At 71.7% G+C, this 53,817-nt stretch carries 50 protein-coding genes, 1 tRNA gene and 1 pseudogene (1 of these 52 only partly in view); 29 read left to right on the top strand and 23 right to left on the bottom strand.

Annotation, left to right across the window (positions count from 1 at the left end; translation table 11 throughout):
- Positions 1 to 466: the 5' portion of a TetR/AcrR family transcriptional regulator gene (locus ACFVQG_RS24460; protein ID WP_383387280.1), read on the bottom strand. The gene continues 143 nt to the left of window position 1, outside the view; only the first 466 of its 609 coding nucleotides appear in the window; its start codon is at positions 464 to 466; its stop codon lies beyond the left edge, outside the window.
- Positions 467 to 558: 92 nt separating this feature from the next.
- On the opposite strand from ACFVQG_RS24460, the gene ACFVQG_RS24465 reads away from it, so the two are divergent.
- The 4 genes from ACFVQG_RS24465 (at position 559) to ACFVQG_RS24480 (ending at position 3,096) form a co-directional block, all read left to right on the top strand.
- Positions 559 to 1,305: an SDR family NAD(P)-dependent oxidoreductase gene (locus ACFVQG_RS24465; RefSeq protein ID WP_383387282.1), complete on the top strand. Its 747-nt coding sequence runs from the start codon at positions 559 to 561 to the stop codon at positions 1,303 to 1,305.
- Positions 1,306 to 1,428: 123 nt separating this feature from the next.
- On the top strand, positions 1,429 to 1,863 hold the full coding sequence (locus ACFVQG_RS24470) for a helix-turn-helix domain-containing protein (RefSeq protein ID WP_383387284.1): 435 nt from the start codon (positions 1,429 to 1,431) through the stop codon (positions 1,861 to 1,863).
- Positions 1,864 to 2,014: 151 nt separating this feature from the next.
- Positions 2,015 to 2,617, top strand: coding sequence for a hypothetical protein (locus tag ACFVQG_RS24475; RefSeq protein WP_383387285.1), 603 nt, complete (start codon positions 2,015 to 2,017; stop codon positions 2,615 to 2,617).
- 146 nt (positions 2,618 to 2,763) lie between these two features.
- Positions 2,764 to 3,096: a DUF2516 family protein gene (locus ACFVQG_RS24480; protein ID WP_383387287.1), complete on the top strand. Its 333-nt coding sequence runs from the start codon at positions 2,764 to 2,766 to the stop codon at positions 3,094 to 3,096.
- Between the two features lie 260 nt (positions 3,097 to 3,356).
- Here ACFVQG_RS24480 and ACFVQG_RS24485 read toward each other — a convergent pair whose 3' ends face one another.
- The 3 genes from ACFVQG_RS24485 to ACFVQG_RS24495 form a co-directional block, all read right to left on the bottom strand.
- Positions 3,357 to 4,721 carry a PP2C family protein-serine/threonine phosphatase gene (locus tag ACFVQG_RS24485; protein ID WP_383387289.1) on the bottom strand — a complete coding sequence of 455 codons (1,365 nt, stop codon included), beginning with the start codon at positions 4,719 to 4,721 and terminating at the stop codon, positions 3,357 to 3,359.
- Between the two features lie 303 nt (positions 4,722 to 5,024).
- Complete coding sequence (locus ACFVQG_RS24490) at positions 5,025 to 6,110, bottom strand: NlpC/P60 family protein (RefSeq protein WP_383387291.1); 1,086 nt, start codon at positions 6,108 to 6,110, stop codon at positions 5,025 to 5,027.
- Positions 6,111 to 6,505: 395 nt separating this feature from the next.
- The gene (locus ACFVQG_RS24495) at positions 6,506 to 7,333 is read right to left on the bottom strand and encodes a class I SAM-dependent methyltransferase (RefSeq protein WP_383387292.1); all 828 of its coding nucleotides are present in this window, start codon (positions 7,331 to 7,333) and stop codon (positions 6,506 to 6,508) included.
- Positions 7,334 to 7,534: 201 nt separating this feature from the next.
- Here ACFVQG_RS24495 and mshA point away from each other — a divergent pair, with 201 nt between their 5' ends.
- A complete protein-coding gene (mshA, locus tag ACFVQG_RS24500) occupies positions 7,535 to 8,875 on the top strand; it encodes a D-inositol-3-phosphate glycosyltransferase (RefSeq protein ID WP_383387294.1) in 1,341 nt (446 codons plus the stop codon).
- A complete protein-coding gene (locus ACFVQG_RS24505) occupies positions 8,868 to 9,389 on the top strand; it encodes a YbjN domain-containing protein (protein WP_383387296.1) in 522 nt (173 codons plus the stop codon). The genes mshA and ACFVQG_RS24505 overlap by 8 nt, the downstream gene beginning before the upstream one ends.
- A gap of 4 nt (positions 9,390 to 9,393) precedes the next feature.
- Here the strand turns inward: ACFVQG_RS24505 and ACFVQG_RS24510 are convergent, their stop codons facing one another.
- Positions 9,394 to 10,194 carry an AraC family transcriptional regulator gene (locus ACFVQG_RS24510; protein ID WP_383387298.1) on the bottom strand — a complete coding sequence of 267 codons (801 nt, stop codon included), beginning with the start codon at positions 10,192 to 10,194 and terminating at the stop codon, positions 9,394 to 9,396.
- Between ACFVQG_RS24510 and ACFVQG_RS24515 the strand changes: the two genes are divergently transcribed.
- Positions 10,193 to 10,660, top strand: coding sequence for a DUF2000 family protein (locus ACFVQG_RS24515; protein WP_383387300.1), 468 nt, complete (start codon positions 10,193 to 10,195; stop codon positions 10,658 to 10,660). The genes ACFVQG_RS24510 and ACFVQG_RS24515 overlap by 2 nt on opposite strands.
- Before the next feature lie 12 nt (positions 10,661 to 10,672).
- Here the strand turns inward: ACFVQG_RS24515 and ACFVQG_RS24520 are convergent, their stop codons facing one another.
- Positions 10,673 to 11,941, bottom strand: coding sequence for an MDR family MFS transporter (locus ACFVQG_RS24520; protein ID WP_383387302.1), 1,269 nt, complete (start codon positions 11,939 to 11,941; stop codon positions 10,673 to 10,675).
- A gap of 181 nt (positions 11,942 to 12,122) precedes the next feature.
- Between ACFVQG_RS24520 and ACFVQG_RS24525 the strand changes: the two genes are divergently transcribed.
- Complete coding sequence (locus ACFVQG_RS24525) at positions 12,123 to 12,884, top strand: phosphoglyceromutase (protein WP_383387304.1); 762 nt, start codon at positions 12,123 to 12,125, stop codon at positions 12,882 to 12,884.
- 127 nt (positions 12,885 to 13,011) lie between these two features.
- Here ACFVQG_RS24525 and ACFVQG_RS24530 read toward each other — a convergent pair whose 3' ends face one another.
- Positions 13,012 to 13,275 carry a hypothetical protein gene (locus ACFVQG_RS24530; protein WP_383387306.1) on the bottom strand — a complete coding sequence of 88 codons (264 nt, stop codon included), beginning with the start codon at positions 13,273 to 13,275 and terminating at the stop codon, positions 13,012 to 13,014.
- Between the two features lie 102 nt (positions 13,276 to 13,377).
- Complete coding sequence (cdgB, locus tag ACFVQG_RS24535; protein WP_383388080.1) at positions 13,378 to 14,865, bottom strand: diguanylate cyclase CdgB; 1,488 nt, start codon at positions 14,863 to 14,865, stop codon at positions 13,378 to 13,380.
- A 1,757-nt stretch (positions 14,866 to 16,622) separates the two neighbouring features.
- On the opposite strand from cdgB, the gene ACFVQG_RS24540 reads away from it, so the two are divergent.
- The 9 genes from ACFVQG_RS24540 to ACFVQG_RS24580 all read left to right on the top strand — a co-directional run bounded on the left by ACFVQG_RS24540 (position 16,623) and on the right by ACFVQG_RS24580 (position 25,871).
- A complete protein-coding gene (locus ACFVQG_RS24540) occupies positions 16,623 to 16,823 on the top strand; it encodes a hypothetical protein (protein ID WP_383387307.1) in 201 nt (66 codons plus the stop codon).
- A gap of 692 nt (positions 16,824 to 17,515) precedes the next feature.
- Positions 17,516 to 18,346, top strand: coding sequence for a hypothetical protein (locus tag ACFVQG_RS24545; RefSeq protein WP_383387309.1), 831 nt, complete (start codon positions 17,516 to 17,518; stop codon positions 18,344 to 18,346).
- A 34-nt stretch (positions 18,347 to 18,380) separates the two neighbouring features.
- Entirely contained in the window at positions 18,381 to 18,872 is a 492-nt protein-coding gene (locus ACFVQG_RS24550; protein WP_383387311.1) for a hypothetical protein, read from the top strand.
- 86 nt (positions 18,873 to 18,958) lie between these two features.
- A complete protein-coding gene (locus tag ACFVQG_RS24555; RefSeq protein ID WP_383387313.1) occupies positions 18,959 to 20,347 on the top strand; it encodes a peptidoglycan-binding protein in 1,389 nt (462 codons plus the stop codon).
- Positions 20,344 to 21,090: an ABC transporter ATP-binding protein gene (locus ACFVQG_RS24560; protein WP_383387315.1), complete on the top strand. Its 747-nt coding sequence runs from the start codon at positions 20,344 to 20,346 to the stop codon at positions 21,088 to 21,090. Before ACFVQG_RS24555 ends, ACFVQG_RS24560 begins: the two co-directional genes overlap by 4 nt.
- The gene (locus ACFVQG_RS24565; protein ID WP_383387317.1) at positions 21,087 to 22,301 is read left to right on the top strand and encodes an ABC transporter permease; all 1,215 of its coding nucleotides are present in this window, start codon (positions 21,087 to 21,089) and stop codon (positions 22,299 to 22,301) included. Before ACFVQG_RS24560 ends, ACFVQG_RS24565 begins: the two co-directional genes overlap by 4 nt.
- Positions 22,302 to 22,353: 52 nt before the next feature.
- Complete coding sequence (locus ACFVQG_RS24570) at positions 22,354 to 24,618, top strand: glycoside hydrolase domain-containing protein (RefSeq protein WP_383387319.1); 2,265 nt, start codon at positions 22,354 to 22,356, stop codon at positions 24,616 to 24,618.
- Between the two features lie 6 nt (positions 24,619 to 24,624).
- Positions 24,625 to 25,113 carry a hypothetical protein gene (locus ACFVQG_RS24575; RefSeq protein WP_383387321.1) on the top strand — a complete coding sequence of 163 codons (489 nt, stop codon included), beginning with the start codon at positions 24,625 to 24,627 and terminating at the stop codon, positions 25,111 to 25,113.
- The gene (locus ACFVQG_RS24580; protein WP_383387323.1) at positions 25,110 to 25,871 is read left to right on the top strand and encodes a hypothetical protein; all 762 of its coding nucleotides are present in this window, start codon (positions 25,110 to 25,112) and stop codon (positions 25,869 to 25,871) included. Before ACFVQG_RS24575 ends, ACFVQG_RS24580 begins: the two co-directional genes overlap by 4 nt.
- Positions 25,872 to 25,898: 27 nt before the next feature.
- Here ACFVQG_RS24580 and ACFVQG_RS24585 read toward each other — a convergent pair whose 3' ends face one another.
- Both ACFVQG_RS24585 and phoU read right to left on the bottom strand, forming a co-directional pair.
- On the bottom strand, positions 25,899 to 26,147 hold the full coding sequence (locus ACFVQG_RS24585; RefSeq protein ID WP_383387324.1) for an SCO4226 family nickel-binding protein: 249 nt from the start codon (positions 26,145 to 26,147) through the stop codon (positions 25,899 to 25,901).
- 410 nt (positions 26,148 to 26,557) lie between these two features.
- The gene (gene phoU, locus ACFVQG_RS24590) at positions 26,558 to 27,259 is read right to left on the bottom strand and encodes a phosphate signaling complex protein PhoU (protein ID WP_383387326.1); all 702 of its coding nucleotides are present in this window, start codon (positions 27,257 to 27,259) and stop codon (positions 26,558 to 26,560) included.
- Between the two features lie 358 nt (positions 27,260 to 27,617).
- Here phoU and ACFVQG_RS24595 point away from each other — a divergent pair, with 358 nt between their 5' ends.
- Both ACFVQG_RS24595 and ACFVQG_RS24600 read left to right on the top strand, forming a co-directional pair.
- Positions 27,618 to 28,910, top strand: a complete 1,293-nt coding sequence (locus ACFVQG_RS24595; protein WP_383387328.1) for a sensor histidine kinase — start codon at positions 27,618 to 27,620, stop codon at positions 28,908 to 28,910.
- Positions 28,907 to 29,587 carry a response regulator transcription factor gene (locus ACFVQG_RS24600; RefSeq protein WP_030829297.1) on the top strand — a complete coding sequence of 227 codons (681 nt, stop codon included), beginning with the start codon at positions 28,907 to 28,909 and terminating at the stop codon, positions 29,585 to 29,587. Before ACFVQG_RS24595 ends, ACFVQG_RS24600 begins: the two co-directional genes overlap by 4 nt.
- A gap of 68 nt (positions 29,588 to 29,655) precedes the next feature.
- Here the strand turns inward: ACFVQG_RS24600 and ACFVQG_RS24605 are convergent, their stop codons facing one another.
- Positions 29,656 to 30,321: a DUF461 domain-containing protein gene (locus ACFVQG_RS24605; protein ID WP_383387330.1), complete on the bottom strand. Its 666-nt coding sequence runs from the start codon at positions 30,319 to 30,321 to the stop codon at positions 29,656 to 29,658.
- Between the two features lie 615 nt (positions 30,322 to 30,936).
- On the opposite strand from ACFVQG_RS24605, the gene ACFVQG_RS24610 reads away from it, so the two are divergent.
- The 6 genes from ACFVQG_RS24610 to ACFVQG_RS24635 all read left to right on the top strand — a co-directional run bounded on the left by ACFVQG_RS24610 (position 30,937) and on the right by ACFVQG_RS24635 (position 37,459).
- Positions 30,937 to 31,419, top strand: coding sequence for a CarD family transcriptional regulator (locus ACFVQG_RS24610; RefSeq protein ID WP_003953493.1), 483 nt, complete (start codon positions 30,937 to 30,939; stop codon positions 31,417 to 31,419).
- Positions 31,420 to 31,781: 362 nt separating this feature from the next.
- Complete coding sequence (ispD, locus tag ACFVQG_RS24615; protein WP_383387332.1) at positions 31,782 to 32,594, top strand: 2-C-methyl-D-erythritol 4-phosphate cytidylyltransferase; 813 nt, start codon at positions 31,782 to 31,784, stop codon at positions 32,592 to 32,594.
- Positions 32,584 to 33,084 (top strand): 2-C-methyl-D-erythritol 2,4-cyclodiphosphate synthase, encoded by a 501-nt coding sequence (gene ispF / locus ACFVQG_RS24620; RefSeq protein WP_383387334.1) that lies wholly within the window; start codon positions 32,584 to 32,586, stop codon positions 33,082 to 33,084. Before ispD ends, ispF begins: the two co-directional genes overlap by 11 nt.
- Before the next feature lie 89 nt (positions 33,085 to 33,173).
- Positions 33,174 to 34,574 carry a cysteine--tRNA ligase gene (cysS, locus tag ACFVQG_RS24625; RefSeq protein ID WP_383387336.1) on the top strand — a complete coding sequence of 467 codons (1,401 nt, stop codon included), beginning with the start codon at positions 33,174 to 33,176 and terminating at the stop codon, positions 34,572 to 34,574.
- A 95-nt stretch (positions 34,575 to 34,669) separates the two neighbouring features.
- On the top strand, positions 34,670 to 35,608 hold the full coding sequence (gene rlmB / locus ACFVQG_RS24630) for a 23S rRNA (guanosine(2251)-2'-O)-methyltransferase RlmB (protein ID WP_383387338.1): 939 nt from the start codon (positions 34,670 to 34,672) through the stop codon (positions 35,606 to 35,608).
- 117 nt (positions 35,609 to 35,725) lie between these two features.
- Entirely contained in the window at positions 35,726 to 37,459 is a 1,734-nt protein-coding gene (locus ACFVQG_RS24635) for a DoxX family protein (protein ID WP_383387340.1), read from the top strand.
- Positions 37,460 to 37,573: 114 nt separating this feature from the next.
- On the opposite strand, the gene ACFVQG_RS24640 is transcribed toward ACFVQG_RS24635, so the two are convergent.
- The 3 genes from ACFVQG_RS24640 to ACFVQG_RS24650 all read right to left on the bottom strand — a co-directional run bounded on the left by ACFVQG_RS24640 (position 37,574) and on the right by ACFVQG_RS24650 (position 40,127).
- Positions 37,574 to 38,308 carry an NDP-sugar synthase gene (locus tag ACFVQG_RS24640; protein WP_383387342.1) on the bottom strand — a complete coding sequence of 245 codons (735 nt, stop codon included), beginning with the start codon at positions 38,306 to 38,308 and terminating at the stop codon, positions 37,574 to 37,576.
- Between the two features lie 46 nt (positions 38,309 to 38,354).
- Positions 38,355 to 38,810: a hypothetical protein gene (locus ACFVQG_RS24645; RefSeq protein WP_383387344.1), complete on the bottom strand. Its 456-nt coding sequence runs from the start codon at positions 38,808 to 38,810 to the stop codon at positions 38,355 to 38,357.
- Positions 38,811 to 39,038: 228 nt separating this feature from the next.
- Positions 39,039 to 40,127, bottom strand: a complete 1,089-nt coding sequence (locus ACFVQG_RS24650) for an ABC transporter ATP-binding protein (protein ID WP_383387346.1) — start codon at positions 40,125 to 40,127, stop codon at positions 39,039 to 39,041.
- A 214-nt stretch (positions 40,128 to 40,341) separates the two neighbouring features.
- Between ACFVQG_RS24650 and ACFVQG_RS24655 the strand changes: the two genes are divergently transcribed.
- Positions 40,342 to 40,419, top strand: a tRNA-Thr gene (locus tag ACFVQG_RS24655).
- Between the two features lie 44 nt (positions 40,420 to 40,463).
- Here ACFVQG_RS24655 and ACFVQG_RS24660 read toward each other — a convergent pair.
- The 4 genes from ACFVQG_RS24660 to ACFVQG_RS24675 form a co-directional block, all read right to left on the bottom strand.
- Complete coding sequence (locus ACFVQG_RS24660) at positions 40,464 to 41,648, bottom strand: phosphatidylserine/phosphatidylglycerophosphate/cardiolipin synthase family protein (RefSeq protein ID WP_383387348.1); 1,185 nt, start codon at positions 41,646 to 41,648, stop codon at positions 40,464 to 40,466.
- A 45-nt stretch (positions 41,649 to 41,693) separates the two neighbouring features.
- The gene (locus tag ACFVQG_RS24665) at positions 41,694 to 42,662 is read right to left on the bottom strand and encodes a CU044_5270 family protein (protein ID WP_383387349.1); all 969 of its coding nucleotides are present in this window, start codon (positions 42,660 to 42,662) and stop codon (positions 41,694 to 41,696) included.
- Positions 42,655 to 43,260, bottom strand: coding sequence for an RNA polymerase sigma factor (locus ACFVQG_RS24670; protein WP_383388083.1), 606 nt, complete (start codon positions 43,258 to 43,260; stop codon positions 42,655 to 42,657). The genes ACFVQG_RS24665 and ACFVQG_RS24670 overlap by 8 nt, the downstream gene beginning before the upstream one ends.
- A 118-nt stretch (positions 43,261 to 43,378) precedes the next feature.
- A complete protein-coding gene (locus ACFVQG_RS24675) occupies positions 43,379 to 44,263 on the bottom strand; it encodes an aminoglycoside phosphotransferase family protein (protein ID WP_383387351.1) in 885 nt (294 codons plus the stop codon).
- A gap of 79 nt (positions 44,264 to 44,342) precedes the next feature.
- Between ACFVQG_RS24675 and ACFVQG_RS24680 the strand changes: the two are divergent.
- Positions 44,343 to 45,751: pseudogene (locus ACFVQG_RS24680) on the top strand (NAD(P)/FAD-dependent oxidoreductase).
- A gap of 13 nt (positions 45,752 to 45,764) precedes the next feature.
- Here ACFVQG_RS24680 and ACFVQG_RS24685 read toward each other — a convergent pair.
- The 3 genes from ACFVQG_RS24685 to ACFVQG_RS24695 form a co-directional block, all read right to left on the bottom strand.
- Entirely contained in the window at positions 45,765 to 47,270 is a 1,506-nt protein-coding gene (locus tag ACFVQG_RS24685) for an MFS transporter (RefSeq protein WP_383387353.1), read from the bottom strand.
- A gap of 69 nt (positions 47,271 to 47,339) precedes the next feature.
- Complete coding sequence (locus ACFVQG_RS24690) at positions 47,340 to 48,317, bottom strand: zinc-binding dehydrogenase (RefSeq protein ID WP_383387355.1); 978 nt, start codon at positions 48,315 to 48,317, stop codon at positions 47,340 to 47,342.
- A gap of 70 nt (positions 48,318 to 48,387) precedes the next feature.
- Positions 48,388 to 49,560 (bottom strand): NAD(P)-binding protein, encoded by a 1,173-nt coding sequence (locus tag ACFVQG_RS24695; protein WP_383387357.1) that lies wholly within the window; start codon positions 49,558 to 49,560, stop codon positions 48,388 to 48,390.
- 189 nt (positions 49,561 to 49,749) lie between these two features.
- Here ACFVQG_RS24695 and ACFVQG_RS24700 point away from each other — a divergent pair, with 189 nt between their 5' ends.
- On the top strand, positions 49,750 to 50,451 hold the full coding sequence (locus tag ACFVQG_RS24700) for a pentapeptide repeat-containing protein (protein ID WP_383387360.1): 702 nt from the start codon (positions 49,750 to 49,752) through the stop codon (positions 50,449 to 50,451).
- 306 nt (positions 50,452 to 50,757) lie between these two features.
- On the opposite strand, the gene ACFVQG_RS24705 is transcribed toward ACFVQG_RS24700, so the two are convergent.
- Positions 50,758 to 51,258 carry a hypothetical protein gene (locus ACFVQG_RS24705; protein WP_383387362.1) on the bottom strand — a complete coding sequence of 167 codons (501 nt, stop codon included), beginning with the start codon at positions 51,256 to 51,258 and terminating at the stop codon, positions 50,758 to 50,760.
- A gap of 87 nt (positions 51,259 to 51,345) precedes the next feature.
- Here ACFVQG_RS24705 and ACFVQG_RS24710 point away from each other — a divergent pair, with 87 nt between their 5' ends.
- Entirely contained in the window at positions 51,346 to 52,770 is a 1,425-nt protein-coding gene (locus ACFVQG_RS24710) for a M1 family metallopeptidase (RefSeq protein WP_383387364.1), read from the top strand.
- Positions 52,771 to 52,791: 21 nt separating this feature from the next.
- Here ACFVQG_RS24710 and ACFVQG_RS24715 read toward each other — a convergent pair whose 3' ends face one another.
- On the bottom strand, positions 52,792 to 53,748 hold the full coding sequence (locus tag ACFVQG_RS24715) for a GNAT family N-acetyltransferase (RefSeq protein WP_383387366.1): 957 nt from the start codon (positions 53,746 to 53,748) through the stop codon (positions 52,792 to 52,794).
- Positions 53,749 to 53,817 lie beyond the last annotated feature (69 nt).

Here is a 53,817-nt window from a genome sequence, read left to right on the forward strand (position 1 = left end):
GCAGGTCACCCTCGTCGACGGCCCGCCGGAACCGGTCGCGGAGGCGGGTGCGGCCGTCCTCGCGCCAGACGACCAGGGCGTCCTGGGCGACCCGTCCGGACGCACCGGCGGCCAGCGAGCCCTGCACGCCCAGGCATCCGGCGGGGCAGCCGGTGTGCGTGGTCGTGCTGACCGAGCCCGCGAGGAAGGCCGTGGCCACTTCGCGGGCGCTCGGCTGCTCCAGTGCGCGGGCCGCGTAGGAGGCGGGGCCTTCGGTGTAGCGCTCCAGGGCCTTGCGGAACAGGGCCTCCTTGTTGCCGAAGGCCGCGTACATGCTCTTGCGGGTGATGCCCATGGCGCTGGTGAGGTCGGTCAGGCTGGCGCCTTCGTAGCCCTGCTCCCAGAAGACCAGCATCGCCCGCTCCAGGGCCTCGTCGGCGTCGAAGCCTCTCGGCCGACCGACCGGCGCTTTCCGGGTGCTCTCCACGGGCTCATCGTACCGCCTAGATACCGATCGGTGCAGAAGTGCTACGGTTCACTTCCGCACCGATCGGTATCTAAATCTGAGGAGTTCAAGCGATGGGACAGCTCCAAGGCAAGACCGCCGTCGTCACCGGCGGCAGCACGGGGATCGGACTGGCCACCGCCGCGCGGCTGGTGTCCGAGGGTGCCCATGTGTTCATCACGGGGCGGCGCGAGGACGCGCTCGACAGGGCCGTTGAGTCGATCGGTTCCGGGGTCACCGCGGTGCCGGGCGACATCGCGGAGCCGGACGACCTGGACCGGCTCTACGACGCGGTCCGTGACCGGGGCCGGGGTCTGGACGTGCTCTTCGCCAACGCGGGCATGGCCACACTCGCACCGCTCGCGGAGGCCACCCGGGAACAGTTCGACCAGATCTTCGGCGTCAACGTCCGCGGCACCCTGCTCACCGTGCAGAAGGCCTTGCCCCTCCTCAACGACGGCGCCTCGGTGATCGTGAACGACTCCATCCGCGCCGACGACGGCCGGGAGGCCTTCGGCCTGTACGCGGCGTCGAAGGCCGCGATCCGGTCCCTCGCGCGGACCTGGGCCAACGAGCTGAAGGGCAGGGGCATCCGGGTCAACACGGTCGCGCCGGGGGCCATCGACACCCCCGGAGTCGACCTCGCCCTCGGCGAGGAGAACGCCGCGGCCGTCAAGGCGGAACTCGCGGCGGGCGTACCGATCGGCCGCCGGGGGCGCCCGGAGGAGGTCGCCGCCGCCGTGGCCTTCCTCGCCTCCCCGGACAGCAGCTTCATGCTCGGCACGACCCTGCACGTCAACGGCGGGGAGAACCAGTTCTGACGCTGCCGCGCGGGGTCCTGGCGTGCCTCGTCCACGGTATGGGTGGTGGTCAGCGGTCGGGCGAGGGCAACTTTTGCAAGCAGGCGCTTGCAATTGTTAGCGCGGGTGGGGCAAGCTGGACGTATGGCATCGCTCAACGTCGGCAATCTCGGTGAGTATCTGCGTGAGCAGCGGCGCAATGCGCAGCTGTCGCTCAGGCAGCTCGCCGATGCCGCCGGGGTGTCGAATCCGTATCTCAGTCAGATCGAGCGCGGGCTGCGCAAGCCGAGCGCGGAGGTGTTGCAGCAGGTCGCCAAGGCGCTGCGGATCTCCGCCGAGACGCTGTACGTGCGTGCGGGGATCCTCGACGCGGAGCGGCCCCGGGACGAGGTGGAGACGCGGGGTGTGATCCTCGCGGATCCCACGCTGAACGAGCGGCAGAAGCAGGTGCTGCTCCAGATCTACGAGTCCTTCCGCAAGGAGAACGGGTTCGAGATCGCCGGTGTGCTGGACGTTGACGCCGGGGTCGAGGGCGACCTCGGTGGCGGTGCCGGGCCGCGGGAGCCGACGGCCGGTTGATCCAGGGGGAAGTGATCGACGGGTGACGGGTGGGTGGCGACCCGCGGAGACGAGAGAACGCCGAGTACGCGGTACGGGGAACGTCGGGTTTCGCAACAATGGGGCGCATTCGATGTGAACCGTACGAAATGGATCCAGGAGGATCAACACGATGGCCATCGCCGACGATCTGCGTAAGACCCTGAGTGACCCGAAGCCGCTCTACTTCGCCGCCGGTACCGCCGACCTCGCCCTTCAGCAGGCCAAGAAGGTGCCGGGCCTGGTCGAGCAGCTGCGCACCGAGGCGCCGACCCGTTTCGAGGCCGTGCGCAACACCGACCCGAAGGCCGTCCAGGAGAAGGCCACCCACCGCGTCAAGGAGACGCAGGAGACCCTTCAGGCCAAGGTCGGTGAGTTCTTCGGGTCCCTCGACACCGACCTGAAGAAGCTTGGCGAGAACGCCCAGGACTTCGCGCTGCGCGGAGTGGGCATGGCCGCCGAGTACGCCGTCAAGGCCCGCGAGACCTACGAGAAGGTCGCCGAGCACGGCGAGCACGCCGTCAAGCAGTGGCGCGGCGAGGCGGCCGAGGGGATCGAGGAGCTGGCCGTGGCCGTGGAGCCGCAGGCCCAGCCCGTCGAGGTCAAGGAGGAGGCGCCCGCGGCTGGTACCGCCACCGCGGTGCAGACCGAGGCCCCGGCGAAGAAGACCGCGGCCAAGAAGACCCCGGCCGCCCGCAAGCCCGCCGCCAAGAAGACGACTCCGCCCGCCAAGTGATAGCGGGGGCGTCCGGCGTCACCCGGACAGGTGAACGGTCACGGGTCGGGCACTAGTGAGGTGTCCGGCCCGTTGTTCGGGTAGCGGGCCGGGCTGTGCGGGTACGGTGACCGGGTAAGGACGAGCCGAGTCGGGTGGTGGACGTTGTGCTGAGGCAAGGGTTCGACGGATTCTTGGGGCTGCTCTTCATCGCCATGCTGGCGTTCGCGGTGGTGGCCCTGGTCATGGCCGCGATGGCCCGCGAGGACGCCTACCGCGCGGCCGACAAGCAGAACAAGATGTTCTGGCTGATCATCCTGGGCGTCACGGTTCTGGTGAACCTGCTGCTGCCGATGCTGTTCCTGCAGATCGCGGGCCTGATCGCCACGATCGTCTTCATGGTGGACGTGCGGCCCGCCCTCAAGCAGGTCTCCGGCGGAGGCGGCCGCCGCGGCTCCAGCAGCGACGGACCTTACGGCCCCTGGAACGGGGGCCGCTGACCGGCCCACCCGGCTGACAGCAGGGGTGGGGACCGCCCTGGAACCGCAGCAGCCGTGCGGGCAGCGGGGCGCGCGACCCGACGAAGCCGCGGCTCCTATGCGCCGCCAGGCTGCCGAATCTGCGGCTCCTATGCGCCGCCGGGCTGCCGAATCTGCGGCTCCTATGCGCCGCCGGGCTGCCGAATCTGCGGCTCCCATGCGCCGCCGGGCTGCCGAATCTGCGGCCCCCATGCACCGCCGGACCGCCGAACCCGCGGTTCCTACGCGCCGCCGCGGTCCAGCAGCAGCACCGCCACATCGTCCGTCAGTTCGCCGCCGTTGAGTTCGCGGACCTCGCTCACCGCAGCCCGCAGCAGCTCCTCGCCCCGTAGGCCCTGGGACAGCTGGCGGCGGACCATCTCGACCATGCCGTCCTGGCCCAGTCGCTCACCGCTGTCGCCGACGCGGCCCTCGATCAGGCCGTCGGTGTAGAGCATCAGGCTCCACTCGGCGCCCAGCTCCACCTCCATCCGCGGCCAGCGGGCGCCCGGCAGCAGGCCGAGGGCGGGGCCGTTGTTGTCGTAGGGGAGCAGCTGGGGCCGTCGGCCGGGGCGGGCGATCAGCGGGGACGGGTGACCGGCCAGGTACAGGCCCGCGCGGCGGCCGTCCGGGGCGATGTCCACCGTGCACAGGGTCGCGAAAATCTCCTCGTCCGCGCGTTCGTGCTCCAGGACCTGCTGCAGTGTGCTCAGCAGCTGGTCCCCGCACAGCCCGGCAAGGATCAGCGCACGCCAGGCGATCCGCAGCTCCACGCCGAGCGCCGCCTCGTCGGGCCCGTGGCCGCAGACGTCGCCGATCATGGCGTGCACGGTGCCGTCCGGGGTGCGGACGGTGTCGTAGAAGTCGCCGCCGAGCAGGGCGCGCGAGCGGCCGGGGCGGTAGCGGGCGGCGAAGCGCAGGGAGGAACCGTCCAGGAGGGGCGTGGGCAGCAGGCCCCGCTCCAGCCGGGCGTTCTCCTGGGCGCGCAGCTTGCCCTCGGCCAGCCGTCGCTCGGCGGTGTCGGAACGTTTCCGCTCCACGGCGTAGCGAATCGCCCGGCTCAGCAGCCTGCCGTCCAGCTCATCCCGGAAGAGATAGTCCTGCGCGCCCACGCGCACGGCCTCCGCGCCGCGCTCGGCGTCGCCGGAGGCGGTGAGGGCGAGCACGGCGTGCCGGGGCGCCAGCTCCAGTACGTGCTTGAGCGGGGCCAGCTCGTCGTCGCCGTCACCGGTGCGGCCCGGGGCGGGCAGCGCAAGGTCCAGCAGGATGCAGTGGACGTCGTCGGTGAGCAGCCGCTCGGCCTCGGTGAGGTTGCGGGCGGTGCGGACGCGGATCGGCTTGCCGGAGGAGTCCAGCAGCTCGGGCACGACCGTGGAGCCGCCCGGGTCGTCCTCGATGAGGAGCAGCGTGAGCGTGGTGCTCGTGGCGTTATGGGTGGTGTTCGTGGTGTTCGTGGGAGTCGTGGTGTTCTCGACCGTGTCTTCCTGGCGCGGGGCCCCGGCATCGGACTGAGCGCCGGACGGGCCGCCGACTGCGGACGCGGGCTGCGACGCCTGACCACTCTCCACGGCCGGGATCGCTCTCTGCCGCGGTACGGGTACGGGCATTGTCTTGAGTTCCTTCCCTCCCCCCGAGGGCACGGCAGGACGAGACCTCGACCTACCGACGGGGACCATAGCGGGTGTCGGCACCACAGCGGAATGGTGTGAGCCACGTCCCTCGGCAGGGAGCCACTGTCATATGCCGCGTTCCGTACCGCAGTTGGACAGGGTGCCGCGTGACCTCGGATGACAAAGGTCACGTCCGGGTGGGCGGGGGGAGGGTGTTCGGCGTGGAATGGGTCACGTGACCTGGTACACAGGCCGTGTTCGCGGGTGGGTGGCGGGGCTGGTGCGGGGACGAGCCCTCGCCTACTCCGCCCCGGGTCGCACGACCCCGAGTATCGGCATGGACCCGGCCCCGGCGATCGTCACCGTGCGCCCCGGCCGTGGGGCGTGGACCATGGCGCCGTCGCCGATGTAGAGGCCCACGTGGCTGGCGTCGTCGAAGTAGATGATGAGGTCGCCGGGGCGCATGTCGTTCACGTCGACGCGCTGGAGCTGCTTCCACTGCTGCTGGGAGGTGCGCGGTATCGCGGCCCCCGCCGCCGCCCAGGCCTGTGAGGTGAGGCCGGAGCAGTCATAGGAGGACGGGCCCTCGGCGCCCCATTCGTACGGTTTGCCGATCTGGGCCGTGGCGTACTCGACGGCCTGCTTGCCCTGGACGGTCGCCTCGGCGTCGATGTCGTCGAGGGTGACGGTGCCGAGCCAGTCGTTCTGGGCCTTGCGGGCGGCCTCCCGCTCCAGGCGGGCGAGCCGCTCCTTCTCCTCCTCCTCCAGCTCGGACTCGAGCTTCTCGGCCGCCGCGATCCGCTTCTTGATCTTCTTCTTGGCGGTGGCCTTCGCCTTGCGGTTGGCCTCCAGCTTCTGCCACTGGGTGGAGGCGTCGGTGGCGTACTGCTCCAAGTCCTGCTGGGTCTGGGCCAGTTCGCCCAGCACGTGCTCGGTGGCGCGCTCGCCCTGGAGGATGCGGCCGGAGCCGTTGAGGAACTGCTGCGGGTCGTCGCTGAGCATCAACTGGGCCTCGGGCGGCAGCCCGCCGGTGCGGTACTGGGCGCGGGCCGCGGCGCCCGCGCGGTCCTTCAACTCGTCCAGCTTCTTCTTGCCCTTGACGATCCGCTGGGCCAGCTCGACGATCTGCGCGGACTGCGTCTCGGCCTTCTCCTCCGCGGCGTTGTAGGCGTCGGTGGCGACGGCGGCCTCGTGGTAGAGGGTGTCGAGCTTCTGGCGGATCGCCTCGAGGTCCCTGCCCGGCAGGGGAGTCGGGACGGTGGGGGCGGTCGTGCTCGGGCCGGGGGCCGGGGCCGCGAACGCCGTACCGGGTGCCGCCGCCAGTACCGTGACCGCGCAGACCACGGTCACGGCCGCGGTGAGCAGGCTTCGCTTGCCCGTTCCCATCCCAGTGCCCCCAAACTGATTTACCGTCAGTAACTTACGGACGCCTGGGGGATCGTGCCATGTCGCGCCGCAAAACGACAGAGGTGGTGACTCTCTCCCCCCATTCCCCCCGGCCTACGACGATCCCCCCGCCCTTGTGACGAACGCCTCATCCTCTGCGACGAACGGATGCGGGAGATCGTTCCCGGGCTCGGAGGCCGCCACCGGTACCGGGCAGTGTTCCCGTACGTGGAGACCGGGTTTCGGTACCGGCGATCGTTCCCGTACGTGGAGGCCGCCACCGGTACCGGACAGTGTTCCCGTACGTGGAGACCGTTTCGGTACCGGCGATCGTTCCCGCCCCACCGGTCCGCAAGGCGCCGTACGCCCCAGCGGGAGGTTGCCGCGAGGCGGCGTCAGGGCGTCGGGGCCAACGCCGCCCACCGCACGGTCACTTCCCCCTGCCGCCACCGCACCGGCCCGTCGGTGACCGGCCAGTCGGCGGCGAGGTCCCGTACCGCCCGGATCCAGCGCTGCCGGGCGCCGTAGGAGGCGTAGGGCGCGGCGGCGGCCCAGGCGCGGTCGAAGTCCCGGAGGAAGGCGTGCACCGGCTCGCCCGGCACATTGCGGTGGATGAGCGCCTTCGGCAGCCGTTCCGCCAGGTCGGAGGGGCGCTCCAGGGAGCCGAGGCGGGTCGCGAAGGTCACGGTGCGCGGCCCCTCCGGGCCGAGCGCGACCCACACGTGCCGACGGCCGATCTCGTCGCACGTCCCCTCGACCAGCAGCCCGCCCCGTGACCCCGTCGACGGGTCGGCGGGCGCCAGCCGCGCGCACAGCCGCCGCCAGACGTCGGCGACCTCGGCCTCGTCGTACTGGCGCAGCACGTTGGCCGCGCGGATCAGCAGCGGCCGTCCGGGGACCGGGATCTCGAAGCCGCCGTGCCGGAAGACGAGGCCCTCGCGCTCGTACGGCCGGGCGGCGGCGACCCGGGAGGGTTCGATCTCGACGCCCACCACGCGCGCGTGGGGCGCGGCCGTGCGCAGCCGGATGAGGAGTTCGACGGCCGTCCAGGGGGCGGCGCCGTAGCCGAGGTCGATGGTCACGGGATCGGCGGCGCGGCGCAGCTCGGCGCCGTGCGTGGCCGCGATCCAGCGGTCCATGCGGCGCAGCCGGTTCGGATGGGTCGTCCCGCGCGTCACCGTTCCCACGGGTCCCACCGAGCGGGTCGTCGCGCGGGCTGTCATACGTCGAGGGTATGCGGGCGTGGGGGCCGGGGAACCCGGGAGGGAGACGCAGGTCGCGCTCGAACGGTTGAGCGAACCACGGTAATGATTCGGTAAAGAAGCGCATGCCGGAAATGGAGCGCATCCCTCCGGTGTTGCCTCCTTCGGAGGGCCCCCGGGACACCCTCTGGCAGTCATGCCCACGGCGAGGAGGACCGGCACGTGAGCCAATACGTCAGCAGGCTCGGTCGCCGTTCCCCGGCGACGCCCCCGCGACTGCGACTCGGGCACCGCCGCCCACGCCGGGTCGCCATGCTCTCCGTGCACACCTCCCCGCTCCACCAGCCCGGCACCGGCGACGCGGGCGGCATGAACGTCTACATCGTCGAACTCGCCCAGCGCCTGGCCGCGCTGAACATCGAGGTCGAGATCTTCACCCGGGCCACCACGGGCGCCCTCCCGCCCACCGTCGAGATCGGGCCCGGCGTCCTCGTCCGGCACGTCGACGCGGGCCCCTACGAGGGCCTCGCCAAGGAGGAGCTGCCCGCCCAGCTGTGCGCCTTCACCCACGGCGTGATGCAGGCCTGGGCAGGCCACCGCCCCGGCCACTACGACCTGGTCCACTCCCACTACTGGCTCTCCGGCCACGTCGGCTGGCTCGCCGCCCAGCGCTGGGGCGTACCCCTGGTGCACGCCATGCACACCATGGCCAAGGTCAAGAACGCCAACCTCGCCGACGGCGACACCCCCGAACCCGCCGCCCGCGTCATCGGCGAGACCCAGATCGTCACGGCCGCGGACCGGCTCATCGCCAACACCGCCGAGGAGGCCGCCGAGCTGGTACGGCACTACGCCGCCGACCCGGCCAAGGTCGCCGTCGTCCACCCCGGGGTGAACCTCGACCGCTTCCACCCCGCCGACGGCCGCGCCGCCGCCCGCGCCCGTCTCGGTCTGCCGCAGGACGCCCTGATCCCGCTCTTCGCGGGCCGCATCCAGCCCCTGAAGGCACCGGACGTGCTGCTGCGCGCGGTCGCCGTCCTCCTCGACCAGCGGCCCGAGCTGCGGTCGCGGATGGTCGTACCCGTCGTCGGGGGGCCCAGCGGCAGCGGGCTCGCCAAGCCGGAGGGCCTGCAGAAGCTGGCCGCGCGGCTCGGCATCGCGGACGTCGTACGGTTCCGCCCACCGGTCGGCCAGGAGCAGCTCGCGGACTGGTTCCGTGCGGCGTCCGTCCTGGTGATGCCCTCCTACAGCGAGTCCTTCGGCCTGGTCGCCATAGAGGCGCAGGCCGCGGGCACCCCGGTGCTCGCGGCGGCGGTCGGCGGCCTCCCGGTCGCCGTACGTGACGGGGACACCGGCTTCCTCGTCCAGGGGCACGACCCGGCGGCGTACGCGCGCGTGCTGCGCGATTTCGCCGAGACCCCGGAACTGACGCACCGCATGGGCGAGGCCGCCGCCCGGCACGCGCGCTGCTTCGGCTGGGACAGCGCGGCAGCCGCCACCGCGGACGTCTACACGGCCGCCCTGCACGCCCACAGGCGTCGCGTACGCTCGCACCATGGGTGAGCCTCAGGAGCTGCAGCAGCCTCAAGGGACGGCGGCACGGGTCGTCGAGGACGCGCTGAAGGACGCCGAACTGGAGTGGGAGGGCCCGGAGCCCGGCCACTACGTCGTCAGACTCCCCGGCACCCGCAAGCTCTCCACGACCGTCTCCCTGATCGTCGGCCGCCACTCCCTGTCGCTCAACGCCTTCGTCATCCGCCACCCCGACGAGAACGAGAGCGCCGTCCACCGCTGGCTCCTGGAGCGCAACCTCAAGCTCTACGGCGTCGGTTACGCCGTCGACCCGCTCGGTGACATCTACGTGACCGGCAAGCTCCCGCTGGCCGCCGTGACTCCCGACGAGATCGACCGGCTGCTCGGCCAGGTCCTGGAGGCCGCCGACGGCAGCTTCAACACCCTCCTGGAACTGGGCTTCGCCACCGCCATCCGCAAGGAGTACGCCTGGCGCGTCTCGCGCGGCGAACCGACCCGCAATCTGGACGCCTTCGCGCACCTCACCCAGCGCCCCGAGAAGTGAGGCGTCAGCCGGTGCCGGACAGCCGGTAGCGCCCCGGCGTGACCCCCACCAGCCGCCGGAAGTGCCGCGTCAGGTGCGACTGGTCGTAGAAGCCGGTGGCCACCGCGACCTCGCCCGGTGACCGCCCGTCGAGGAGCAGCCGCCGGGCGCGGTCGACGCGGCGGGACATCAGGTACTGGTGCGGCGCGATGCCGTAGGCGGCACTGAACACCCGTACCAGATGCGCGGGGTGGGCCTGGAGACTGGCCGCGGCCCGCTCCAGGGTGACCCCGTCGACCACGCGCGCGTCGAGGAGTTCCCGCAGGCGGCGCGCGAGGGCGGGATCACGTGCCGGTGGCAGTACTGCCGCCCGCGGCCGCAGATGGGCCCGCAGCCGGTCGCCGACCAGCGTCAGCCTGCTCTCCGCCTCCAGCTCGTCGCCGGGGCGGGTCAGCGCGCCGTGCAGCTGGCCGACGCGCCGCCGCAGCAGGGGGTCGCGCAGGTCGGGGGCGTCCACCGCCGGGCCGATCAGGTCCTCGCCGAGGCGGGAGGCGTCCAGGTACAGGACGCGCTTGCGGAAGCCGTCCGCGGTGGCGGCGGAGCCGTTGTGCGGGACGTGCGGGGGCAGCAGGGTCACCGTGTCGTGCGGGGTGCCGTGCTCGTGCCGGTCCAGGTCGTACCGTACGGCGCCGTCGTCGACGATCAGCAGCGTCCACGCCTCATGGACGTGCATCGGGTAGGCGTACTCGGTGAAGCGGGCGTGGAAGACCTCCACGACGCCGGGGATACCAGGGCGCCAGGCGGACACCGACTCCTGCGCGGCCATGCAAAGAACGTACAAGACAGGGTCGGGACGCGGTCGGCAGTCTCACTCCATGAGCACGCGATTCGACACCAAGATTGCCGTCCTGCTGCGCGAGGACCTGGAGCCCTGGCAGCGCCTGAACGTCACCGCCTTCCTGGTCAGCGGCATCGGCACGGCCGTTCCCGAGGTGATCGGACAGCCCTACGAGGACGCGGACGGCGTCCCCTACCTGTCGATGTTCCGGCAGCCGGTGCTGGTCTTCGAGGGCACCAAGGAGACGCTGACGGCCGCCCACGCGCGCGTGCTGTCCCGTTCGCTGCCGCGCGCGGTCTTCACCGGCGACCTCTTCTCGACCGGTCACGACGACGCCAACCGGGCCGCGGTACGGGCCGTGCCCACGGCGGAACTGGATCTCGTGGGCCTCGCGGTGTACGGCCCGCGCAACGCCGTGGACAAGGCGCTCAAGGGCGCCCGGATGCACCCCTGAGAGGCCGGGCGGTCAGGCGGCGCCGACCTCCGCCTCGGCGGGGCTGTCGGCCCGCTTGCCACCGCCGACCGGCTCCGCGCCCGGCAGCCCGCGCATCAGCGTCCAGTAGCCGACCGCCGCGACCGTGCCGATCACCGCGGACAGGCCCCACAGCCACTCGGCGCCGTACCGGTCGATGACGAAGCCGGACATCAGCGGCGCGACGAGGGCGGCGACCGACCAGGACATGGTGTACATGCCCTGGTAGCGGCCCCGGCCGTGCAGCGGGGACAACTGGACGACGAGACCGGTCTGGGTGGGCGCGTTGACGATCTCGGCGAGGGTCCACACGCACACCGTGAGCGCGATCAGGCCGACGGAATCGGCGAACGCCGTCAGCCCGAAGCCGTACCCGGCGAGCAGCGCGGAGATGACGAGCAGCCGCCGTGGGTCCCGGTGCTCGATGAACCGGGTGACGGGGATCTGCAGCGCGACGATCAGGACACCGTTGACGGCGATCGCGAGGCCGTAGTCCGCGGGCGAGAACCCGGCCTGCCCCATGGCGACCGGCAGCGCCACCGAACCCTGCTGGAAGATCAGCGCGATGAGGAAGGACAGCCCTACGACGCCCATGAACCGCCCGTCGCGCAGCACCGTCCCGAGCCCGACGACGGGTTCGTCCCCCGGCTTCTCCCCGGGGGCGGGCAGGGGCCGCGACTCGGGCAGCTTGAGGTAGATGAGCACGGCACACGCCATGGTCATCACGGCCTCGATCAGGAACCCCGCGAGATAGCTGCTCTCCGCGATGAAACCGGCGGCGGTGGCGGAGACGGCGAAGCCCAGGTTGATCGCCCAGTAGTTCAGCGAGAAGGCCCGCACCCGGTCCTCGGGCCGCACGATGTCGGCCATCATCGCCTGCACGGCGGGCCGCGAGGCGCTGGAGGCGGCGCCGACCAGGAACGCCACGGCGGCGATGGACAGGGGGTGCTGCATGAAGCCGAGCAGCGCCACGGACACCGCGGTGGACGCCTGCGCGACCAGCAGCGTCGGCCGCCGCCCGAGCCGGTCGGTGAGCACCCCCGCGCCCAGCGAGGCCACCACCCCGCCGAGCCCGTGCAGCGCGACGACCAGACCGGCGTACGAGGCGGAGTAACCGCGCTCCAGGGTCAGGTACAGCGCCATGAACGTCGCCACGAACGCGCCGAGCCGGTTGACGAGGGTGCTCGTCCACAGCCACCAGAACTCGCGGGGTAGTCCGGAGACGGTCTCGGACAGGGCGCGTCTGAGGGTGGCAGGCGACATTCGGGGATCCCCCACGGTGTAAGCGACTCGTTGCAAGCGACTCGTTGTAAGCGGCACAAGTGGTAGGCACACCTTACGAGGGGAGGGTCCCGCCAGACCACTCAATTAACTGCCGCCCCAGCCCCCTGCTACCAGCGGTCGCACGCGCGAGCGATCGCCCCCTTCGATTACGCTCAGGCCCATGGCCGACGCACCGTACAAGCTGATCCTCCTCCGCCACGGCGAGAGCGAATGGAACGCGAAGAACCTGTTCACCGGCTGGGTGGACGTCAACCTCAACGAGAAGGGCGAGAAGGAGGCAGTCCGCGGCGGTGAGCTGCTCAAGGACGCCGGCCTGCTGCCCGACGTTGTCCACACCTCCCTCCAGAAGCGCGCCATCCGCACCGCGCAGCTCGCCCTGGAGGCCGCCGACCGCCTCTGGATCCCGGTCCACCGCTCCTGGCGCCTGAACGAGCGCCACTACGGCGCCCTCCAGGGCAAGGACAAGGCCCAGACCCTCGCCGAGTTCGGCGAGGAGCAGTTCATGCTGTGGCGCCGCTCCTACGACACCCCGCCGCCGCCGCTCGACCGCGACGCCGAGTACTCCCAGTTCTCCGACCCGCGCTACGCGACCCTCCCGCCGGAGCTGCGCCCGCAGACGGAGTGCCTGAAGGACGTCGTCGTCCGGATGCTCCCCTACTGGTTCGACGCCATCGTCCCGGACCTCCTCACCGGCCGCGTCGTCCTGGTCGCCGCCCACGGCAACAGCCTGCGCGCCCTGGTGAAGCACCTCGACGGCATCTCGGACGCCGACATCGCGGGCCTGAACATCCCGACCGGCATCCCCCTGAGCTACAACCTCGACACCGACTTCAAGCCGGTCAACCCGGGCGGCACGTACCTCGACCCGGAGGCTGCCGCGGCGGCGATCGAGGCGGTCAAGAATCAGGGCAAGAAGAAGTAAGCCCGAGCGCCCAAGCCCCCTGCCTGCGGCTCGTCCGCCGGGAGGGGGCTTCTCGCTGTCCGCCTGACGTCTCGGGGGCAGGTCCCGGTTCATGGACCCGGGGCGCTGGGCGAACCGCGGAGGCCGACTACACCTCGTTGAACCCCCGCGACGCGTCGTAGATGTCGAGTTCGATGACGACCACGAAGAAGCGCGTGACGACGTAGTGGACCATGACGCCGTCTTCCCAGGCCGCGCGGGTCACCGTGTCGGTCGTGTAGGCGAGGTGGCCGGTGCCTTCGGGGTCGGCCGTGATCCTCTCGATGAGGCGGTGGAAGTTCTCGCGGTCCGAGGCGGGCATGTAGTCACGGAAGCGCACGACCTGCTCGGTGTACTGCACACGTCTCTTCATCGAGGCAGGATGCTACGGACCCGGAGCGCGCCCCTGCCGGGAATTCCGGCGGTGCCCGTGTGCGTGGTCGCCGTGCCACCGCGGCGATCCGGGCGGCTGGGCTCACGACGCGAAGCCGCGGGCCGCCCGCAGGACGTCACCAGGGGCCGTGCCGCACTGGGCCCAGGCGATGCCGACGCCCGCGTGCATGCGCACGGCCTGGTCGCCGAGGGGGAGCGGCAGGCGGATCCGGGACTGCATCGACGTCGCGGCGGTGCGCGCGTCGGCGAGGCCGAGGCCGTCGGCGAGGACGACGAACTCGTCACCGCCGTACCGGGCGACCGTGTCGCCGTCGCGTACGGCCCCACCGAGCCGCCGGGCGACTTCGACGAGGACGCCGTCCCCCGCGTCGTGTCCGAACCGGGTGTTGATCGCCTTGAAGTCGCGGAGGGCGAAGAACATCACGGCCAGCCCACGGGTGTGGCCGTCGCCCGTGGGGGCCCATACGTGGGCATGGGGGGTCCCGGAGCCGGGGTGGAGGTCGGCGGCGCCTCCCGCGCCGGTGAGGGGGCCGTACTCCCGGAGCCCGCAGAGCCGGGCGCCGATGCGGGCGTGCAGCTCGGCGGAGTTCGGCAGGCCGGTGAGGGAGTCGTGGGAGGCGCGGTGCGCGAGTTCGAACTCGCGGCGCTTGCGCTCCTCGATGTCCTCGACGTGGGTGAGCAGGAAGCGCGGGCCGTCATTGGCGTCCGCGACCACGCTGTTGCGCAGCGAGACCCAGACGTAGCTGCCGTCCCGGCGGCCGAGCCTGAGTTCCGCGCGACCGCCCTCGGCGGAGGTGCGCAGCAGGGTGCCGATGTCCTCGGGGTGGACCAGGTCGGAGAAGGAGTAGCGGCGCATGGCGGAGGCGGGGCGGCCGAGCAGGCGGCACAGGGCGTCGTTCGCCCGGAGAATGCTGCCGTGGCTGTCGCCGCCCATCTCGGCGATGGCCATGCCGGAGGGGGCGTACTCGAAGGCCTGCCGGAAGCTCTCCTCGTCGGCCCGCAGCGCCTGCTGCTCGCGCTCCAGGCGGACCAGGGCGCGCTGCATGTTGGCACGGAGGCGGGCGTTGCTGATGGCGATGGCGGCCTGGATGGCGTACTCCTGCAGGGCCCGGCGCTCGTCCGGCCTGGGACGGCGGCGAGTGAGGGGCCGGTCGACGGACAGGACGCCGATCAGTTCGCCGCCGGGGCCGCCGTACATGGGGGCGAAGAGGCGGTCGGAGGGGTGCCACTCGTCCTCGAAGCGGGGGGCGGGGCCGTCGGTGTACCACTGCGGGACGTCGTCGTCGTCGAGGATCCAGCCCTCGGTGTGCGGTATGAAGATCAGGTCGCCCCACTGCTCGCCCATGGCGAGGCGGCGCTCCCAGGACTCCCGCGAGCCCACCCGGCCGGTGATCTGCGCCTCGGCCGTGGAGTCCCCGGAGAAGGCGGCGACGGCGAGGTCGCCGTCGGGGCGGACGAGGTTGACGCAGGCCAGCTCGTAGCCGAGGCCGGTCACGACTCCGTCGGCGACGATCTGCAGGGTGTCCCCGAGACTGCGGGCCAGGTGGAGCCCCTGGACCGCGGCCTGCAGATGGTGACTCCTGTCGAGGGCGAGGGCGCTGTGGGTGGCGAACTCGGCGGCGAGGGAGAGACCGGCTTCCTGGAAGGGCTGCTCGGCCGGGTGCCGCAGGAGGACCGCGGTGCCGATGATGCGCCTGCGGCCGTGCAGGGGCACGAGGACGGTGTGGGCCCCGCCGGGTGTCTCATGCCCCTCACCGAGCAGTTCCGGCAGCGCGGCCCCACCGACCGGCGAGTCGGTGGCGACCGGCAGTGCTCCGTTGAGCACGTCCAGGAGCGCGCTGCCGGGGCGTACCTCGCACGCCGCGGCTCCCTTTCCGGCGTGCGGCGGATGCACCTGTCGCAGCCGCAGCACCAGTGGGCCGACGTGCTCCTCGTCGCCCACCGGGATCGGGTCCCGCAGATAGACCATGACCGCGTCGGCGATGGTGGGGACGACGGCCCGGCACAGCGCCGCCACGATGTCCTCCGGTTGCCTTCCCTGGGTGATCCGGTCGGCCGCGGCGGAGGTGCCGCCCTCGGGAACGGCGGCCGTGGGCCGTAGGGGTTCGAGCGCGGGGAAGGAGGCCTCCTGGCTGGTCGGCGGGTTGTCCGGGGTTGTTCCGGACAACTCCGAGGGCCGTTCCCCCGGGGGCTGTCGCACCTCCCCGGGCACGGAGACGCCGGATCGCGCGGAAGGGGCCGGAGGGACCGAGGACGACCGGTAGCCCACCTCGTCGGCGGCCTGCTGAACGGCTTCGTGCTCCTCGTCGAGGACGGCGCGGGCCTTCTCCAGCGCACGGTCCACGTCGTTGAGCGCGGCGTCGTCGGTGCTGAACGTGTGCGGATCGGGCCGGGACAGCAGCGGCTCCGGATCCCGCGTCCGGGAGGACTCGTCCTCGCCCGCGCGGAGCCGCAACTCCGCCAGTTCCGCCTCCAGCTCGTGGATACGGCGTGCGGCGTGATCGGCGACCTGCTGGGCGACGCCGCGCTCCCGCTCGGCGCGGGCCAGCTGTTCGCGCAGCTCCGTCTCCTGCCGCCGCGCCCGGGAGAAGAGTTCCACCACTCCCTGGCCGTCCGAGAGCCCGCTCGTCACCGACTCCAGCGCGTCGAGCCGCCGCTTCAGCTCCGTGACCTTCGCCTGGGCCTGACCGAGCATGACGAACAGCAGGGTGGCGATCGACAGGGCCTGTTGCCGTCCGTGCTCGCCCGCCTCGTACGCCTGCCGGGCGCGCTGCATCTCCTGGAGGACCTCGATGATGCGGTCCTTGGCCTGCAGCAACTCACGGGCGGGCACCAGCTCCTGCGCCTCCGTGAGTGCTGTCGGGTCCGCGCTCGCCCGGTCCCACAGCCTCCTCGCCTCGCCGAGGCGTCGGCGGGAGAGGTCGGCCGGTTCGTCGGGGAAGCACACGTCGGCCACGGCCTCGACGAGATCCCACTCCAGCGACTCGCCGGACAGCCGGTCGCGCAACCGGCGTAACTCGGGCACGGTCCGGGCGACGAAGTGTTCGGGGGTGAGCCGTGCGTGCAACTCCCGCACGGTCACCGCCGACTCGTCGAGCCACGACCGCACCACCGCGACGAGTTCGTTGATCTCGACGCACGATCCCCGGGCCGGTCCCCACGGCCGTCCCGCCCGTTTCCTCTCGCCGGCCACGCGCTCTCCCCCTGGGTTGTTCGCCGGACAACCCCCTGTTGTCGCGGGAGAAACATCCAACCGTCCCGGCTGCGGCCCCGCCCGGGGATCGTCGTGATTCGTCATCGACACCACACGACCCAGGCGGTGCCTCCATGAACCACACCTTCCCGGCGTTCCAGCTCCTCGCGCTGGCGGTGGCCGTCCTCTTCTGCGTCATCGCCGCGGCGGTCGCCTTCGCCCTCGCCCGTTGGGAGGGAGCCGCGGTGCCGACGGCCCTGTCCCGGTGCGGCATCGCGTTCGCCGGGAGCCTCACCCTGTGCCTCGCCGTCTTCGCCGCGTTGGACCGTTCGTAGCCGGACGTTGGGCCGTTCCTAGTGGACGTTGGGCTGTTCGTAGCGGACGTTGGGCCGTTCCGAGCGGACGGAGAGGACAGCGCCCTGTGCCGCCCCGGTGACCACGGCCCGCGTGATCGAAGTCACATCGCCCTGCGACTACCCTGCGCGAGCGTCGCCGCTTTATGCGCCCGCCGGACAGGATGGCTTGAACTCGCACCCCGGTGGCGCCGTCGATGAGTGCCTCGAGCGCGCCTCAAGTAGGTCCCCCGTGGCACAAGTTGAGCGGTGCTCAGCATCCTCGGCGCTCAGGTCCAGGCCAATATTCGCTCACGCGATCGAATGTCTGAAGATCGACTGTGACTCCCGCGTGACACCTGGAGCCGGGGAGGCCGCGTGGTGCGGCTGGGGTGACGCTGAGTCACGGCGCGGCCGGACCGGGGCAGGGAAGCGGTCTAGACCCCTTCCCTGCGGCGGGCGCTCCGTCTTAGGTTCTTGGCGCTGCGGTGGTCCCCGCAGACTGCGCTTTCTTTGAAATGTCGCAATGTGTGACACCTGGAGCAATGCTGCATTCTTCCCGGGAGCGAGAGAGAAATATGGTGGGGCGTGGTGGGCGCGGATTCTTGCTCGCTCTGATGTGCGTGGCAGCCGCAACTGGATGCTCGCAGGGAGGCAATGGCGACGCGAAAGCAGCCGCCGCACCCGGGGCGACGATGCCCGCCGGGGAGAACATCGAGGGTGTCGACCACAGCAAGTGGCCGTCCGCCCAGGCGACCAGTGGACTGACCAAGGGAATGACCCTGCCCATTCAGGCATACCTGGTCTCCTACCCCCAACAGGTCACCGTCCTGCGCGCCCAGCACAGCGTGCAGAAGGAATGCATGAAACGGCTGGGGTTCGAGTACAACCCCCGAGAGCCCGGGCATTTCCCCCCGCCGAACGCGGACGACGCGAACATGTCCCGGCGTTACGGTGTCGCCGATCTGGAGCAGGCGCGCGAGTACGGATACCGCCTGCCCGGTAACAGCGGTGAGCCTCCCGCCGACGAGAAGATCTCGGAGGCCGCCAACGCGGCGCTCCTGGGGCGCACCTCGTCCGGGGAGGAGGTCACCACGGCGGGCGTGCCCGAGGGCGGCTGCCTGGGGGAGTCGGAGCGCCGTATCGGCACCCTCGACGGCGCCCTGGCCTCCCGGCTCAACAACGAGGGGTTCGACGCCTCCAAGGCCCTGCCGAAGGTGCGTGCCGTCGTCCAGAAGTGGTCGACGTGCATGCGGGGCAAGGGCTATGCGGTCGCCACCCCGCTGGATGCCGCGAAGCTGGCCGGTTCCGCCGGGGGCTCCGGGGCCGCTCCGGCGCGCGAGACCGAGATCGCGGTCGCCGATGTGGAGTGCAAGAAGTCCACCGACCTCGTGTCCGTCTGGTTCACGGAGGAGTCGCGGATCCAGAGCGATCTGATCGAGCGCAACCAGCTCGCCCTCCAGGAAGCCAAGGACGGTGTCGAGGCGGCCATCAAGAACGCGACCACGGTCATCGCCGAGAAGTAGAAGTACATCTTCGATATGTCAAGGGAGTTTTAGCGTGAACAACCTTGCCCGCATAGCAGTCGGCGCGTCGCTTGCCCTTTCCGCGTCCTTCCTCGCCACGTCCCCCGCCCAGGCGGCGACGACCTACTCGGGGGACGAATGCACGGCCAGCAACGAGAACTGCTTCGCGCTGTTCTACAACTCGGGGGTCAACACCTGGACGTCGTCCTGCTTCCTCTCCAACAGAAGCATTCCCGACCTCTGGGGTTACAGCCCCAACGGCGCCACGGTCGTGCGCTTCGTCTTCCGTGCCCCCGGCACCCACATCAACACCAATCTGGCCGTGTCGTGGTGCTACGGAAGCGGTGAAGGGCAGGACGTGAAGAACAACGCCGCCGCCGCCGCGAGCGGTGAGGCGTCCGCCACCAACACCGTGTTCTACAACTCCGGATACGCGGGCGCCTCGCAGAGCTTCGGTCCCCGGTCGACCGGAAACCTCAATTCGACCCTCAAGAACGAAAACGCTTCCATCCAGCGTTCTTCCTAGCCGGTACTCGGCCACGGGGCCCGGAGCTGTCGCGTCGGGCCCCGTGCTTGTCACGAAGAGTCTCAGTGGATCGGCGGATCGAAGCAGTGGCAGAGGAACCAGTCCAGCAACCCGACGCACTCGCGCGGTCCCGGGACACCCGCCTGGCGCGCCGCCGACGCCTGGCCGTGCTGGTCGCCGTGAGCGCCGCCTCGGTCGCCGTCGGCGGGATCGTCGCCGGGAGCTGGGTGCAGTCGCCCGCCCAGGCAGCCGCCGACACCAGGGCGCCCGAACCGAGCCTGGTCACGGCACCCGTGGAACGTAAGGTGCTGCGGACCACCACGGTCATCCGGGGCACCTTCTCCAACGGGCGCACCATCGAGGCCGAGCCCACCGCCGTCGCCCGCACCGACGCCTCCGAGCCGCCGAGCACCCTCGTCGTCACGGACGTGCTCACCAGGACCGGGCAGCGAGCCGAGGCGGGCCGCGCCCTGGTCGAGTACTCCGGCCGCCCGGTCTTCGCGCTCCCCGGAGCGATCCCCGCCTACCGCGACCTCTCCGTGGGGACCAGCGGCAAGGACGTCACCCAGCTCCAAGAGGCCCTGCGCGCACTCGGTTACGACACCGGCTCCGACGTCGGCGGACAGTTCCAGGCCGGGACCGCCCGCGCGGTGGAACGCATGTACGAGGCCATGGGGTACCCCGTACCGATCTCCTACGGCAGCACGCCCGAGGCCCCGGAGACCGCACCGACCAGCGGCACACCCCAGGCAACGGACGGCACCTTCGAGTCCGCCACGCCCAAGCCGGAAGCACCAGCCCCGGAACCGCAGCCACAACGGCAGCCGCAGCCGCAGCCGCAGCCACAACCGCAACCGCAACCGCAACCCATGCTCCCCGCCTCCGAGGTCGTCTACGTCCCCACCCTCCCCGCCCGCGTCGTCTCCGTCCCCGTCCACGTCGGCGACACCGTCTCCGGCCCCGTACTCGGCCTCGCCCGCGGCGAGATGACCCTGACCGGGCGGCTCGATCCCGCGCAGGCGGACCTGGTGTCGGAGGGCATGGACGTGACGGTGCTCTCCGAGACCACCGGCACCGAGCAGCGCGCCACCGTCCGCACCGTCGGCCCGCTGACCACGCCCGCGGCCGACGCCGGGAAGTCCGGGGGCGGCGAGGACGGCGCGCCCGTGGACGCCGGACCCCCGCACATCCCGCTGGCGATCAGGCCCGAGAAGCCCTGGGACCCCAAGCTGGCCGGGCAGGACGTCCGGATCACCATCAGCGCGGCGGCCACCGACGGGCCGGTCCTGGCCGTACCGCTGGCCGCGGTCTCCGCGGGCGCGGACACCAGGACGACCGTGAGCGTCGTGTCGTCCAACGGCACCACCCGGCGCACGGTCGCCGTGAAGGTGGGCGCCTCCGCAGACGGGATGGTCGCGGTCACCCCGCTCAGCGGACGTCTGAAGGTCGGCGACCCCGTCGTGGTCGGCCAGTGATCCAGCGCCTGCGCCGCCGCCGTACCCGCCACCCCGTGGGCACCCCCGGCCCGGAGCCGTCCCCGTGGGTGGTCGAACTGGCGGACTGCGGGCGCACCTTCGACGGCACCCCGCCCGTCGCCGCCCTGCGCCCGGCCAGCCTGCGGATAGCGCAGGGCGACTACGTGGCCGTCGTGGGCCCGTCGGGATCGGGCAAGTCCACGCTCCTGAACATCCTCGGGCTCCTGGACCGCCCGACCACCGGCACCTACCACCTCGCCGGTCAGGACACCGCCCGGCTGAGCGAGGCCGACCGCACGGCGCTGCGCGGGCACCGCATCGGCTTCGTCTTCCAGGCCTTCCACCTGCTGCCGCACCGCACGGCCCTGGAGAACGTCGTCCTGGCCCAGCTCTACGTCACCGGCCACCGGGCACCCCGCGCCGCCACGGCGTCGGCCGCCCTGCACCGGGTCGGCCTGGCCCACCGCCTGCACGCCATGCCCACCGTCCTCTCCGGCGGCGAACGCCAACGGGTGGCCGTGGCCCGCGCCCTGGTGAACACCCCCGACCTGCTGCTGTGCGACGAACCCACGGGCAACCTGGACTCGGCCACCGCGGCCTCGATCATGGACCTGCTGGAGGAACTCAACGCCGCCGGTGTCACGGTGGTCGTGATCACCCATGACCAGGCCATCGCCGCCCGCGCCCGCCGCGTCGTCACGATCCTGGACGGCTCCCTCAGCGAAGCGGGGGCCGACCGGTGAACGGCCGCGTCCCCCGGACCCGGCTGTCCCCCTACGACACCGTGGCGGAAGCCCTCGCCGGGCTGGTGCAACGGCCGGGGCGCTCGGTGCTCACCATGCTGGGCACCATCCTCGGCATCGGGTCCTTCGTCGCCGTACTGGGTCTCACCTCGACCGCTACCAGCCAGATCGGCAAGTCGTTCAGTCTCCTCCAGGAGACCACCGTGACCGTCGAGGACACCGCCCCCGGCGCCGCCGCCATGTCCTTCCCCGAGGACACCGACAGCCGTCTGCAGCGCCTCGACGGAGTCTCCGCCGCGGGAGTGTGGTGGACCCTGCCGCTGCGCAACCCGAGGGTCGCCGCCCAACCCACCGCCCGAGCCGCGGACGGACAGACGAGCCTCGGCCTGTACGCCGCCAGCCCGGGCGCGCTGCGCGCGATGCAGCCGACGCTGACCAGCGGCACGCTCTACGACGACTTCCACCAGCGCCGTGACGAGCGCGTGTGCGTCCTGGGCAGCGGCGCCGCCCGGCAACTCGGGATCAGCCGGGCGGACACCCGCGCGGCGGTCTTCGTCAACGACACCGCCTACACCGTCGTCGGCATCATCGACGACACCGAACGCCTCCCGCAGACCCTGCTCGGCGTGCTCATCCCCACCAGCACGGCGACCACCCAGTACGGCGCGCCCACCGACGCCCCGGCCCAGGCGCTGATCCACACCCGTCCGGGCGCGGCGCGCCTCATCGCCGACCAGGCGCCGCTGGCCCTGCGCCCCGACCAGCCCACGCTGCTGAAGGCGGTCCCCCCGCCCGACCCCCGCACCCTGCGCGACCAGGTCGACACCGACCTCTCCGGCCTCTTCCTGCTGCTCGCCGTGATCTGTCTCGTCGTGGGCTCCGTCGGGATCGCCAACACCACGCTGGTCGCCGTGCTGGAACGCACCGCGGAGATCGGCCTGCGGCGCGCCCTGGGCGCCCGGCCCCGCCACATCACCGTGCAGTTCCTCACCGAGTCGACCGCGCTCGGCACCCTCGGCGGCCTCATCGGCACGGCGATCGGCATCGTCGCCGTCCTCGCCACCGCCGTCGTACGCGACTGGACCGCCGTCATGGAGCCCCTCACCGTGCTCCCGGCCCCCTTGATCGGCTCCCTCGTCGGCTTCCTCGCGGGCCTGTACCCGGCCTGGCGCGCCGCCCAGATCGAACCACTCGAAGCGCTACGTCGCTGACCTCCCGCAACCCCCGTCACCCACCCCCAGCAGTCTCTCCGAAAGGAATTCCATGGCCGACGAGATGGTGCTGCAAGCCCAGAGATTCATCAACACCACCTACAACAACGGCGCCACACTCGGCATCTCGAAGCTGACGGAGAACGGCCAGACCGGCTGGCCCGTCATGTACGCCCTCACCCGGGCGTTGCAGTACGAGATGGGCATCACCTCCCTGTCCAACAACTTCGGCCCGGCCACGCTCGCCGCGATCGCGGAGAAATACGGCAAGCTCGACGACACCACCATCCCGTCGGCCAACTTCTGCCGGATCATCCAGTCCGGCCTCTACTGCAAGGGCTACGACGGCGGCGGAATCGACGGCACGTACAACGACCGCGTCAAGGCGGCGGTGCGCAAGCTGAAACTGGACATGGGCGTCAGCGCCACCTATCCCGACGACGCCCTGTGGCCGAAGCTGGTCAAGGGCCTGTTCAACATGGACGCCTATGTCACCGTCAACGGCGGATCCGGCAGCGTACGGCTCATCCAGCAGTGGCTGAACGGGCGTTACCTGCTGCGCAAGGACTTCTACGTCATCCCGTGCGACGGCCACCATTCCCGCGACGTGGCCAAGTCCATGCTGTACGCCATCCAGTACGAGCTGGGCATGGCGGACGGCGTCGCGAACGGGGTCTTCGGCCCGGGAACACAGGCGGGCCTGAAGAACCACACGGTGTCCCTCGGCGACACCGGCGTATGGGTGCGTCTCTTCTCCGCCGCCATGGAGCTGAACAAGCGCCCGGCCTGGATGTCGGACTCCTTCCAGGCCGTGCTGGAAAGCGCCGTCCGGGAGTTCCAGGCATTCGTCAAACTTCCCGTGACCGGAAAGGGCGACTTCCAGACCTGGTCCTCCCTGCTGGTCTCCTACGGCGACCAGTCCCGTCAGGGTGAGGCGTGCGACGGCGTCACGAAGATCACCCCGGCACGGGCGCAGGCGCTCAAGAGCGCGGGCTACAAATACATCGGCCGATACCTCTACAACCCCTTCCCGAACGGTGATCTGCCCGAGAAGGAGATCCAGCCCGGAGAACTGGCGACGATCAAGCAGTACGGCCTGCGCTGTTTCCCCATCTACCAGACCTGGGCGCGCTCGGTCGACTACTACAGCGTCCAACAGGGCGTCGCCGACTGCATGAACGCCGCCTACAAGGCCGAGGAACACGGCTTCAAGCCGGGGACCAGGATCTACTTCGCCGTCGACTACGACGCGGTCAACGACGAGGTGACCTCGCACATCCTGCCGTACTTCAAGTCCATCAAGGACCAGATGGACCGGATGGGAAGCCCGTACCGGATCGGTATCTACGGGCCGCGCAACGCCTGTTCCCGGGTGTCCGACGCGGGATACGCGGGCACCAGTTTCGTGTCCGACATGTCCTCGGGATTCTCCGGGAACCTGGGCTATTCGATGCCGGAGAACTGGGCCTTCGACCAGATCGTCACCAAGACGGTCGGCTCGGGTGACGGCCTCATCGAGATCGACAACAACATCGCCTCCGGACGGGACACCGGCCAGGGCGATTTCGACGCCCCGCCCGCCCAGAAGCTCGACATCGGCTTCAGCCTGGCCTACTGGGAGGCGTTCCTGAAGGAGATCGACGACTACATGGCCGCCATCGGCAGGCCGACCAGCGGCGGGGAATCGGGCAACGGCTACGTCTACACCAGGAGGCAGTGCCTGGAGACGATCATCGCGCACGACGACGTGATCACCTCGGCGGCCCGCAGATACCGGATGCGCAAGGCCCTCATCCAGACCTCCGCGTTCTGGGAGTTCTGCCACTACAGCCAGGTGGACGTGGCACAGGACGCCGGAGTCGTCTGGTACTACACCGGGGCGATTCCCGACTGGGCGCAGGGACTTCCCGTCATCAACAAGCTGACGGACAGCGCCACCGGCGTCGCCAAGATGAAAAGCCGCAGCTGCATCCGCGCCCGGAACAACTCCATCCAGTCCGGTCTCCTCGAGGGTTCGGTCCTCGACCCGGCCAAGGAGGCGGACGTCTGGGCGAACTGGCAGAAGGTCAACCAGGACAACGCCTTCAACCTGGCCAGCGTCGCGCATCTGCACATCTGGGGCGCGGACGGAAAGATGGGGGACATCGTCGAGGAAACCCCCATGCGCCGACCGTCACTCGACTACACCGACGACGAGACCTACGAGGTCCTGCGCCGCTACCAGGGGTCGGGATCCGTGGCCGAGACCGACGCCAGGCTGCGTATGCCGCTCTACGCGATATTCGAGAAGTACAACCGCGTCATCCGGGAAGCCTGAGCCACCGTGACCACGGCAGCCGCCGCCACCGGCCACAACGGCCTGGTGCTGGTCTCCGTCGTCATGGGCGGACTGGTCGCCGTGGTGGCCCTCGCCGTGTACCTGGGCTCGGCGGTCACCCGGCGTCGTCGCCGCGCCGCCACCCCGGCGACCCGCTGGCGCGACCTCTCCCTCCTCTTCGCCACCGCGTCACTCGCCCTCTACGTCTGGGGATGTCTCCATGTCTTCCTGCGGGCCGGAAAGGCGGGCGGAGAGGACTGCTTCACCCTGAGCGACCTGGAAAGAGGCGTCACCCTGCGGGAGGCCGAGGGCGATTTCCTGCCGCTCCGGCTCGTCTGCCACATGTCGGACGGACGCAGCTTCCCCATCGTCGTTCCCGACTACGTCAATCCGTCCATCGCCGTGCTGCTGCCGCTGGCCGGGATGGCCGCCGTCACCTCGGCCGTCCTCCAGCGCAGGCAGGTCAACCCACCCAGAAGGGAACGCGTCAGTTGAACGTCACCGGCATCACCCGGAGAACCGCCCTCACCGCAGCCGCCGGAGCGGGCCTCGTGTCCACCGGCCTCCTCGGCCTCTCGTCCCCGGCCGTCGCGGCGCCCCAGCCGCCGTCACCCCAGCCCTTCCCCAACGAGGAACTGAAGGAAGCCCTGCGCCGGGCCAAGGCCCGGGACCGCCGCGTCCTCACCGGCCGCCCGTCCGCCAACCGGTGGGACATGCAGAAGGAGGTCGACGCGGGCGGCGACATCGCCACCTGCTCCGTGCCCGGCACCGGACTGACCGTGGCCGTGCGCGTGGGCGACGTGGAAACGGTGCTGGTGCACGTGGTCCGGCGCTTCCACTACGAGGTCGACGCCCTCGGCCGCGACGGCGAACCCCGGCCGGTGGAGGGCTGGGTGGCACCGTCGAGCGTCCGCGACAGCCGCTCCCCGGAGTCGAACCGGGCGTCGGGCACCGCCGTGGTCATCCGGCCCGGCTCCTACCCGCCCGGCGCGACGGGGGGCTTCACCGCGGCCCAGCGGCTCGTGATCCGGGACATCATCGCCGACACCGAGGGCATCGTCCGCTGGGGCGGCGACGACCGCCACCGCCCCTACGAAGGCCTCTTCTACCTCACCGCGCGGCCCGATTCCCCCCGCCTGGCGAAGGTCGCGGAGAGGCTCCGCACCTGGGGAACCACCTCCGGGCTGGCCGCCGGAACCCTCGTCGACACGGCCCAGCCGAGCCGACGCCGCAGGGCCGCCCGCTACCAGTGACCCACGGCGGCCGACACCGCAGGGGCCTCAGATCGACAGCGGCACCGGATGGACCTCGTCCGCCTTGTGCCCCGCGCGTTCGTGGACGCGCTGGACCGCTTCGGCCGAGGGCGCCGCGGACAGGCAGTACACCGTGCCGGACTCGGGATCGGCCCACGCGCGTTCGAAGTGGACCTGCTCGTCCTTCTCCAGGGCGAGGTCCGCGTTGTGGGCCTCGCGCAGCTGGTCGGCGGTGATGCCCTTCATCCCGTGGTGGACGTCCATGAACTGGGGCATGGCCTGACACCTCCTCCTCCACACGTCGTACTTCCATGCTGCGCCCGGGGAGGAGGAGGGGCGACCGGGACGTCAGGCCCCCGTCAGCCGCACGGGGTCAGCCGCACTGACAGGGGCCGCCCGACTGGCAGCCGCACCCGCAGCCCGAACCACAGCCGCAGGCCGCGAGGAGCGGCAGGCTCCGCGGCTGTGCGGGCTGCTCGGTCGGGTGCTGCTGGGTGGGGTCAGGGGTCGGGGCGGGCGGGGTGGCGGGGGAGTCGGGCATGGTCGGGTCCTCCTCGAGGCCGGTGCCGATACCTGCACCTGTGCCCGTTAAGGCGCGGTGCCTTGCCCATTGCATGCCCGCTCCACTGGGCGCATCAACGGCGCACAGTGGCTCGCGCGCGCCCCGGCCCCCGGGAACGCGCTGCTCAGGCCTCCTCGACCGCCGGCACCGCCTGGATCTCCGGCTGGGTGTCCTGCTGCAGCTCGTCCGCGTGCTCGCCCGTGACGAGGAAGACGACCCGCTTGGCGACCGACACGGCGTGGTCGGCGAACCGCTCGTAGTAGCGGCCCAGCAGCGTCACGTCGACGGCCGTCTCGATGCCGTGCTTCCAGCGGTCGTCCATCAGGTGCTGGAAGAGGGTGCGGTGCAGCAGGTCCATCGCGTCGTCGTCCTGCTCCAGCTGGAGCGCCAGGTCGACGTCCTTGGTGACGATGACCTCGGCGGCCTTGGCCATCAGCCGCTGGGCGAGCTGGCCCATCTCCAGGATGGTGGCGTGCAGGTCGTGCGGGACCGCCCGCTCCGGGAAGCGCAGCCGCGCGAGCTTCGCCACGTGCTGGGCCAGGTCGCCGGAGCGCTCCAGGTCGGCGGACATCCGCAGCGAGGTGACCACTATCCGCAGATCCGTCGCCACCGGCTGCTGCCGGGCCAGCAGCGCTATCGCACGGGCCTCCAGCTCGTGCTGGAGTTCGTCGACCCGCTTGTCGGCCTCGATCACGTTCTCGGCCAGCTTCAGATCGCTGTCGAGGATCGCCGTGGTGGCGCGCCCGATCGCCGACCCGACCAGCCGGGCCATCTCGACCAGTCCGTCGCCGATCGAGTCCAGTTCCTCGTGGTACGCGTCCCGCATCAGGGTTCCTCTCGTACGTCTCTTTCGGGTGGTTTCGGACACCTTCTGGCATCTCTGCGGGCCCCCGGAAAGGGTCCGGAGGGGGATCCGGAGACATCCCGGAAGGGGTCCGAAGGGTCCTGCCGACCGGACCCGGCGGATCCGGTTCGGCCCGGCCCCCGGTCTCCTCATGGTCCGCAAAGCCCATGGTGAAACCGGTGCCGCTCCCCCCACGCTCCCACGTTCCGGCCCGCACGCGTCCGTTTCTTCCATCCCAAATGAATCAGTACTGGCTCCAAGGTGAACTCTGGGCGACGAGTGTTCGAGCTGGTGCTCGGACGACTGTAGGCACCGCGTGCGGCATGCCTAACCTGGAGGCATGGACGTGAACGCGGCGGTCGCCGCAGCGGCAGCGATCGCCGGGGTACTCACCGGCGTGATCGCCATGCTGGCGTTCCGCTGGAGCGAGCGCGACCTGAAACGCCCCACCCGGACCTCCCTGCACACCGACCCGGTGCTCCCACCGGGCGTGGACACCGTGCTCTCGGTGCTGCGCTCCTCCGCCGTCGTACTCGACGAGGCGGACGCCGTGGTCAAGGCCAGCTCGGCCGCGTACGCGCTGGGACTGGTCCGCGGCGGCAAGCTGGCCGTCGAGCCGATGCTCCAGATGGCCCGCGACACCCGCAGGGACGGCGAGATACGGCAGGTCGAGCTGGACCTGCCCCGGCGCGGCTCCGGCCGCGGCGAGGCGCTCGCCGTCTCCGCCCGCGTCGCCCCGCTGGGCTCCCGGCTGGTGCTGCTGCTGGTCGAGGACCTCACCGAGGCCCGCCGGATAGAGGCGGTCCGCCGGGACTTCGTCGCCAACGTCAGCCATGAGCTGAAGACCCCGGTCGGCGCGCTCTCCCTGCTCTCCGAGGCCGTCATGGACGCCTCCGACGACCCCGAGGCGGTGGAACGCTTCGCCGGGCGGATGCAGATAGAGGCGACCCGGCTGACCAACCTGGTGCAGGAGCTGATCGACCTCTCCCGGGTGCAGAACGACGACCCCCTCGACGACGCCGAGCCGGTCCGCGTGGACGAACTCGTCGCCGAGGCCATCGACCGCTGCCGCCACACCGCCTCCAACAAGCAGATCACCATGGCCACCGGGGGCACCGCCGATCTGCACGTCTGGGGCCACCGCGGCCAGCTCGCCGCCGCACTCGGCAATCTCGTGGAGAACGCCGTCAACTACTCACCGGCCCGCACCCGCGTCGGCATAGCCGCCCGCCGGGTCGCCGCGACCGGCGGGGACATGATCGAGGTCGCCGTGACCGATCAGGGCATCGGCATCTCCGACAAGGACAAGGAGCGCATCTTCGAGCGCTTCTACCGGGTCGACCCGGCCCGCTCCCGTGCCACCGGTGGTACGGGGCTAGGGCTGGCGATCGTCAAGCACGTGGCCGCCTCGCACGGCGGGGAGGTCACGGTGTGGAGTTCCGAGGGACAGGGCTCCACGTTCACCCTGCGGCTGCCGGAGGCGGGCGCCGCCCGTGACCGGGCCCACCAGCACCCCGCCGTCGACGACGAGGACGACGACGCCGGCGCCGGTCAGTCCGCCGACTCAACCCGTTCGCCGTCCCCTGACTCACCCCCGTACGAAACACTTCCCGCTCCGGAGGTCCTTCCGTGACCCGTGTGCTCGTCGTCGAGGACGAGGAGTCCTTCTCCGACGCCCTGTCGTACATGCTCCGCAAGGAGGGCTTCGAGGTCGCGGTCGCGACCACCGGGCCCGACGGACTCGACGAGTTCGAGCGCAACGGCGCCGACCTCGTCCTCCTCGACCTGATGCTGCCCGGCCTGCCGGGTACCGAGGTCTGCCGTCAGCTGCGCGGCCGTTCGAATGTTCCCGTCATCATGGTGACCGCCAAGGACAGCGAGATCGACAAGGTTGTCGGGCTGGAAATAGGAGCCGACGACTACGTCACCAAGCCGTTCTCCTCGCGGGAGCTGGTCGCCCGCATCCGCGCGGTGCTGCGCCGCCGCGGCGAGCCCGAGGAGGTGGCCCCGGCGGCCCTGGAGGCCGGTCCGGTCCGCATGGACGTCGACCGGCACGTGGTCACCGTCGGCGGCACCAAGGTCGACCTCCCGCTGAAGGAGTTCGACCTGCTGGAGATGCTGCTGCGCAACGCGGGCCGTGTGCTCACCCGTATGCAGCTCATCGACCGCGTCTGGGGTGCCGACTACGTCGGCGACACCAAGACCCTCGACGTCCACGTCAAGCGCCTGCGCGCCAAGATCGAGCCCGACCCGGGCGCGCCGCGGTACCTGGTGACGGTGCGGGGTCTGGGCTACAAGTTCGAGCCGTAGGCCGTATCCGCGCCACCATGACGAAGGGCGGGACCTCCGTGGAGGTCCCGCCCTTCGTCGTACGGCGCTCAGTGGCCGGAAGCCTCACCGGTGGCCGTCTCGGTGGCCGTGCCGGTCTCGGGCGCCTCCGGCGAGTTGGTGTCCCCGCCCGGCTCCTCGGTCTCGCCGGTCTCACCCGTCTCGGTGGCCTCCGGCGACTCCTCCGTGGCCGGGGCCTCCGGGGTGGCGCTCGGGCCCCACGAGGCGTAGTAGCCCTCGGCCGGGACGATGAACGCGTCCAGGACCACCTCGCCGGTCTTGCTGAAGGCGAAGGTGACCTTGTGGGCGTCGCCGTCCGTGAGGCTGGCGCCGTCGGGGAGGACCGCCGAGGCGTTGCCCTCGCCGCCGATGATGACCGAGCCGCCGGCCGGGACGGTCAGTCCGCCCTTGCCCTGCGCGGGCGACAGCTCGACCGGGCCGCCGACGCCGTCCACGGTGATGGAGTCCAGGGTCTGGGCGCTGGAGCCGCTGTTGAAGACGGTGGCGGAGATGGCGGCCGGGCCGGTCGCCTCCGCCTCGGGCTGGGTGATGACCACGGCGTTCTGGATCTTGATGTCCCCGACGCTGGTGGCCGCGTTGTCCGGCTTGATCTCCAGAGTCTGGGAGTTGTTGCCGGCGCCGCAGGCGGCGAGCGAGGCGATCGAGAACGCGATGGCGGAAGCGGCGAGGGCGCCGCGTCGAAGGCTGCTGCTCACGGCGGCGGCAACTCCTTGAACGCAGGGGCGGCTGTCCTGTAAAGCCGCCCTAAGGATCTGTCAGCGGCCCCAGGTTACCGATCCGTTCCCCGGCCGCCGCACCCGACCCTCCCTACCGGGGTGTCCCGGTGGCTCACCTCCCGCCGCGGTGTCACCGCGGTCACTTCGGAGCTGTCACCCGTCCGCCATTCACATAAGCCCCGTGGGGCAATGCCGAGCAAAAACCCGGTGAAGGAATGCACCGCCTGTGACCCGGAATTGATCAACGGGAGAAGGGGGTGATCAGCGGGGATCGGTGAAGCCCTTGTGATCAATTCCGGAATCGTCTCCCGCCCGGCTCCGCGAGCCGAACGGAGTAGCGGAAGTCGATCGTTTGGAAGCGGACATATCGGGATGTTCAGCCACTTGGCAGGGGGGTCGGGGGTGTGTAACGCATGCGTTTCCCGTGCCCCGGACAGCGGCTCCGACCTGCGAATACCTTGTTCCGCGGGGGCCGCGAAGCACGTTCCTGTCGCTGTTGTCAAGCCCCGAGATATGCCCTGACCTGCGAAAACGCCATTCAGAAGACGCCGTATCCGTGTTACCCTGGATAGCCACGGAAGGGGTACCTGTCACATGACGTTCAAGGTTGGCGACACCGTGGTCTATCCCCATCACGGGGCCGCGCTGATCGAGGCCATCGAAACTCGCCAGATCAAAGGCGTGGACAAGACCTACTTGGTGCTGAAGGTCGCCCAGGGTGACCTGACGGTACGTGTGCCAGCGGACAATGCGGAGTTCGTCGGCGTACGTGATGTGGTCGGTCAGGACGGGCTGGACCGGGTCTTCGAGGTGCTGCGCGCGCCGTACGCCGAGGAGCCCACGAACTGGTCGCGTCGGTACAAGGCAAATCTGGAGAAGCTCGCCTCCGGCGATGTCATCAAGGTCGCGGAAGTAGTGCGTGACCTGTGGCGTCGTGAGCGCGAGCGCGGACTCTCCGCCGGTGAGAAGCGAATGCTCGCCAAGGCCCGGCAGATCCTGGTCAGCGAACTCGCCCTCGCGGAGAACACCAACGAGGACAAGGCCGAGGCCCTGCTCGACGAGGTTCTCGCGTCCTGACGCGTGGCAGGCAGCCCACGCCTATTCCATAGCAGTTCACCAGCAGCACCAGTCGAAATGCCGCGGTGCCCGATGACGATGACATAGAACTGGCTGTCGTCGCCGGGCGCTGCGGCATGTCCGCTTTCGGGGTCCCCGGATTCCCTGGGCGGCATGCCTCGGGGGCGCACTCCGTACGCCAGGGGTTTGGCTGGAATTCCCGCCCCCGATACTTGGTGTGCCGGGCCCGGGCAGTTGGCTCGACCAGTGTCACGGAAGGGTCCGGTCAAGGCGTCGCGCCCGGCACTCCCCGCGCTCCAGGAGCACGGGGTACGCCCAGGCCATACCCACGCCAGGCCAGCACACAAACCTGACAGGAACCGATGTCTGACGATTCGCGCCCTTCGCCTGCGGGAACTGGTTCGCAGGCCGCTCAAGAAGCCCGTACGGAGGCCCATGCGGACACGCGTACGCAGGCCCGTACCGCCGCGGTGATCCCGGCCGCGGGGAAGGGCGTGCGGCTCGGCCCGGGCGCCCCCAAGGCGCTGCGCGCGCTGAACGGCACTCCGATGCTGGTGCACGCGGTGCGGGCCATGGCCGCGTCCCGTGCCGTGTCCCTCGTGGTGGTCGTGGCCCCGCCCGACGGCTCCGCGGAGGTCAAGTCGCTGCTCGACGCGCACGCCCTGCCCGAGCGGACCGACTTCCTGGTGGTGCCCGGCGGGCAGTCCCGGCAGGAGTCCGTGCGGCTCGGCCTGGACGCGCTGCCGCCCGGCTACGACATCGTGCTGGTGCACGACGCGGCGCGCCCGCTGGTCCCGGTGGACACCGTGGACCAGGTGATCGACACCGTGCGGGGCGGGGCACCGGCCGTGGTGCCCGCTGTACCGCTGGCGGACACCGTGAAGGAGGTCGAGCCCGCCGCGGTCGCGGGGGAGGCGGAGGCGGTCGTGGCCACACCGGTACGGGCACGGCTGCGGGCGGTGCAGACACCGCAGGGCTTCGACCGGGAGACCCTGCTGCGGGCGCACGAGAGCGCCACCGGCGAGGTCACCGACGACGCCGGGATGGTCGAGCAACTGGGCGTGCCGGTGGTGGTCGTACCCGGGCACGAGGAGGCGTTCAAGGTCACCCGGCCCCTGGACCTCGTCCTGGCGGAGGCGGTTCTGGCGCGCAGGAGGCTCAACGATGGCTTCTGAACCGACGGCGGTGATGCTGCCCCAGGTGGGCATCGGCACGGACATCCACGCCTTCGAGGAGGGCCGGGAGCTGTGGTGCGCCGGGCTGAGGTGGGAGGGCGAGGGCGCCGGGCTGGCCGGGCACTCCGACGCGGACGTGGTCGCGCACGCCGCGTGCAACGCCCTCTTCTCCGCGGCCGGACTCGGTGACCTGGGCCAGCACTTCGGCACCGGGCGGCCCGAGTGGGCCGGTGCGTCCGGCGTCGCGCTGCTCACCGAGGCGGCACGGATCGTCCGCGCGGCGGGCTTTCGGATCGGGAACATCGCCGTGCAGGTCGTCGGCCCCCGCCCGAAGATCGGCAAGCGCCGCGAGGAGGCCCAGAAGGTCCTGTCGGAGGCCGCCGGTGCCCCGGTGTCCGTCTCCGGCGCCACGACCGACGGGCTGGGGTTCCCGGGACGGGGGGAGGGCCTGATGGCGGTGGCGACGGCGTTGGTGGCGCGGGTGGCGTAGCCCACCGGGTCCGGGAGCGAGTCCCGAGCGGTGTCGCGGCTGGGAGGAAATCGGCCGGGGCACTGGTCGGGGCCCACTACCCTGGAGGGGTGACTATTCGCCTGTACGACACCAGCGCCCGGCAGATCCGTGACTTCGCCCCGCTCACCCCGGGCTGTGTCTCGATCTACCTGTGTGGTGCCACCGTGCAGGCCGCACCGCACATCGGGCACATCCGGTCGGGCCTGAACTTCGACATCCTGCGGCGGTGGTTCGACTACCGCGGCTACCGGGTGACGTTCGTGCGGAACGTCACCGACATCGACGACAAGATCATCACCAAGTCCGCCGAGCAGGGGCGGCCCTGGTGGGCCATCGGCTACGAGAACGAGCGCGCGTTCAACGACGGGTACGCCGCGCTCGGCTGCCTGCCGCCGACGTACGAGCCGCGGGCCACCGGGCACATCACCGAGATGGTCGAGATGATGCGCGGGCTCATCGAGCGCGGGCACGCCTACGAGGCCGACGGGAACGTCTACTTCGACGTGCGGTCCTTCCCGGACTACCTGAAGCTCTCCAACCAGGAGCTGGACAACCTCCAGCAGCCCTCCTCCGCCGGTGAGACCGGCAAGCGGGACCCGCGCGACTTCGCCATGTGGAAGGCGGCGAAGCCGGGTGAGCCCAGCTGGGAGACGCCGTGGGGGCGGGGGCGGCCGGGGTGGCACCTGGAGTGCTCCGCCATGGCCCACAAGTACCTGGGCACCGAGTTCGACATCCACGGCGGCGGCCTCGACCTGATCTTCCCGCACCACGAGAACGAGATCGCCCAGGCCAAGGCCTACGGCGACGAGTTCGCCCGGTACTGGCTGCACAACGCCTGGGTCACCATGAGCGGCGAGAAGATGTCCAAGTCGCTCGGCAACTCGGTGCTCGTCTCCGAGATGGTCAAGCACTGGCGGCCGATCGTGCTGCGGTACTACCTGGGCACCCCGCACTACCGCTCGATGATCGAGTACAGCGAGGAGGCCCTGCGCGAGGCGGATGCCGCGTTCTCCCGCATCGAGGGCTTCGTGCAGCGCGTCGTCGAGCTGGCCGGTGCCGTCGAGCCCGCCGCCGAGGTGCCGCCCGCGTTCGCCGACGCCATGGACGACGACCTCGGCGTCCCGCAGGCGCTCGCCGTCGTGCACACCACCGTCCGGCAGGGCAACTCCGCCCTCGCCGCCGACGACAAGGACGCCGCGGTCGCCCGCCTCGCCGAGGTCCGGGCCATGCTCGGCGTCCTCGGCCTCGACCCGCTCGACCCGCGGTGGACCGGGGGCGACGACCGGGGCGAGGAACTGCACGGGGTCGTCGACAGCCTAGTAAGACTCGTCCTCGAACAGCGGGAGTCCGCTCGGGGGCGGAAGGACTGGGCCACCGCCGACGCCATCCGCGATCAGCTCAAGCACGCCGGGCTGGTCATCGAGGACAGCCCGCAGGGCCCCCGGTGGACCCTCGGCGGGCAGGGCTGACCGGCCCCGGGTGATCGGGTGTGCCGTCCGCGCGGGCGGGCGGCACACTTCACCTCAGACACAAGACGCACGTACTCACTACAGACAGGTAGATCATGGCCGCTCACAACCGTCGCATGTCCGGCAAGAAGGGCGCGCAGGTCGGCAGTGGCGGCCAGCGGCGCCGGGGCCTGGAGGGCAAGGGGCCCACCCCGCCCGCCGAGATGCGCAAGGGGCACGTCAAGCAGCGGGCCGCCGCCGCGAAGGCGCGCCGGGCGCAGGTCCGCGCGCCGCAGCGCCGTACCGGCAAGGCGCCGTCCGAACTGGTCGTCGGCCGTAACCCCGTCGTCGAGGCGCTGCGCGGCGGCGTGCCCGCGTCCACGCTCTACGTGCAGCAGTTCATCGACAACGACGAGCGGGTGCGCGAGGCGCTCCAGCTCGTCGCCGAGCGCGGCGGCATCAACCTGATGGAGGCGCCGCGCCCGGAGCTTGACCGGATGACCAACGGGCTCAACCACCAGGGCCTGGTGCTCCAGGTGCCGCCGTACGAGTACGCGCACCCCGAGGACCTCGCCGGTGCCGCCGCCGACGCGGGCGAGGACCCGCTGATCGTCGCCCTCGACGGGGTGACCGACCCGCGCAACCTCGGTGCCGTCGTGCGGTCCGTCTCTGCCTTCGGCGGCCACGGTGTCGTCGTACCGGAGCGGCGTGCGGCCGGGATGACGGCGGGTGCCTGGAAGACGTCCGCCGGTACCGCCGCGCGTACGCCGGTCGCGCGCGCCACCAATCTGACGCGGGCCCTGGAGGCGTACAAGAAGGCCGGGATCGTGGTCGTCGGGCTCGCCGCCGACGGTGAGACCGAGGTGCAGGAGCTGGCGGCGCTGGACGGGCCCGTCGTCATCGTCGTCGGCAGCGAGGGCAAGGGGCTGTCCCGGCTGGTCGGGGAGACCTGCGACTTCCGGGTGCGGATCCCGATGCCGGGCGGCGCCGAGTCGCTCAACGCCGGTGTGGCAGCGGGGATCGTGCTGTACGAGGCGGCGCGGCGCCGCGCCTGAACGCCCGTGCGGCGTATCACCCGTACGGGGTAATCCGGGCGTTGAGGGCGAGCTTGACGGGGTCCGGACAGTTCGCCCAAGTCAAAGCAGTGTCCTAAACACACGTCACTCGGTTAGATGAGTGTGGACACCAGAACACCCCGCACACCCACGGGGGACCGCTCGTCGGGATTCGACGACGCTCCCGCGCTGAGCATGGTGAAGGTGCCGAGCGATCCGGCGCAGGTCATCGTCAATCACGCCAGCTTCCGCGTGCAGTTGGGCGCGTCCTCGCGGGCGCCCCAACTCCCGCGGATCGCACGACACGCGAGCGCCGCCGCGGACACCGCCCGGATGCCCGTCGTCGGCACCAGTACGGGCGCCAGGCGCCGTCCGGTCGTCTGGAGCGGCCGGTCGCTCCCCGACGACACCGGCGCGCACCGCCTGCTCCAGGCCGTGCGCGGTGCGGGCGTCCGCCCCGCCGACGAACCCGCCTCCGACACCGGCGCCACCCAGGTCATCCCCCGCGTCGACGCCGACACCGGCTACCAGAGCGGCTACGGCGGCGGCTACGACGACGAACTGGTCCAGACCGTCGAGACACCCGTCGTCGGCGCCCAGCGCGGCCCCGGCGACGCGACCCGGCTGCTGCCGCACATGCGCACCGTCACCAGCGCCGACGACGAGCGCGAGGCGGCGGCCCACGACGAACGCCCCTACGACGCATCCCCGTACGACGAATCGCCGTACAGCGAATCCCCGTACGGCGAACCCTCCTACGACGACGCGGACTTCGAGACCCCCGAGGGCGCCCGCCGCAAGCCGGGCGGTGACGACCCCGCCCGGCACGCCTACTACCCCGGCCGCCGGATGAACCTCGGCGTCGTCCTGCTCCCGCTGCGCGTCTTCCTCGGCTTCATCTCCATCTACGCCGGTATGGGCAAGCTCTGCGACCCCGTGTACTTCGACGGCGGCGAGCGCGGCTCGATGGTGAAGTGGCTCAACACCCTGCACCCCTGGGAAGTCGCCGAGCCGCTGCGGCAGTTCGCCCTCGACCACCCCGTCGGCTCCGGCCTGGTCATCGCCTTCTTCCAGGTCATCGTGGGCGTGCTCACGGTCCTGGGCTGCTGGCAGCGGGTCGCCGCCGTGGTCGGCGCGCTGCTGTCGGCCGCGCTGCTGGTCACCGTCAGCTGGAAGAGCGTCCCCGCCTACGACACCCCCGACATCATCTATCTCGCCGCCTGGTCCCCGCTGATCATCGCCGGGGCGCCCGTGTACTCCGTCGACGGGCGGCTCGCGGCCGGCGCCTGGCGGCGGCTCGGGCCACGCGCCGACATCTGGGAGCTGCGCCAGTACGTGCTGCGCCGCGGTCTCCTCGTCACCACCATCGCGACCGGGCTCACCCTGCTCATCGGCTCGCTGCTCGGCGGCGCGGTGCGCGACGCGGACCGGGTGGTCGTCCCCGGGCCCGGCGAGGCCCCGCGCAACGAACTGCCGGGCTCCCCGCTGCCGCAGAGCCCCAGCGAGCGGCGCGGCCAGTCCCCGTCGGCGAGCGCCTCCTCGCCCACCCAGGGCGCCACGCAGGGCGCCTCCTCGGCCGCGCCCACCGCGGGCGCCGCGGCCTCCCCGGACGCCACCCGCGACACCGGCACGGTCACCGGCGGCGCCCCCAGCCAGACCCAGGGCACCGCGGGCCAGGCCCCGCCGCAGCAGTCCTCCCCGGAACAGCAGGCGCCGAGCACCAGCTCCGGGCCGACCTCCGGCGGCGCCGCGACGAGCGGCGGCGGCGATCCCACCGGCGGCACGGGCACCGGCTCCAGCGACGGCGAGTCGACGTCCGGGCCGGGGCTGGTCGGAGGGCTGCTGGGCTGACCGGCTCACCGGCTCACCGGCCGACTGGCCGACTGGCTGTACGGCGACACAGGGGTCCCACGCGCTGGTGGGGCCCCTGTGGCGTGCGGTGGGGGCCCCTGTGGCGCACCGCTTTCAGTGCTTGAGCGCCGCCAGTTCCCGTGCCGCCTCCGTGAGGTCCTTCGCCGTGTCGATGGCGCGCCAGTAGGCGCCCTGCGGGAGCGGGAAACCGGCGAGGCGGCGTTCGCGGGCGAGCTGGGGGAACGTACTGCGTTCGTGGTCGCCGCGGTCCGGGAGGAGTGCGGCGAACCCGGCGGAGAAGACGTAGACGCCCGCGTTGATCTCGAACGTGGACGGCGGGGACTCTATGAAGTCCGTGACATGGCCGAAGCCGTCCGTCTGCACGGCGCCCCACGGCAGCCGCGGGCGGGCCAGGGCGAGGGTGGCGACGGCGTCGCGCTCGGTGTGGAAGTCCGCCATGTCGCGCAGCGGGAAGCGGGTCCAGATGTCGCCGTTGGTGGCGTACCAGGGCCGGTCGGGGTGGGGGAGGCGGGCGGCGGCGTACTTGAGGCCGCCGCCGCGGCCGAGGGGCTCCGGTTCCACGACGGTGGTGACGGAGACGGGCAGGTCGGTGGCGTCCAGCCAGTCCTGGAGCACCTCGGCGAGATGGCCGCAGCTGACCACCACGTCGGTGACGCCCTCCTCGGCGAGCCAGGAGAGCTGATGGCCGATGATCGGAGTCCCGGTGCCGGGGATCTCGACCATCGGCTTGGGCCGGTCGTCGGTGTACGGGCGCAGCCGGGAACCCTGGCCACCGGCCAGGATGACGGCTTGGACAGGCCTGGCCGCGGCGGCGTTCGGAGCAGTCATGCCCGAAGCGTAGAGGGCGTTCCGCGCGCGGCCTTCCGGCGGGGGTTCAGCTGTGGGCGGCGGCGACGCCCGAGGCGAAGGCGGTGTCGCAGACCGGGCGGGCGTAGGACTGGGCGCGGGTGGGGCCGTAGACCCGGACCGCGGCTCGGCCGAGGGCGCGGGCGATGGCGGCGCAGTGCCGGGCGAGCGAGGGGCTCTCGTTGACCGCCTGCTGGAGGTGGGTGAGGGCGACGCCCGGGTCCTTGGCCTGTAGCTCGGTCAGGAGTCGGTCCTGGAGCACCTGGTACGGGGCGCGGGCGGCGGCACGGGAGGAGGCGTTGGAGGCCGAGGCGTCCGCCGCGGTGAGCACCGGGTGCGAGGTGTTCCCCGACCAGTTGACTCGGGTGACCGCGAGGGTCCCGGAGAGCACCAGGACGACGGGCAGGACGAGGGCGAGGGTGCGGCCGATCCGGCGGGCGGGGCCCTGGCCGCGACGCGTCTGTTGGATGGTGGAGTGCTTCACGCGAGTGAGGGTAGCGCCCGGTAATGATTTGGCGACATTTGGTCACCGTATCGGGGGACGGGAAGGTGGCTCCTCCGGGGTGCGGGGTTGACGCACACTGCTCGAAATGAGCGGTGTGCCGGGGTATTTGTCGACAACCGAATGCCTACGAAACGGGCCCCGCGGCGATCCGCGGGGCCCGTTTCGTCAACCTGGGTGAATCACCCGGCTTTGCCGGTTACGGCGTGCTCAGTCGGACAGGCGTGCGCCCGTCGAGGTGGAGAACACGTGGGTCTCGCCGGGGCGCGGGACGACGTGCAGCGTGCTGCCCTTCTCCGGGACGTTGCGGCCGCCGACGCGGACGACGAGGTCCTTGGACTCGTCGCCGACCTTCGCGGTGCCGTAGACGTAGGCGTCGGAGCCCAGCTCCTCGACGACGTTCACGGTGACCGCGAGGCCCTGGTCGGAGTCGGCGCCCTCGACGTCGAAGTGCTCGGGGCGGACACCGACGGTGACCGTCTTGTCGGTGGTGGCGGAGAGCGCGTCACGGTCGACCGGCACCACGCTGTTGCCGAACTTCACACCGCCGTCGGTGATCGGGACCTCGACCAGGTTCATGGCGGGGGAGCCGATGAACCCGGCGACGAAGAGGTTGGCGGGCTTGTCGTACATGTTGCGCGGGGTGTCGACCTGCTGGAGCAGACCGTCCTTGAGGACCGCGACGCGGTCGCCCATCGTCAGGGCCTCGACCTGGTCGTGGGTGACGTAGACGGTGGTGATGCCCAGGCGGCGCTGGAGGGAGGCGATCTGCGTACGGGTGGAGACACGCAGCTTGGCGTCCAGGTTGGACAGCGGCTCGTCCATGAGGAAGACCTGCGGCTCACGCACGATGGCGCGGCCCATGGCGACACGCTGGCGCTGACCACCGGAGAGCGCCTTCGGCTTGCGGTCCAGGTACTCGGTGAGGTCGAGGATCTTCGCGGCCTCTTCGACCTTCTGCCGGATCTCCGCCTTGTTGACGCCCGCGATCTTCAGGGCGAAGCCCATGTTGTCGGCGACCGACATGTGCGGGTAGAGCGCGTAGTTCTGGAACACCATGGCGATGTCCCGGTCCTTCGGCGGCAGGTGCGTGACGTCGCGGTCACCGATGCGGATGGCGCCGCCGTTGACGTCCTCCAGGCCCGCGAGCATGCGCAGGGAGGTGGACTTGCCGCAACCGGACGGGCCGACCAGGACGAGGAACTCACCGTCCGCGATCTCGATGTCGAGGCCGTCGACGGCGGGCTTGGTGGAACCCGGGTAGATCCGGGTCGCCTTGTCGAACGTGACTGTGGCCATGGTGAATGGGCCCCCTTCTACCGGCAGGAACGTGCCGGACGATCCGTTGTAGGAAGGTGGTGTAGTCCACGGATGCGGACTGGCTTTCGGACGGTACCTGGCGTTCACCTGTTCTGTCAGTACCCGGAGGCCTGTGAACTTCGCGGAAATTTTCGAGGGGGCCCGGCCGGGAGCTGGGTACACTGCACGGGCACGGCGTCACGCGCGCGTGCGTGCCTCCTTAGCTCAGCTGGTCCAGAGCGGCTGTCTTGTAAACAGCAGGTCGTCGGTTCGAATCCGACAGGGGGCTCCAGTGGGCCGGGTTGCCCGGGGGGACCGGGCAACCCGGCGTGGGTGTTATTCCACCCCGGCGCCGTCGCAGGCGCGCGGGTTCATCCACAGGTGCTGGAACTGGTTGATGTACCGGTTGGTGACGTCGCCGTCGATGACGCGGAGCATCGCGTCGTTGGCGCGCCAGGCCGAGTTCTCGGTGAGGTTGTAGGAGCCGACGAAGACCGGCTTGCGCCATTCACCGGCGTACTTCGCGTCGATGAGGAGCAGCTTGTTGTGGCTCCAGCCGTCGCAGTGGATGTCGGTCGCCGGGATGCCGTAGCCGCGCAGCATGTCGTAGCCCGCCTGCTTCTGGACGATGACCTTGATGTCGCAGCCGATGCCGCGCAGGCGGTTGAGCTGGTCGACGATCCCCTTCGAGTAGGACGTCGAGTCGAACTCGCTGGCCTCTATCCAGATGCGGTCGCTGCCGGACTGGCAGGCGGAGACGTTGCCCAGGACGTCGGCGACGCGGGTGGCGCCGGGCTGGGGGAAGAAGTACGCCTTCGACAGGTCGTTGGTGCCGTCGATGGTCCTTGAGGCGTTGGTGCCCCAGGTGACGCCGTCGTACGTCCAGTCCTTGGCGAACAGGCGGCGCCAGTAGTTGACGTAGGCGGAGAACAGGGCGTCGTCGTCGCGGCTGATCAGCAGGTTCTGGGCGTGCGTGTTCTGGCTGTCCTTCAGGTTGCTGGAGCTCTGGATGACCAGCTTGGTGTCGCCCTTCTTGACCAGGAAGAACTTGTTGTGCATCGCGCCGCTGCCCTCGGTCATGCAGGCGTCGGCGCAGTAGGTGACGTCGATGCCGTTGCTCTTGAGGTAGTTGATGACGGTGCCCTCCGAGGGGCCGACCACCACGCGGACGCTCACACCGCTCTGCTGGGCCCGCACGAGCGAGGCCGCGATGTCCCAGCCGCCGCCGCTCACCCACCAGTTGTAGACGGCGACCCGGATGTAGTTGCCCGTCTCCCCGGCCGCCGCCGCGTCGGCGGTGGCGTCGATCTTGCCCTTGATCTTGGTGACCAGCAGGCGGTCCTCGGTCCCGCCGCCGTAGATGAAGCAGGTCTCGTAGCGGCCGGACACCGAGGTCTCGCAGTCACTGGTCGTCGCTGCCGAGGCGGGGGGCGCCGAGACCATCGTGGTCAGCAGCGCCAGGATGAACAACAGCAGGCCTGCCAGGGGATTCCGCCTGAACGCGGACTTATGAGAGATCACGCGCGGATTGTATGGCGTGTACCGTACAACGAGGGCTGGCGCGCGTCAGGACGCGGCCGATGCGGAGGCCCGGCCACGTTGTCCGATGCGGTCGACCACCTGGATGTCGGTCTGGGTGCGGGTCTCGTAGTACCAGCCGGTCTGGATCCACTCGCCGTTCACCTTCTTCGCGACGCTGCCCTTCAGCCGCATGCCCAGGTAGTCGTACGTCGTGCGGTCGAAGAGGAAGGTGAAGGTCGACTTGGGGTGGGAGACGCCGACGGCGCTGCGGCCGAGGACGTCGGTGTCGTGGCGGTCCACGCGGACCCGGGGGAGCTTGGACAGCGCTTCGAAGGCGGCGGCCTGGAGGCCGGGGGGCATCACGCGCGGACCGCGCATCAGCATGCAGGCGTTGAGGAACGTGTTGGCGTCGCCGACGGTGGTGTGGGCGTGGCCGAGTCGCAGCGCGGCCAGGAGTTCGTCGGGGTCGGTCGGCCACTTCTTGAGCTTGGAGTAGACGGTGGGCGGCCAGGCCACCTCGTGCTCGCCGAGCGGCGGGTCGTGGTGGACCCTGCCGTACTCCTGCCGCCGGGACGTCCGGGAGCCGTCCACCGACATCCAGCTCTCGTCGGTCCAGGTGCGGGTCCTGCCGCCCTTGACCGGGGTCCGCTCGACGTACGTCTTGGTGTAGAGGAACTGGTCGTCGCGCGGGACCGGCAGGTCGCTGCCCAGGGCGCGGGTGCGTTCGGCGGCGCCGCGCAGCACCTCCGCCGCGCTGGCCTCGTCCATCCGGGGCGCGTGGCCGTCGCCGGTGTCCTGGGCCACCACGACGGCGACGCCCACCGCCGTCGCGGTCAGACCGGCGAGCGAGGCGCGGAACACCAGCCGTCGGCTCAGCGCGCGGCCACGGGACGCCACCGTGCGGGACTCGTCCGCCATGGCGGCATGGAGCCGGGCCCGGGCGGCGGCGCGGGCCCGGGGCGAGGGGCCGGGTCCTTCGGTCTCCCACTCGCGCACCATCGTCAGCTCATCCACGGTCGGTCTCCTTCTGGGGTGCGGGATGGTCGGCCGCGCCCAGGGCCCGGCGGAGCCTGGTCCTGGCGCGGTGCATGCGGGAGCGCACGGTGCCCACGGGGATGCCGAGGGCCCGCGCGGCCTCGGCGTAGTCGAGGTCGCCCCAGGCGATGACCAGCAGGACGTCGCGGTGGCGGGCGGGCAGCGTGGCGAGGGCGTCGGCCAGGGCGCCGCCGACGTCGTGGTCGGGGGTGTGCTGGTGGCCGTCCCGGCCGTCGGACAGGGACGCCATGCGCGACAGCGCGCGCAGGCGGCGGGCCTCGTCCCTGCGGTGGCGGCCGATCAGGTTGGTGGCGATGCCGTACAGCCAGGGCCGGGCGTGCGGATGGGACGGGTCGTAGCGCCGACGGTGGCGGAACGCGATGACGAACGTCTCCGCCATCAGGTCGTCGGCGGTGTCGGGGCCCAGCCGCCGGGCGATGTAGCGGTGGATGTCGTCGGCGTGCCGGTCGAAGATCACGGCGAACGCGTCGGGGGTGTCCCAGGACCGTTCGATGACCGCGCCGTCGCACTCGCCGTACGCGGCCGTCGCCCTGGCGGAGGCGGCGGCGCCCGGCATGAGTGTCACGCCTTGCCTCTTCGGTTCATGTCGTTTCGTTTCCCTCGAAAGCCGTCCCGTGGTCATCTGCTGTTCGCCGATGGCCGCGACCGAGTTCCACTCCGCGACGTGACCTGGATCACACGGCGTGCCTCAGGGTGCGGGCGATCTCCAACTGCTCCGGAGCGAGCGGATGGCCGTCCTCCGTCTGCCACAGGCAGTTCTGCAGGACCCGGGCGAGGGTCCAGGCGCGGGCGCGCGGGCGGTCCAGGGCGAGGGTGTCGGTCATGGCGTCGAAGCGCCAGCGGACGTCGGCCGGGTCGTAGCGGTTGTGCAGGGCCGGGAGGAGTTCGAAGCCCGGGTCGCCCGCGAGGGGCTTGGGGTCGATGGCCAGCCAGGGGGCGCGGTCGGCGGCGAGGACGTTGTCGTAGTGCAGGTCCCAGTGCAGGAGGCGGTCGCCGGGTTCGTCGGCGACCTCGCGCAGGGCGGCGGCGCAGTCGGCGAGCAGGGCGCGGGTCGCCGGGTCGGGGACCCGGGCCAGGGCGGGCGGGGTGCGCTCCAGCAGGGCGGGCGCGATGTCGGCGAGGCGGCGGAGACCGGGCGGGGCCCCGGTGGCCGTCAGGTGGGCCAGCAGGCGGGCGATGGTCAGGGTCGCCTCGTGGACGTCGGGCAGGTCCGAGAGCGCGCGGGCCGGGTCGAGGCGTTCCAGCAGCATCGTGCCGGTGGCCGGGTCGTGGTCGAGCAGCCGTACCGCCCCGTCGCCGTTCCAGGCGCGCAGGGCGAGGGGTTCGCCCGCGCTCTCGTCGTCGGGGAGCTGGAGCTTGAGGACGGCCGGGGTGCCGTCGTCGCGCAGCACGGGCAGGACCAGCGCGCACACGCCGTACATCGACGGGCCGTCCGGCCGCAGCGCCCACGCGTCGAGGAAGCGGGCGGCGAGACCGGGGAGCGCGGCGATGAAGTCGCGGCCCGCGGCACCGTTGTAGAGGGTCTGGGTGGCCGCCAGTTCCGCCGGGATCTCGATCACCTACGGGACTGTATCCGGGGCCGCAGGACAACGGATTCCGTAGCAGACAACGGGCCCCGCGCCGGGTTAGCTTCCGGCCATGAGCGACTCCGCGAGCAGCCGTCTCGTCAACGGCGGTGTCTCCTTCTGGTACGCCCAGGACGGCCTGCCCGAGCCCCGGCAGCCGCTGCCCGGTGACGCGGACGCCGACGTGGTGATCGTCGGCGCCGGGTACACCGGGCTGTGGACGGCGTACTACCTGAAGAGGGCCCGGCCGTCCCTGCGGATCACCGTGCTGGAGCGGAAGTTCGCCGGGTACGGCGCCTCGGGGCGCACGGCGGCTGGCTCTACAACGGCGTCGCGGGCCGGGACCGGTACGCCGCGCTGCACGGCCACGAGGCCGCCGTACGCCTCCAGCGGGCCATGAACGACACCGTGGCGGAGGTCGTCCGGGTCGCGGACGAGGAGGGCGTCGACGCCGACGTCCAGCGCGGCGGGGTGCTCGAAGTGGCGTACACGTCCGCCCAGTTGGGGCGGCTGAAGGCGTTCCACGAGCGGGAGCTGGCGTACGGGGAGCGGGACCGTGAGCTGTACGGCGCCCGGGAGACCGCCGAGCGGATCCGGGTGGCCGGGGCGGTGGGGTCGGCGTGGACGCCGCATGGGGCGCGGGTGCAGCCGGTGAAGCTGGTCAAGGGGCTGGCGGCGGCCGTCGAGCGGCTCGGGGTGGCCGTGTACGAGTCGACGCCGGTGACGGAGATCCGGCCGGGGCGCGCGGTGACGCCGTACGGGACCGTGCGGGCGCCGTACGTGCTGCGCTGTACGGAGGGGTTCACGGCGGAGCTGAAGGGGCAGCGGCGGACCTGGCTGCCGATGAACTCCTCCATGATCGTGACCGAGCCGCTGCCGCGGGCGCGGTGGGCGGACATCGGCTGGGCGGGGTGCGAGACGCTCGGCGACATGGCGCACGCGTACATGTACGCCCAGCGCACGGCGGACGGGCGGATCGCGCTCGGCGGGCGCGGAGTGCCGTACCGCTTCGGCTCGCGCACCGACGACGACGGCGGTACGCGGCCGTCCACCGTCGAGGCGTTGTACGGCATCCTGGTGCGCTTCTTCCCGTCGCTGGGCGGCGTCCGGGTCGCGCACGCCTGGTCGGGGGTGCTCGGCGTGCCGCGTGACTGGTGCGCGACGGTCACCCTGGACCGGGCGACGGGGCTGGGCTGGGCGGGCGGTTACGTCGGCTCCGGGGTGGCCACCGCGAACCTCGCCGCCCGGACGCTGCGCGACCTGGTGCTGCTCGACTCGGGGGAGGGCGCCGCGACCGAGCTGACCGGTCTGCCGTGGGTGGGCCACCGGGTGCGCCGGTGGGAGCCGGAGCCGCTGCGGTGGCTGGGGGTGCACGGGCTGTACGCGGCGTACCGGGCGGCGGACCGGCGGGAGTCGGCGCGGGGTGGGGCGGGGTCGTCGCGGTTGGCGCGGGTGGCGGACCGCCTGGCGGGCAGGCACTAGCGGTCCTCGCGGGTCAGCGCACCGACTCCGGTACCGGTTCCGTCGCCGGTGTGCCGTGCTTCGGGGGCTTCGCCGTGACCATCAGGGCGGCCACCACCGCCGCCAGGAGCATGATCGCCGCGGCCCACCAGATGGCGACCGTGTAGCCGTGCACGGTGCCCTCGCGGACGACCTCCGCGCGCTGGGCGGGGTCGCGGAGGTGGGCGGCGACGTAGGCGGTGGTGCTGGTGGTGGCGATGGTGTTGAGCAGGGCCGTGCCGATGGAGCCGCCGACCTGCTGGGCGGTGTTCACGGTGGCCGAGGTGACACCGGAGTCCTGCGGGGCGACCCCCGCGGTCGCGGTGGCGAAGACCGGCATGAAGGTGAGGCCCATGCCGAGGCCCATCAGGATCAGCGCGGGCATGATCTCGGTCGCGTAGGCGGAGTCGACCGTCAGCCGGGTGAGGATCAGCATGCCGCCCGCGGCCAGGACCATGCCCGGGGCCATCAGCATGCGCGGGGCGACGTGCTGGAGGAGGCGGGCGGAGATCTGGGTGGCGCCGACGATGATGGCGGCGGTCAGCGGCAGGAACGCCAGGCCCGTCTGCACCGGCGAGTAGCCGAGGACGACCTGGAGGTAGTAGGTCATGAACAGGAACAGGCCGAACATGCCGATGACGGCCAGCATCATGGTCAGGAAGCAGCCCGCGCGGTTGCGGTCCTTGATGATGTGCAGCGGCAGCAGCGGCTTGGGCGCCCTGGTCTGCCACCACACGAACGCCGTCAGCAGGGCGGCGCCCACCGCGAACAGGGCGAGCACGTACGGGTCGCTCCACCCGCGCGGTTCGGCCTCGCTGAAGCCGTAGACGATCGCGACCAGGCCGCCGCAGCCGAGCAGCACACCGGGTACGTCGAGCCGGGCACCGGCGTGGCCGGGGCGGTCGTGGAGCAGGGCGAAGGCGCCGATGACGGCGACGACGGCGATGGGCACGTTGACGTACAGGCACCAGCGCCAGTCGAGGTACTCGGTGAGCAGACCGCCGACGATGAACCCGATGGCGGAGCCGCTGCCCGCGAGGGCGCCGTAGACGCCGAAGGCCTTGCCGCGCTCCTCGGGGTCGGTGAACGTCGTCGTCAGCAGCGAGAGCGCGGACGGCGCGAGGACGGCGGCGAAGGCGCCCTGGAGGGCGCGGGCGCCGAAGAGCATGCCCGCGGTGGTGGCCGCGCCGCCGATCGCGGAGGCGCCCGCGAAGCCGATCAGGCCGATGACGAAGGTGCGTTTTCGGCCCACGAGGTCGGCGATCCGGCCGCCGAGCAGCAGCAGTCCGCCGAAGGCGAGGGTGTAGGCGGTGATGACCCACTGCCGGTTGCCGTCGGTGATCCCGAGGTCGCTCTGGGCGGAGGGCAGGGCGATGTTCACGATGGTCGCGTCGAGTACGACCATCAGCTGGGCCAGGGCGATCACCACCAGGCCCCACCAGCGATGCGGGTCGTGGGGGTCCGTCGCGGTGCTGGTTTCACCTTTTCGGGTGACACTCATCCGGCCAGAAGACCATGAATCGGGTCATGTCGCATCCGCGCGGGACCGGGCCCTCGCGCGCTCGCCCGGTCATGGCTCCAGCACCACCTTCCCGGTCGTCCCGCGGGACTCCAGCGCACGGTGGGCGGCGGCGGCCTCGGCGAGCGGGAAGCGGTGCACGGCCGGGCTGAGACGGCCCGCGGCGGCCTCGGCGAGGGCGCGCAGTTCGAGGGTGCGCATCGGGTGGGGGCCGCCCGCCTTCTCCAGCATCACCGGCCCGAGGACCTGCTCGGACACCCCGTCGACGAGATACGGGACGGTGTCCGCCCCGATGCCCTGCGCCGACCAGCCGAAGACGAGGTGCCTGCCGCCCGGGGCGAGCAGGCCGACGGCCGCGCGGGCCACGTCGCCGCCGACACCGTCGTAGACGATCGTCACCTTGCCGTCGTACGCGCTGACGTGCTCCCGCCACGACGGGTCCCGGTAGTCGACGGCCAGGTCCGCGCCGTTCGCGGCGACCCTGGCGGTCTTCTCCGGGCCGCCCGCGAGCCCGATGACGGTGGCGCCCGCGTTCTTGGCGTACTGCACGAGGAGGGTGCCGACGCCCCCCGCGGCGGCCGGGACCAGGACCACGTCGCCGGGGCCCGGCTCGGCGAACTGCACGATCCCCATCGCCGTACGGCCCGTGCCGATCATCGCGACGGCCGCGGCGAGGCCGAGGTGCGCGGGGACCTCGTGCAGGCGGTCGGCGTCGGTGACGGCGAGTTCGGCGTAGCCGCCGGGCGCGAAGCCGAGGTGGGCGACGACCCGCTTGCCGAGCCAGGCCCCGTCGGTGCCCTCACCGAGGGCGACGACGACACCGGCGACCTCGCGGCCGGGGATGGTGGGCAGCGGGGTCGGGGCGGGGGCGGGACCCCGCTGTCCCTCCCGGAGGGCGGTGTCCAGCAGGTGGACACCGGCGGCGGCTACGGCGATACGGACCTGGCCGGGGCCGGGGCGGGGGTCCTCGACCTCCTCGAGGACGAGGTTCTCGGCGGGGCCGAAGGCGTGGAGGCGGATGGCGTGCATGGCGGGTCCCCCTGTGCTGGTGGGCGGTGAGCTGCGTGCTGATCGCTGATCCGGGACCCACTCTTCAACCTCAAGCGTGCTTGAGGTCAAGGGAGTTCAGGCCGTGGCGGCCCAGGGCCAGGGACACGGCCGTCAGAGCGCTGTTGAAGGACACCTCGGAGAGCACACCGGGGGCGGCGACCTGGTCGCCCGCGAGATAGACGCCGTCGCCGCGGTCCACGGCGGGCCGGTCGCGCCAGCAGGTACCGGGCAGGTCGACGGCGCCCGTACGGCCGTTGGCGGTGGCCTCGCTGCGCCAGGTGAGGCGCTCACGCCAGCCGTCGAACGCCAGGTCGAGCAGGTGCTCGGCGCGGGCGATGCCGTCGGCGCGCGACTCGTGGGGGGCGATCGGGATCTGGCCCTGGACCAGCTGCTCCCCGGCCGGGGCGAGGGTGCGGTCCTGCGCGGTGAACCGCTCCAGCCAGCCCGGCGCGTCCAGGTCGGACACGGCGAACGCGTCGCCGCGCCGGGTGCGCACGGCGAGATCGATGAGCGCGGTACGGCCGCTGGGCCAGGTCAGACTGGCGTCGCCGAGGAGATGGCGGGCGGCGTCGAGGGAGGTGGCGACGATGACCGGGCCGCGCCCCTCCGGGACCGTCTCGACGCGGGACAGCGTCTCCATGCGCACCCCGAGGTTCCAGGCGCGCGCCGCCATCCGGTCGATCACGGTCGCCCAGCCGCCGCGCGGGTAGTGCGCCTCGGGCGGCAGCTTGGTGGCCCGGCGCAGCCGCTCCTGCACGAACGCCGCGGACAGCGAGCCGGGATCGTGGTGGAAGAGGGCGACCGCCGAGTAGTGGGCGGCGGCCCGCGCGGCCTCCGCACCGGCCTGCTCGGTCGCCCAGGTGAGGAAGTCGACGTCCACGGGCGCGTGCCGGGCGGTACGGCGCAGCAGCTTCAGCATCCCGAACGGCGGGGTGCGGCGCAGCACGCCCTTGTGGCGCAGCCGGAGCCGGGCGGCCTCCAGGGGCGGGAGCGGGGCCAGCGGGCCGATCAGGTCGCGCTGGTGGAGCCAGGTCCAGTGCGGGCCGCCGTTGTAGAGGGCGTGCGGGCCCTCGTTGGTGCGGTAGGGGGCCTCGGCGGTCCGGGCGCGTCCGCCGAGGGTGTGGTGGGCCTCGTGCAGGGTGACCTTGGCGCCCGCTTCGGCGGCGGTGATGGCGGCGGTGAGGCCGGCGAATCCGCCTCCGATGACGGTGATGCGGTGCATGGGCTGGACTCCCTCGGGTCGGTCGGTGCGTGGGCGCCGGGCAGGGCTTGGCGGTGATGCCCCGGCGCTCTGCGGTCGCTGTGCTGCCACTACGACCCCTCGCGAGCCCCGAAATGTGACATCGCTGCGAAAGGAAGGGTGTCTGTGCAGGTCAGGGCGATTGTCAGTGGTGGGGTGCAGGATGGGGGCATGGTGAGGCGAGGGCGTGGGCAGGCGGCGAGCCGGGTCCGGGGGGCGCGGCGGGCGGAGGTGCGGCTGCCGGTGCTGGAGCCGTGGCGAGGGGGTGGGCTGGAGCCGGACGGGGACTATGACGGGCTGGAGTTCGGGGAGGCGGACCTCGGCGGTCAGGACGGCGGGGGCGCCCGCTTCATGGACTGCGCCCTGACCGCCTGCGCCCTCGACGAGACCCGGCTGCGGCGCGCCCGGATCCTCGACTCCCGCGTCAGCGCCCCACGCGGCGTCGGCACCGACCTCGCCGATGCGACGCTGCGGGACGTGGAGATCCTCGACGCCCGCCTGGGCGGGACGCGACTGCACGGCGCCGCGCTGGAGAGAGTCCTCGTCCGGGGCGGCAAGCTCGACTTCGTCAATCTGCGGGGCGCCCGGCTCAGAGACGTCGTCTTCGACTCCTGCGTCCTCGTCGAGCCGGACTTCGGCGGCGCGGACCTGGAACGCGTCGAGTTCCTCGACTGCGCGCTGCGGGGCGTGGACTTCAGCGGGGCCACGCTGAAGGACGTGGACCTGCGCGGCGCGGCGGAGCTGGAGATCGAGCGGGGGGTGGAGCGGCTGGCGGGGGCGGTGATCAGTCCGGGGCAACTGGTGGAGCTGGCGCCGGTGTTGGCGGGGGCGTTGGGGATCCGGGTGGAGGGGGAGCAGGGGGCGGGGGAGTAGGGGGCGGGGGGCTAGTGTCCTGCGCCTGAGATCCGTCGGTAGGTCTGTCTCGTCCCGGTGGTCGGATTGCCGCCGCCGAACAGGCGCGGGGACTGCCTGCGGCTCAGCCAGGACCGCGCCTCCTGGAGGCGGCGCAACCGCGTACGCATCTCCGCCTGGTCCCGGGTCTCGACGACCACTTCCCACCGCCCCGCGTCCGGCGTGGTGCGGGCGGCAAGCCGCTGCCGCTCGGCCTCCTGCCGCCGCCCTCGTTTCCCCTGCCCTGGCACCAGCCCGGACTCACCGGCCGACGTCAGGACGGCAAGGTCAGGGAACCCGGGGGAAACGGGCCTGCAGCGTCCAGATCGCCGGGTTCTCGGCGAGGTCCTCGTGCATGTCGGACAGGTCGGCCAGCAGGTCGTGCAGGAAGTCCCGGGACTCGCGGCGCAGTTCGGTGTGGGAGAAGGTGAGCGGGGCCTCCTCGGCGGGCATCCAGTCGGCCTCTACGTCCACCCAGCCGAAACGGCGCTCGAAGAGCATGCGGTCCGTCGACTCGGTGAAGTCCAGCTCCGCCCGCTGGGGCCGGGCGGCGCGGGAGCCCAGCGGGTCGCGGTCCAGCCGCTCGACGATGTCGCACAGCGCCCACGCGAAGTCGAGCACCGGCACCCATCCCCAGGCTGTGGACAGCTCCCGGTCCGACTCGGTGTCGGCGAGATAGACGTCACCGCAGAACAGGTCGTGCCGCAGCGCGTGGACGTCCGCGCGGCGGTAGTCGGTCTGCGGGGGGTCGGGGAAGCGGGAGGAGAGGGCGTAGCCGATGTCGAGCACGGGCTGATCGTGCCACGGGCGGGGGCCCACTCCGGCACCGGGCGCCGTCCAGCCGGGAACCCGGCACCGGCCTCATAAGCTCGGCGGGTGCGCACCCCCCACCCACGGACCGGCCCCGCCCTCACCGTCGTCGCCGCCCTCACCGCCGCCTGCGCCGGAGGCGGTGTCTCCGGCGCCCCCGGCGACGACGGCCTGCGCGACCCTTACTTCCCCAGGGCGGGAAACGGTGGCTACGACGTCACCCACTACGCGCTGACCCTCGCCTACACCCCCACCGACCGCCACCTCACCGGCACGGCGACCGTCACCGCCCGCGCCACCGAGGACCTCTCCGCCCTCAACCTCGACCTGTCCGGCCTGGACGTCGACTCCGTCGCCGTCGACCGGCGCCCCGCCCGCTGGAACCGCGCGGGGCAGGAGCTGACGATTCGCCCGCGCGACGAACTCGACGCGGGCGCCGTCTTCCGGGTGACGGTCCGATACGGGGGCACCCCGGAGACCATCACCGACCCCGACGGCTCCGAGGAGGGCTGGCTGCCCACCGCGGACGGCGCGCTCGGGCTCGGTCAGCCGACGGGTTCGATGGCCTGGTTCCCCGGCAACCACCACCCCTCCGACAAGGCGTCGTACGACATCAGCGTCACCGTGCCGCGAGGGCTGCGGGCCGTCTCCAACGGCCAGTTGACGCGGGAGCCGACCACCCGCGGCGGCCGGACGACGTATGCCTGGCGCACCGCGGAGCCCATGGCGAGCCATGTCGCGACGGTCGCGATCGGCCGGTACGACATCCAGCGCTACGACATCACCGCCCGCGACGGCCGCCTGCCCGTCCACACCGCCGTGGACCCGGCGCAGGCCGACGCGAGCCGCGCCGTCCTGCGCCGTCTCCCCGACGTCATGGCCTGGGCGGAGCGGAACTTCGGGCCGTACCCCTTCGCCTCCACCGGCGTGATCGTCGAGCGCCCCGAAGACATCGGATACGCCCTGGAGACCCAGAACCGCCCCGTCTTCCCCGGCGCCCCCGACCTCACGCTCCTCGTCCATGAGCTGGCCCACCAGTGGTACGGCGACTCCGTCACGCCGAGGACCTGGCGGGACATGTGGCTCAGCGAGGGCTTCGCCACGTACGCGGAGTGGCTGTGGCGCGAGGACCAGGGCGGGGAGACGGCCGAGCAGACGTTCGACGCGCTCTACGAGAGCGGTCCGGAGGACACGAGCGACGCGGACGGCGACGGGCTCTGGGCCTTCCCGCCCGCCGACCCACCCGACGCCGCCCGCATCTCCGGCCGCCCCGTCTACGACCGTGCCGCCATGGCCCTGCACCGGGTCCGCCAGATCCTCGGCGACGACACCGCCTTCCGCGCCCTCCTGCGGGACTGGGCCTCGGCCCAGCGGCATGGCACGGCCGACACGGAGGAGTTCACGGCGTGGGTGGAACGGCGTGCGCCGGGCTCCGACTTCTCGGGCGTCTGGCGGGACTGGCTGTACGGCGACGGGAAGCCGCCCCGGTGACACGGGCGGGGTGCGGCGCGCCTACCGGTGGCCCTCCCACCCGTCCAGCAGCCCTGCCAGTCCGGGCGGCCACACCGGCTCCGGCTCCTGCGCCAGTTCCTCCCGGCTCCACCAGCGCCAGGCGAGGATGTCGTCCACGGAGTGCGCGGCGGCGAGGTGGGGACCGGTGGGTTCGCGGTGGGGGCCGTGGGTGACGAAGATGTGCTCGTGCTGGCGGACGGGGCGGGAGGAGTGCGTGAAGTCGTGCTCCCAGGTGCACAGCAGGGGTCCCGGCTCCAGGTCCGTCCAGCCGGTTTCCTCGCGCAGTTCGCGCAGTGCGCCCTCGCGCGGCCCTTCGTTCGCTTCCAGGCCGCCGCCGGGCAGCGCCCAGTGGACGCCGACCTCGACGTTGTCGTACCGGAAGAGGAAGACGGCTCCCTCCGGGTCGACCACGGCGATCCGGGCGGCCCGGCGTGGGACGCGCAGCCGTTTGCGCAGGACCGCGCAGGGGCGTCCCGCCGCGCGGTCGGGGCGGTGGTCGATGACCTCGTAGCCGAGGGCCGTCCAGAAGGCGAGGGCGCGGGGGTTGTTGGCCAGGACGGCGAGGCGTGTGCCCGTACGGCCCGTGGCGCGGAAGCGGTCCTCGACCAGGGATGCCAGTCGGCGTCCGTATCCGCGTCGGTGGAGGGCCGGGTCGACCATCAGGAGCCCGATCCAGGGGTCCGGGTCGGCCGGGTCGGGGTGGTGGGCGAGGGTGATGGCGATGCCGACGAGCCGCCCCTCGACGCGGGCCAGCAGGATCTCGGTGTCCGGGTTGGCCAGTTCGCCGGTGAGTGCCTGCGCCACCTGGGCGGGGCTGATGTCGTCCGGGTCGGGGAAGTCGCCGCTGAGGGTGTGGAAGTCGCGGTTGGCCGCGTAGAGCGCGGTGATGTCCGCGAGGAGGGGACCCTGGCCTTGGAGCTCCCTGGCGTCGTGGCCCGCGAGGACGTCGATGATCATGCGGGCACCCTAGGCGGTGGCCCGGTCAGCCGGAGGAGAGGCGTCGGGCCCTCGGCGTACACCGGGGCC

This window comes from Streptomyces sp. NPDC057877, from assembly GCF_042796855.1.
GTDB lineage: Bacteria > Actinomycetota > Actinomycetes > Streptomycetales > Streptomycetaceae > Streptomyces.

Bases quoted from the DNA above. Each gene is read 5' to 3' on its own strand.
- ACFVQG_RS24695 (WP_383387357.1), bottom strand. From the start codon at position 49,560: ATGCACCGCATCACCGTCATCGGAGGCGGATTCGCCGGCCTCACCGCC.
- ACFVQG_RS24715 (WP_383387366.1), bottom strand. From the start codon at position 53,748: ATGATCATCGACGTCCTCGCGGGCCACGACGCCAGGGAGCTCCAAGGC.
- ACFVQG_RS24635 (WP_383387340.1), top strand. From the start codon at position 35,726: ATGAGTGTGGACACCAGAACACCCCGCACACCCACGGGGGACCGCTCG.
- ACFVQG_RS24495 (WP_383387292.1), bottom strand. From the start codon at position 7,333: ATGACAGCCCGCGCGACGACCCGCTCGGTGGGACCCGTGGGAACGGTG.
- ACFVQG_RS24505 (WP_383387296.1), top strand. From the start codon at position 8,868: ATGGGTGAGCCTCAGGAGCTGCAGCAGCCTCAAGGGACGGCGGCACGG.
- ACFVQG_RS24530 (WP_383387306.1), bottom strand. From the start codon at position 13,275: ATGAAGAGACGTGTGCAGTACACCGAGCAGGTCGTGCGCTTCCGTGAC.
- ACFVQG_RS24470 (WP_383387284.1), top strand. From the start codon at position 1,429: ATGGCATCGCTCAACGTCGGCAATCTCGGTGAGTATCTGCGTGAGCAG.
- ACFVQG_RS24650 (WP_383387346.1), bottom strand. From the start codon at position 40,127: ATGGCCACAGTCACGTTCGACAAGGCGACCCGGATCTACCCGGGTTCC.
- ACFVQG_RS24525 (WP_383387304.1), top strand. From the start codon at position 12,123: ATGGCCGACGCACCGTACAAGCTGATCCTCCTCCGCCACGGCGAGAGC.
- rlmB (WP_383387338.1), top strand. From the start codon at position 34,670: ATGGCCGCTCACAACCGTCGCATGTCCGGCAAGAAGGGCGCGCAGGTC.
- ACFVQG_RS24700 (WP_383387360.1), top strand. From the start codon at position 49,750: ATGGTGAGGCGAGGGCGTGGGCAGGCGGCGAGCCGGGTCCGGGGGGCG.
- ACFVQG_RS24585 (WP_383387324.1), bottom strand. From the start codon at position 26,147: ATGCCCCAGTTCATGGACGTCCACCACGGGATGAAGGGCATCACCGCC.
- ispF (WP_383387334.1), top strand. From the start codon at position 32,584: ATGGCTTCTGAACCGACGGCGGTGATGCTGCCCCAGGTGGGCATCGGC.
- ACFVQG_RS24520 (WP_383387302.1), bottom strand. From the start codon at position 11,941: ATGTCGCCTGCCACCCTCAGACGCGCCCTGTCCGAGACCGTCTCCGGA.
- ACFVQG_RS24545 (WP_383387309.1), top strand. From the start codon at position 17,516: ATGCCCGCCGGGGAGAACATCGAGGGTGTCGACCACAGCAAGTGGCCG.
- ACFVQG_RS24515 (WP_383387300.1), top strand. From the start codon at position 10,193: ATGCAAAGAACGTACAAGACAGGGTCGGGACGCGGTCGGCAGTCTCAC.
- ACFVQG_RS24570 (WP_383387319.1), top strand. From the start codon at position 22,354: ATGGCCGACGAGATGGTGCTGCAAGCCCAGAGATTCATCAACACCACC.
- ACFVQG_RS24685 (WP_383387353.1), bottom strand. From the start codon at position 47,270: ATGAGTGTCACCCGAAAAGGTGAAACCAGCACCGCGACGGACCCCCAC.
- ACFVQG_RS24540 (WP_383387307.1), top strand. From the start codon at position 16,623: ATGAACCACACCTTCCCGGCGTTCCAGCTCCTCGCGCTGGCGGTGGCC.
- ACFVQG_RS24670 (WP_383388083.1), bottom strand. From the start codon at position 43,260: ATGCCGGGCGCCGCCGCCTCCGCCAGGGCGACGGCCGCGTACGGCGAG.
- ACFVQG_RS24690 (WP_383387355.1), bottom strand. From the start codon at position 48,317: ATGCACGCCATCCGCCTCCACGCCTTCGGCCCCGCCGAGAACCTCGTC.
- ACFVQG_RS24610 (WP_003953493.1), top strand. From the start codon at position 30,937: ATGACGTTCAAGGTTGGCGACACCGTGGTCTATCCCCATCACGGGGCC.
- phoU (WP_383387326.1), bottom strand. From the start codon at position 27,259: ATGCGGGACGCGTACCACGAGGAACTGGACTCGATCGGCGACGGACTG.
- ACFVQG_RS24475 (WP_383387285.1), top strand. From the start codon at position 2,015: ATGGCCATCGCCGACGATCTGCGTAAGACCCTGAGTGACCCGAAGCCG.
- ispD (WP_383387332.1), top strand. From the start codon at position 31,782: ATGTCTGACGATTCGCGCCCTTCGCCTGCGGGAACTGGTTCGCAGGCC.
- ACFVQG_RS24510 (WP_383387298.1), bottom strand. From the start codon at position 10,194: ATGGCCGCGCAGGAGTCGGTGTCCGCCTGGCGCCCTGGTATCCCCGGC.
- ACFVQG_RS24595 (WP_383387328.1), top strand. From the start codon at position 27,618: ATGGACGTGAACGCGGCGGTCGCCGCAGCGGCAGCGATCGCCGGGGTA.
- ACFVQG_RS24465 (WP_383387282.1), top strand. From the start codon at position 559: ATGGGACAGCTCCAAGGCAAGACCGCCGTCGTCACCGGCGGCAGCACG.
- ACFVQG_RS24640 (WP_383387342.1), bottom strand. From the start codon at position 38,308: ATGACTGCTCCGAACGCCGCCGCGGCCAGGCCTGTCCAAGCCGTCATC.
- ACFVQG_RS24490 (WP_383387291.1), bottom strand. From the start codon at position 6,110: ATGGGAACGGGCAAGCGAAGCCTGCTCACCGCGGCCGTGACCGTGGTC.
- ACFVQG_RS24485 (WP_383387289.1), bottom strand. From the start codon at position 4,721: ATGCCCGTACCCGTACCGCGGCAGAGAGCGATCCCGGCCGTGGAGAGT.